The 57,671-nt window shown below is 67.5% G+C and carries 52 protein-coding genes, 1 tRNA gene and 1 riboswitch (2 of these 54 cut by a window edge); of the genes, 17 read left to right on the forward strand and 36 right to left on the reverse strand.

What is annotated here, in order from left to right; all coding sequences use genetic code 11:
• Positions 1-1,019, reverse strand: partial view of a GuaB3 family IMP dehydrogenase-related protein gene (locus ACT3S6_RS06585; protein ID WP_444554253.1) — the 5' portion only. It extends 145 nt beyond the left edge of the window; 1,019 of the gene's 1,164 nt are visible here — the first part of the coding sequence; its start codon is at positions 1,017-1,019; its stop codon lies beyond the left edge, outside the window.
• 220 nt (positions 1,020-1,239) lie between these two features.
• On the opposite strand from ACT3S6_RS06585, the gene ACT3S6_RS06590 reads away from it, so the two are divergent.
• Positions 1,240-2,244: a carboxylate-amine ligase gene (locus ACT3S6_RS06590; RefSeq protein WP_444554254.1), complete on the forward strand. Its 1,005-nt coding sequence runs from the start codon at positions 1,240-1,242 to the stop codon at positions 2,242-2,244.
• Positions 2,245-2,272: 28 nt separating this feature from the next.
• Here ACT3S6_RS06590 and ACT3S6_RS06595 read toward each other — a convergent pair.
• The 18 genes from ACT3S6_RS06595 to ACT3S6_RS06680 form a co-directional block, all read right to left on the reverse strand.
• Positions 2,273-2,346: transfer RNA gene (locus ACT3S6_RS06595), tRNA-Leu, on the reverse strand.
• 114 nt (positions 2,347-2,460) lie between these two features.
• The gene (locus ACT3S6_RS06600) at positions 2,461-3,840 is read right to left on the reverse strand and encodes an NAD(P)/FAD-dependent oxidoreductase (protein ID WP_444554255.1); all 1,380 of its coding nucleotides are present in this window, start codon (positions 3,838-3,840) and stop codon (positions 2,461-2,463) included.
• Positions 3,841-3,882: 42 nt separating this feature from the next.
• A complete protein-coding gene (locus ACT3S6_RS06605; protein WP_444554256.1) occupies positions 3,883-5,367 on the reverse strand; it encodes a S8 family serine peptidase in 1,485 nt (494 codons plus the stop codon).
• A 43-nt stretch (positions 5,368-5,410) separates the two neighbouring features.
• Complete coding sequence (locus tag ACT3S6_RS06610; RefSeq protein ID WP_444554257.1) at positions 5,411-6,364, reverse strand: Ppx/GppA phosphatase family protein; 954 nt, start codon at positions 6,362-6,364, stop codon at positions 5,411-5,413.
• Positions 6,361-7,092: a DUF501 domain-containing protein gene (locus tag ACT3S6_RS06615; protein WP_444554258.1), complete on the reverse strand. Its 732-nt coding sequence runs from the start codon at positions 7,090-7,092 to the stop codon at positions 6,361-6,363. Before ACT3S6_RS06615 ends, ACT3S6_RS06610 begins: the two co-directional genes overlap by 4 nt.
• 21 nt (positions 7,093-7,113) lie before the next feature.
• Positions 7,114-8,040: a septum formation initiator family protein gene (locus ACT3S6_RS06620; protein WP_444554259.1), complete on the reverse strand. Its 927-nt coding sequence runs from the start codon at positions 8,038-8,040 to the stop codon at positions 7,114-7,116.
• 123 nt (positions 8,041-8,163) lie between these two features.
• Entirely contained in the window at positions 8,164-9,444 is a 1,281-nt protein-coding gene (eno, locus tag ACT3S6_RS06625; protein ID WP_444554260.1) for a phosphopyruvate hydratase, read from the reverse strand.
• Positions 9,445-9,521: 77 nt separating this feature from the next.
• Complete coding sequence (locus ACT3S6_RS06630; RefSeq protein WP_444554261.1) at positions 9,522-10,256, reverse strand: MazG nucleotide pyrophosphohydrolase domain-containing protein; 735 nt, start codon at positions 10,254-10,256, stop codon at positions 9,522-9,524.
• Entirely contained in the window at positions 10,243-11,424 is a 1,182-nt protein-coding gene (locus ACT3S6_RS06635) for an adenosine deaminase (RefSeq protein WP_444554262.1), read from the reverse strand. The genes ACT3S6_RS06630 and ACT3S6_RS06635 overlap by 14 nt, the downstream gene beginning before the upstream one ends.
• Before the next feature lie 74 nt (positions 11,425-11,498).
• Positions 11,499-12,167, reverse strand: coding sequence for a DedA family protein (locus ACT3S6_RS06640; protein WP_444554263.1), 669 nt, complete (start codon positions 12,165-12,167; stop codon positions 11,499-11,501).
• 186 nt (positions 12,168-12,353) lie between these two features.
• Entirely contained in the window at positions 12,354-13,664 is a 1,311-nt protein-coding gene (locus tag ACT3S6_RS06645) for a thymidine phosphorylase (protein WP_444554264.1), read from the reverse strand.
• A 39-nt stretch (positions 13,665-13,703) separates the two neighbouring features.
• The gene (locus tag ACT3S6_RS06650) at positions 13,704-14,120 is read right to left on the reverse strand and encodes a cytidine deaminase (protein ID WP_444554265.1); all 417 of its coding nucleotides are present in this window, start codon (positions 14,118-14,120) and stop codon (positions 13,704-13,706) included.
• A 4-nt stretch (positions 14,121-14,124) separates the two neighbouring features.
• Positions 14,125-15,414 carry an ABC transporter permease gene (locus ACT3S6_RS06655; RefSeq protein ID WP_444554266.1) on the reverse strand — a complete coding sequence of 430 codons (1,290 nt, stop codon included), beginning with the start codon at positions 15,412-15,414 and terminating at the stop codon, positions 14,125-14,127.
• Complete coding sequence (locus tag ACT3S6_RS06660) at positions 15,411-16,748, reverse strand: ABC transporter permease (protein WP_444554267.1); 1,338 nt, start codon at positions 16,746-16,748, stop codon at positions 15,411-15,413. Before ACT3S6_RS06660 ends, ACT3S6_RS06655 begins: the two co-directional genes overlap by 4 nt.
• Positions 16,741-18,336, reverse strand: a complete 1,596-nt coding sequence (locus ACT3S6_RS06665) for an ABC transporter ATP-binding protein (RefSeq protein ID WP_444554268.1) — start codon at positions 18,334-18,336, stop codon at positions 16,741-16,743. The genes ACT3S6_RS06660 and ACT3S6_RS06665 overlap by 8 nt, the downstream gene beginning before the upstream one ends.
• A 219-nt stretch (positions 18,337-18,555) precedes the next feature.
• A complete protein-coding gene (locus ACT3S6_RS06670) occupies positions 18,556-19,674 on the reverse strand; it encodes a BMP family lipoprotein (protein WP_444554269.1) in 1,119 nt (372 codons plus the stop codon).
• Between the two features lie 213 nt (positions 19,675-19,887).
• A complete protein-coding gene (locus ACT3S6_RS06675) occupies positions 19,888-21,096 on the reverse strand; it encodes an amidohydrolase (protein ID WP_444554270.1) in 1,209 nt (402 codons plus the stop codon).
• An 85-nt stretch (positions 21,097-21,181) separates the two neighbouring features.
• Entirely contained in the window at positions 21,182-22,294 is a 1,113-nt protein-coding gene (locus ACT3S6_RS06680) for a mannose-1-phosphate guanylyltransferase (RefSeq protein ID WP_444554271.1), read from the reverse strand.
• 263 nt (positions 22,295-22,557) lie between these two features.
• On the opposite strand from ACT3S6_RS06680, the gene sdhC reads away from it, so the two are divergent.
• From sdhC to ACT3S6_RS06700, 4 genes are read left to right on the forward strand one after another with little or no spacing between them, the layout of a single operon-like run.
• Positions 22,558-22,938, forward strand: a complete 381-nt coding sequence (sdhC, locus tag ACT3S6_RS06685) for a succinate dehydrogenase, cytochrome b556 subunit (RefSeq protein WP_086999449.1) — start codon at positions 22,558-22,560, stop codon at positions 22,936-22,938.
• Positions 22,939-22,941: 3 nt separating this feature from the next.
• The gene (locus ACT3S6_RS06690) at positions 22,942-23,391 is read left to right on the forward strand and encodes a succinate dehydrogenase hydrophobic membrane anchor subunit (protein ID WP_444554272.1); all 450 of its coding nucleotides are present in this window, start codon (positions 22,942-22,944) and stop codon (positions 23,389-23,391) included.
• A gap of 51 nt (positions 23,392-23,442) precedes the next feature.
• On the forward strand, positions 23,443-25,230 hold the full coding sequence (gene sdhA / locus ACT3S6_RS06695) for a succinate dehydrogenase flavoprotein subunit (RefSeq protein ID WP_444554273.1): 1,788 nt from the start codon (positions 23,443-23,445) through the stop codon (positions 25,228-25,230).
• Positions 25,230-26,012 (forward strand): succinate dehydrogenase iron-sulfur subunit, encoded by a 783-nt coding sequence (locus tag ACT3S6_RS06700; protein ID WP_086999444.1) that lies wholly within the window; start codon positions 25,230-25,232, stop codon positions 26,010-26,012. Before sdhA ends, ACT3S6_RS06700 begins: the two co-directional genes overlap by 1 nt.
• 57 nt (positions 26,013-26,069) lie before the next feature.
• Here ACT3S6_RS06700 and ACT3S6_RS06705 read toward each other — a convergent pair whose 3' ends face one another.
• From ACT3S6_RS06705 to ACT3S6_RS06775, 15 genes are all read right to left on the reverse strand, one after another.
• Positions 26,070-27,257 (reverse strand): YihY/virulence factor BrkB family protein, encoded by a 1,188-nt coding sequence (locus ACT3S6_RS06705; RefSeq protein ID WP_444554274.1) that lies wholly within the window; start codon positions 27,255-27,257, stop codon positions 26,070-26,072.
• Positions 27,223-27,810, reverse strand: a complete 588-nt coding sequence (locus ACT3S6_RS06710) for a 2'-5' RNA ligase family protein (RefSeq protein ID WP_444554275.1) — start codon at positions 27,808-27,810, stop codon at positions 27,223-27,225. The genes ACT3S6_RS06705 and ACT3S6_RS06710 overlap by 35 nt, the downstream gene beginning before the upstream one ends.
• 2 nt (positions 27,811-27,812) lie before the next feature.
• A complete protein-coding gene (trpS, locus tag ACT3S6_RS06715) occupies positions 27,813-28,892 on the reverse strand; it encodes a tryptophan--tRNA ligase (protein ID WP_444554276.1) in 1,080 nt (359 codons plus the stop codon).
• 12 nt (positions 28,893-28,904) lie between these two features.
• Positions 28,905-29,741, reverse strand: coding sequence for an exodeoxyribonuclease III (locus tag ACT3S6_RS06720; RefSeq protein ID WP_444554277.1), 837 nt, complete (start codon positions 29,739-29,741; stop codon positions 28,905-28,907).
• A 24-nt stretch (positions 29,742-29,765) separates the two neighbouring features.
• Positions 29,766-30,287 (reverse strand): hypothetical protein, encoded by a 522-nt coding sequence (locus ACT3S6_RS06725; protein WP_444554278.1) that lies wholly within the window; start codon positions 30,285-30,287, stop codon positions 29,766-29,768.
• Positions 30,288-30,366: 79 nt separating this feature from the next.
• Positions 30,367-31,431, reverse strand: coding sequence for an NAD-dependent epimerase/dehydratase family protein (locus ACT3S6_RS06730; RefSeq protein WP_444554279.1), 1,065 nt, complete (start codon positions 31,429-31,431; stop codon positions 30,367-30,369).
• Entirely contained in the window at positions 31,428-31,787 is a 360-nt protein-coding gene (locus tag ACT3S6_RS06735; RefSeq protein WP_086999433.1) for a VOC family protein, read from the reverse strand. Before ACT3S6_RS06735 ends, ACT3S6_RS06730 begins: the two co-directional genes overlap by 4 nt.
• A gap of 60 nt (positions 31,788-31,847) precedes the next feature.
• Positions 31,848-32,678 carry an ABC transporter permease gene (locus ACT3S6_RS06740; RefSeq protein ID WP_444554280.1) on the reverse strand — a complete coding sequence of 277 codons (831 nt, stop codon included), beginning with the start codon at positions 32,676-32,678 and terminating at the stop codon, positions 31,848-31,850.
• Between the two features lies 1 nt (position 32,679).
• Positions 32,680-33,564: an ABC transporter permease gene (locus tag ACT3S6_RS06745; RefSeq protein ID WP_444554281.1), complete on the reverse strand. Its 885-nt coding sequence runs from the start codon at positions 33,562-33,564 to the stop codon at positions 32,680-32,682.
• Positions 33,557-34,498 (reverse strand): ABC transporter ATP-binding protein, encoded by a 942-nt coding sequence (locus ACT3S6_RS06750; protein ID WP_444554282.1) that lies wholly within the window; start codon positions 34,496-34,498, stop codon positions 33,557-33,559. Before ACT3S6_RS06750 ends, ACT3S6_RS06745 begins: the two co-directional genes overlap by 8 nt.
• A gap of 59 nt (positions 34,499-34,557) precedes the next feature.
• Positions 34,558-35,661, reverse strand: a complete 1,104-nt coding sequence (locus tag ACT3S6_RS06755; protein ID WP_444554333.1) for a fatty acid desaturase family protein — start codon at positions 35,659-35,661, stop codon at positions 34,558-34,560.
• 196 nt (positions 35,662-35,857) lie between these two features.
• The gene (locus ACT3S6_RS06760; RefSeq protein WP_444554283.1) at positions 35,858-36,646 is read right to left on the reverse strand and encodes a hypothetical protein; all 789 of its coding nucleotides are present in this window, start codon (positions 36,644-36,646) and stop codon (positions 35,858-35,860) included.
• A gap of 187 nt (positions 36,647-36,833) precedes the next feature.
• Complete coding sequence (locus ACT3S6_RS06765) at positions 36,834-37,718, reverse strand: bifunctional methylenetetrahydrofolate dehydrogenase/methenyltetrahydrofolate cyclohydrolase (RefSeq protein ID WP_444554284.1); 885 nt, start codon at positions 37,716-37,718, stop codon at positions 36,834-36,836.
• A 2-nt stretch (positions 37,719-37,720) separates the two neighbouring features.
• A complete protein-coding gene (gene glyA / locus ACT3S6_RS06770; protein WP_444554285.1) occupies positions 37,721-39,010 on the reverse strand; it encodes a serine hydroxymethyltransferase in 1,290 nt (429 codons plus the stop codon).
• A gap of 70 nt (positions 39,011-39,080) precedes the next feature.
• A riboswitch (ZMP/ZTP riboswitch) is annotated at positions 39,081-39,167 on the reverse strand.
• Positions 39,168-39,170: 3 nt separating this feature from the next.
• Complete coding sequence (locus ACT3S6_RS06775; RefSeq protein WP_444554286.1) at positions 39,171-41,054, reverse strand: heavy metal translocating P-type ATPase; 1,884 nt, start codon at positions 41,052-41,054, stop codon at positions 39,171-39,173.
• Between the two features lie 92 nt (positions 41,055-41,146).
• Here ACT3S6_RS06775 and purU point away from each other — a divergent pair, with 92 nt between their 5' ends.
• The 8 genes from purU (at position 41,147) to ACT3S6_RS06815 (ending at position 50,619) form a co-directional block, all read left to right on the forward strand.
• Positions 41,147-41,995 carry a formyltetrahydrofolate deformylase gene (purU, locus tag ACT3S6_RS06780; RefSeq protein WP_444554287.1) on the forward strand — a complete coding sequence of 283 codons (849 nt, stop codon included), beginning with the start codon at positions 41,147-41,149 and terminating at the stop codon, positions 41,993-41,995.
• A 34-nt stretch (positions 41,996-42,029) separates the two neighbouring features.
• Positions 42,030-42,551, forward strand: coding sequence for a gamma carbonic anhydrase family protein (locus tag ACT3S6_RS06785; protein WP_444554288.1), 522 nt, complete (start codon positions 42,030-42,032; stop codon positions 42,549-42,551).
• Positions 42,552-42,602: 51 nt separating this feature from the next.
• Entirely contained in the window at positions 42,603-43,676 is a 1,074-nt protein-coding gene (locus ACT3S6_RS06790; RefSeq protein ID WP_444554289.1) for a Gfo/Idh/MocA family protein, read from the forward strand.
• 51 nt (positions 43,677-43,727) lie between these two features.
• Complete coding sequence (locus ACT3S6_RS06795; RefSeq protein WP_444554290.1) at positions 43,728-45,218, forward strand: glutamate--cysteine ligase; 1,491 nt, start codon at positions 43,728-43,730, stop codon at positions 45,216-45,218.
• 111 nt (positions 45,219-45,329) lie between these two features.
• Positions 45,330-46,520, forward strand: a complete 1,191-nt coding sequence (locus tag ACT3S6_RS06800) for an ROK family transcriptional regulator (RefSeq protein WP_444554291.1) — start codon at positions 45,330-45,332, stop codon at positions 46,518-46,520.
• A 73-nt stretch (positions 46,521-46,593) separates the two neighbouring features.
• Entirely contained in the window at positions 46,594-48,153 is a 1,560-nt protein-coding gene (gene mmsA, locus ACT3S6_RS06805) for a multiple monosaccharide ABC transporter ATP-binding protein (protein WP_444554292.1), read from the forward strand.
• 52 nt (positions 48,154-48,205) lie between these two features.
• Positions 48,206-49,474 (forward strand): multiple monosaccharide ABC transporter permease, encoded by a 1,269-nt coding sequence (gene mmsB, locus ACT3S6_RS06810; protein WP_444554293.1) that lies wholly within the window; start codon positions 48,206-48,208, stop codon positions 49,472-49,474.
• A 44-nt stretch (positions 49,475-49,518) separates the two neighbouring features.
• Positions 49,519-50,619 (forward strand): substrate-binding domain-containing protein, encoded by a 1,101-nt coding sequence (locus tag ACT3S6_RS06815; protein WP_444554294.1) that lies wholly within the window; start codon positions 49,519-49,521, stop codon positions 50,617-50,619.
• A gap of 84 nt (positions 50,620-50,703) precedes the next feature.
• Here ACT3S6_RS06815 and ACT3S6_RS06820 read toward each other — a convergent pair whose 3' ends face one another.
• Entirely contained in the window at positions 50,704-51,714 is a 1,011-nt protein-coding gene (locus ACT3S6_RS06820; protein ID WP_444554295.1) for a bile acid:sodium symporter family protein, read from the reverse strand.
• Positions 51,715-51,906: 192 nt separating this feature from the next.
• Between ACT3S6_RS06820 and ACT3S6_RS06825 the strand changes: the two genes are divergently transcribed.
• From ACT3S6_RS06825 to ACT3S6_RS06840, 4 genes are read left to right on the forward strand one after another with little or no spacing between them, the layout of a single operon-like run.
• Positions 51,907-53,568 carry an ABC transporter substrate-binding protein gene (locus ACT3S6_RS06825; protein ID WP_444554296.1) on the forward strand — a complete coding sequence of 554 codons (1,662 nt, stop codon included), beginning with the start codon at positions 51,907-51,909 and terminating at the stop codon, positions 53,566-53,568.
• A gap of 15 nt (positions 53,569-53,583) precedes the next feature.
• Entirely contained in the window at positions 53,584-54,585 is a 1,002-nt protein-coding gene (locus ACT3S6_RS06830) for an ABC transporter permease (RefSeq protein ID WP_444554297.1), read from the forward strand.
• Between the two features lie 5 nt (positions 54,586-54,590).
• On the forward strand, positions 54,591-55,493 hold the full coding sequence (locus tag ACT3S6_RS06835; RefSeq protein WP_444554298.1) for an ABC transporter permease: 903 nt from the start codon (positions 54,591-54,593) through the stop codon (positions 55,491-55,493).
• Positions 55,490-57,163, forward strand: a complete 1,674-nt coding sequence (locus ACT3S6_RS06840; RefSeq protein ID WP_444554299.1) for a dipeptide ABC transporter ATP-binding protein — start codon at positions 55,490-55,492, stop codon at positions 57,161-57,163. Before ACT3S6_RS06835 ends, ACT3S6_RS06840 begins: the two co-directional genes overlap by 4 nt.
• A gap of 134 nt (positions 57,164-57,297) precedes the next feature.
• Here the strand turns inward: ACT3S6_RS06840 and ACT3S6_RS06845 are convergent, their stop codons facing one another.
• Positions 57,298-57,671: the 3' portion of an NADP-dependent isocitrate dehydrogenase gene (locus ACT3S6_RS06845; RefSeq protein ID WP_444554300.1), read on the reverse strand. The gene runs 1,858 nt beyond the window's last position; only the last 374 of its 2,232 coding nucleotides appear in the window; its start codon lies off the right edge, out of view; its stop codon occupies positions 57,298-57,300.

Here is a 57,671-nt window from a genome sequence, read left to right on the forward strand (position 1 = left end):
TCCTCCAGCGGACCCACGGTTCCCACGCGGACCCGGTCGCCCCGGGGGCTGTTGTCGTGGTGGGCTTCGACACCCCAGTGCCAGCCGCGTCCCGGGGCCTCTTGGGCCCGGGCCAGGGCACTGCCGAGCATGACGGCGTCGGCCCCCATGGCAATGGCCTTGACGATGTCTCCGCTGGTGCCCAGTCCGCCATCGGCGATGACGTGGACGTAACGTCCCCCGGATTCGTCGAGGTAGTCGCGGCGGGCGGCGGCCACATCGGAGATCGCGGTGGCCATGGGGGCGTGGATGCCCAGGGCGCGACGGGTCGTGGCGGTGGCACCCCCGCCGAATCCGACCAGGACGCCGGCGGCGCCGGTACGCATCAGGTGCAGGGCCGGGGTGTATCCGGCGGCGCCGCCGACGATGACGGGAACGTCGAGCTCGTAGATGAACTGCTTGAGGTTCAGCGGTTCCTGGTTCTGCGACACGTGTTCGGCGGAGACGGTGGTACCGCGGATCACGAAGATGTCCACCCCGGCGTCGATCACCGTCCGGTAGTACTCCTGCGTGCGTTGCGGGGTCAGGGAGCCGGCCACCGTGACCCCTGCGTCGCGGATTTCCGCGAGCCGCGAGGTGATCAGCTCGGCCTGGATCGGCGCCTGGTAGAGCTCCTGCAGCCGGGCCGTCACCGCCGGGTTGACGTGTTCGCCCAGGGTCCTGTCGTCCTCGACCCTGGACTCCAGCGAGGCGATCTCCGCCAGCACCGGCTCCGGGTCCTCGTAGCGGGTCCACAGCCCCTCGAGGTTCAGGACCCCGAGGCCACCGAACCTGCCCAGGGCGATCGCCGTGGCCGGACTCATGACCGAGTCCATCGGGGCACCGATGATGGGGCTGCTGAACTGGTAGGCGTCGATCTGCCAGTTCACTGACACGTCCTGCGGGTCACGCGTGCGGCGGGTGGGGACGACGGCGACGTCATCCAGCGAGTAGGCGCGGACGCCTCGTTTTCCCCGGCCGATCTCAATCTCATAAGTCACCGGCTTAGCCTATCAGCGCCGCCACGCACGGGCCGGGCTTCGTGACTTGGGCCCCCTTCGTCGGCCGATGGCGGCCTCGGCGCCCCGCCGGCCCGAGGAGGGGTGACAGCCACGGCGTCCACAGCTACGCTCGGCTGCAGCGGGGGCCTTCGCCCAACCCTGCGCCGGCACGGCGCACCGGTTCGTCCCTCTTCGGGGCGGACACCAGCCAGGAGGAGATATGAAGTTCGGCATCGAGGAGGATCTCCTGTGCGTGGACCCGGCCACGGGCCGACGCGTCGAGACCGGTGATCCGGGAACCGGCAGCGAGGCCGACGAGGCGGAGCCGGATTCATTCATCTTCCGGACCGGCGCCGAGGCGCTGGAGGCGTTGTTGGAGGATCGCCGGGCGCTGGGGGCGCTGGCGGCCGACGGCGGTGCGATCGCCACGGGGTTCGGTCTGGTTCCCGCGCTGTCCCCCGCGGCGGACCCCTGCGCCCCCTCGACCGGTCGGGAAGGGGGTGCCCTGCGGATCCATCTTCCGGTTCCGACTCCCGAAGAAGGGGTCCAGGTCATGAACCACCTGCGTCGTTGGATGCCCGTCCTCATGGCCCTGGGCGCCAACTCGCCGCTTTGGAACACCGCCGACACCGGATACGCCAGCTGGAGGACGCTACGCAACCGGACCTTGCCCGTCCACGGCATCCCTCCGCACTTCTTCGGCGCCCGCGACTACACCGAACGCGTCGACCGGCTGCTGGAGAGTCCGGGCATCGACACCCAGGACCACGTCGGATGGGGAGCACGGCTTTCCCCCTTGCGCGGGAGCCTGGAGGTCCGCGCCATCGACATGCAGCTGACCGCCGGGGAATCAGTGCTTTTCGCCCTGCTGGTCCGCTCGCTGGCCGTGGAGGCACTGCACCGGTCCCCCACTCCCGATGGCATCACTCCCGAAGAGTCCGACGCCGCCACCTGGCATGCCGCCCGCCACGGCGTGGAGGGGGATCTGGTCGGGCTCCCCAGTTGCGAACGGTCCTCGCCCTCGGCACTGGCCCATCTGATGTTCGACACGGTCGAGGACCATCTGATCGGATTCGGCGATGCCGCCTATGTGTCGGCGGGTTTGCGGGAACTCCTGAATTCCGGGAACGGCGCCGCCCGCCAGCGCGTGGCCTTCGAGCACGGGGGAATCGCCCGGGTGGTCGAATTCGCCGGAGCCGAATTGGTCAGGGAAACGACGTGGTGAGCCGGTGAACCGCCGGCTCCGGCAGTAGTACCCCCAGTCGGACTCGAACCGACAACACAGAGATTTTAAGTCTCCCGCCTCTACCGATTGGGCTATGGGGGCCCGCAGCTAGATCCTACAAGAGCGTCGGCCCCCGGACGCCACACGGCGCCGCGTCCTTCCCGGGATTCGGGGGACGCGGCGCCGTGGGATGCCGGGTTCCGGCGGTGCCGAAGACTACTTGGCTGCGGCCTTGGGCTTCGGGGTGGCTGCCTCGACGAACCCGCGGCGCGGGGTCTGAAGATCGGCGATCTGGGTGATGTCGCGCTTGAACAGCAGGTTGGCGAACCAGTCGCCGGCCACGCGGAACTTGCGCTCGAACGTCGGCATGGCCATGCCGTGGTAGCCGCGGTGGGCGACCCAGGCCGGCACGCCCTTGAGCTGCAGGCCGAGGACCTTGGCGACGCCCTTGCCGGTGCCGAATCCGGCGACGGCACCCATGTTCTTGTGCTCGTACTCGCCCACCTGGCCCACGCCGTAGCGGGTGGCGTAGATGTTCGAGGCCAGCAGCTTGGCCTGGCGGACGGCGTGCTGGGCGTTGGGCACGCAGGTGCCGTCGGGCAGGCCGCCGGTGACATCCGGGACGGCAGCGACATCGCCGGCGGCCCAGGCGCCCTCGATGGGGCCGTCGTCGCCGGTGATGCGCAGATCGGTTCCAACGCGGACGCGGCCGCGCGGCTCGATCGGGAAATCGGTGGAGTGGACCATCGGGTTGGCCTGCACGCCCGCGGTCCAGACCAGGGTGTCGGTCTCGAAGGTCTCGCCGGGGGTCTTCTCCGGCATGTTCGTCAGCTCGAGCGTGCCGTTTTCGGCCTTGCCCAGCGACGTGTTCAGCAGGACCTCGATGCCGCGCGAGCGCATGTGCTCCACGACCCAGACGGCCTGTTCCTCGGTGACCTCGGGCATGATGCGGCCCATGGCCTCGACCATCACGAAGCGGATCTCGTCCTGCTCGACGCGGCTGGTCTTGGCGACGGCGGCGCGCACCAGGTCCTCGAGTTCGGTGATGGTCTCGATGCCGGCGAAGCCGCCACCGACCACCACGAACGTCAGGGCGCGACGGCGGGCTGCCGGATCGCTCATCATCGACGCGGTCTCGACACGCTCGAGGACCTTGTTGCGCAGGGCGACGGCCTCTTCGATGGACTTCAGTCCGATGCCCTCGTCGGCCAGGCCGGGGATCGGGAAGGTCTTGGTGATGGAGCCGGCGGCCATGACGACGTCGGTGTAGCCCAGTTCGAAGGGCTCCCCGTCGGTCGGGACGACGACGGCCTTGCGGTTGGCGTGGTCAACGGCGCTGACGCGGCCGGTGATCAGTTCCGCGTTGTCCAGGTGCGTGCGGTGGGAGACGGTCACGTGGCGGGGCTCGATCTTGCCACCGGCGACCTCGGGAAGGAACGGCTGGTAGGTCATGTAGGGCAGCGGATCAACGACCGTGACGACGCCGCCATGGGCCTTGACCTTGTTCTGCAGCTTCATTGCGACGTACAAGCCGACGTATCCACCGCCAACGACGAGGATGCGTGGGCGATCGGAAAGTTCAGGAGTGTTTGCCATGAGCCCATACTAACGCCATCAACCGCTATGTGAAAGTCTTCACTAGCGACTTTCCGGGAGATCATCGAAAGGATCCCGATCCGCCTCGGAGGCGGTCCATTCCGCATCCGCCACCGTCCCGGCCGCGGCGGCCAGGGCGGCCCGGTTCCGGCGTCGCACCGTGACCACATGCACACCGCCACCGACGATGATGATCAATGCCAGCGCGCCGAATCCGATGACCAGCACCGCCGGCAGCGCGCCGGCGGGATCCTCCGGGGCGACGGCCTCGGGGGCGGCCACCGCCGGGACGGAGGATTCCTCCTCGGGCTTGGCGCTGGGCTTGGAGGCATTGGGGCGGGTGACCTGGCCGCGGCGGTGGACGTGGATCCATTCGGCGATGGTGCCCAGCGGGTTCTGGTCCACCGAGGGGACATCGGTGGTCAGGGCGGCCTCGGCGTCCAGCAGACCGTAGCCGTAGAGGTTGTCCACCCCGGGCTCCCCCGCGTCCTCAGCGGTGGCCAGGATGCGCTGGATGACGTCGCGGGCCTTCATCTCCGGGTACTTCGAACGGATCAGGGCCGCGACGCCGGATACCAGCGGTGCCGCACCCGAGGTCCCTGACCAGTCGGCGTACCCGCCATCGGGCAGCCCGCCCACCAGCGGGTCGGCGGGGGCCGCCACGCCGATGCTGATTCCCTGCGTCGAGGAGTCCCAGCTGGCCTTGCCCTTCTTGTCGACACCAGCCACGGTCAGCACCCCGGGGATGGTTGCCGGCGCCCCGACCTGTTCCATGCCCCCGGCACGGTTCCCGGCGGCGGCGACGATGACGACGTCGTGCTCCTCGGCGTATTTGAAGGCCTCGTCCCAGCTGGTCGGCCAGCTCGGCGTCGTGGACCCCAACGACATGTTGATCACGTCGGCCCCCTGGTCCACGGCCCATTTCACCGCGCGCGGGACCTGCTCGCTGATGGGGACGCCCCCGGGGTTCTCCGACCCCAGCCACAGCGACCCCGAGAGCAGCTCCGCCTTCGGGGCCACACCGATGACGCCGTCGGGGCCGGGCCCGGGTTTGGGGATCTTCACCGGATCGGGTTTCTTCGGCGGATCCTCGTCGTCCTTCTTCGCGTCCTTCACGGCACGCTTCCAGGCAATGGTCTGCTTCTCGTCTTCTGCCTTGGCCTTCGCGATGGCCTTTTCGTTGTTTCCGTGTCCGGCCAGCAGGGTGCCCACCAGGGTGCCGTGCTCGGGCAGCGCGCCGAGGGGTTCGGTGCCGTCCTTGTTCCCTGCCGCGGAGAAGTCGCTGCCGCCGATGACGGTCCCGCTCAGATCGGGGTGCGAGTCGGCGATGCCGGTATCAATGACCGCGACGGTGACGTCCTCGCCCTTGGAGACCTTCCAGGCCTGCTTGATGCCGTAGTCCTTGAGCCAGTATTCGCTGTCACGGATCTGATCCGCCTGGGCAGCGGGGGCGGCGACCAGCAGCGTTGCCGCGGCCAGCAGGCTCGCCAGGAGGCCGGCGGTGGCACGGGTCGGACGTGACGTCACGGGCGGTTCCTTCAAGGGTCGGGGACGACGGCGGGAGGACGGCCTACTGCCGCGCCAACCCGAGGGCGATACCGTCCAGAATATCGTGTTCGCTGGCCACCGCGGTGCGCACCCGGTTTCCGGTCAGCTCGGCGACCCGGAGCAGGATGGTCCGGTAGATCAGCGCCCCGGCGGCAATGACATCGACCCGGCCCGGGTGCATGTACGGCAGTTGTTCGCGGCGGCGCCGCGAGAAGCCCAGGAATTCGCTGGCCGCGGCCTCGATGACCCCGACGGGCAGTTCGGCGCCGTCGATCTTCTCGGGCTGGTAGCTGTGCAGATCCAGCACATGAGCGGTCACCGTGGTGATGGTTCCGGCCACGCCGACCACCCGGTCCACTTCCTGCAGGGGCACGGTCTGCAGCACCGTGTCGATCTGCCGGTTGGCTTCGGCTTCCGCGGCGGCGATCTGCTCGGCCGTCGGCGGGTCGTCGGTGAGGAAGCGTTCGGCATAACGCACGCAGCCCATGTCCATGCTGATCGCCGCGCGCACGCCTTCGCTGCTGCCCACCACGAATTCGGTGGACCCTCCCCCGAGATCGATGACCAGGACGTCTTCCGTGTCGGCGGGCGGCCGGACCGACACGGCGCCGGCGAAGCTCAAGGCGGCTTCCTCCGAGCCTTCGATGACCTCGGGGGTGACGCCGAGCCGGGTGCGGACCCCGTCCATGAACTCATCCCGGTTCCCCGCGTCACGGGTAGCCGAGGTGGCGACGAACCTCACCCGCTGGGCACCGTGCCGGCCGATCAGTGCCGCATATTCATCCAGTGCCTCAAAGGTGCGCTCCAGGGCCTCGGGGGCCAGGTTCCCGGTGGCATCGACGCCCTGGCCCAGGCGCACGATGCGCATCTGGCGGGCCACGTCGAGCAGTCGGATCCGTCCGTCGTCGTCCTCGATGACATCGGCGATCAGCAGCCGGATGGAATTCGTTCCGCAATCGATGGCGGCAACCCTCATGCCTGGCCTCCTGGATCGTGTGGTGCGGGCTGTTGCCCGGTCGTTTCAGCGTGTTCGCGCGCCTGTCGGGCAGCGCTGCGCCGGGCCTTCTTCACGGCAGGGTCCTCGGCCTGGGTCTTGACGTGGCGGCTGCGGTCCTGTGCGGGAACGGGCGCCTCGGTATCCCAGGCCCCCCGGCAGTGGCACCGCTCGGCGGTCCACCATTCGGCGATTCCGGCAATGGCCTCATCGCCCAGCGGGTTGACCCCGGCCCCCGCGGAGAGCGAATGTCCCACCAGCACGTGCAGGCATTTCACCCGGGTCGGCATGCCGCCGGCGGACACCCCGTCGATTTCCGGGACGGCGCCGACTCCGGTGCGCCGGCCAATGGCATCGCGGGCCGCGAGATAGTCCTGGTGGGCCGCGGTGTAGGCGGCCGTCAGCGCCTCGTCCTGTCCCAGGCGTTCGGTCATCGTTGCCATCAACCCGGCGGCCTCCAGGCGGGAAACCGCGGAGGTGATGACCGGATGGGTGAGGTAGAAGGTCGTGGGGAAGGGGATGCCCGAGGCCAGCCGCGGGGCGGTGGTGGCCACCAGCGGATTGCCACAGAGGCACCGGGCCCCGATCTCCACCACATTGCGGGCCGGACGGCCGAGCTGACGACTCAGCGTGTCCAGGTCCCCGGGGGTGGGGACCCGCTGTTCGGCGTCCAGCGCCTCATGGCGCGGTGCGGTGGCGGGATGCTCCACGGATTCTCCTTCAGGAAATGATCAGTCGGTGGCCGAGCGTACAACGGTGTCCCAGAGGGAGTCGACCCACGGCAGGTCGGTCCGGACATCGCCCACGCTCTGCGGGCCCGCGGCGGAATCGTCGCCGGTGGCCCCGACCACCATGTACTTCTTCTCGCCCGGCATGACCAGGTTGATGCGGTTGCGGGCCTGGGCCTTGACGTAGGCCGGGTCGTCCCAGCGGGCAATCTGCGAGGTCAGCTCGGCCTGCTCCTGCTGCTTCTCGGCGATCGAGGCCTGCACTTCGGCGACCTCGGCCCGCTGGTCCATGTAGGTTCCGACGCTGGGTAGCAGCAGGACGGTCACCACGGCCAGGATGACCGCCAGGGTCAGCAACCGTCCGGAGAAGGCCCGGGCCGGGACCGGGGCACCGGCCTCGGTCGGGGCCTGCGTGGCCTCGGGTTCGCGGTGGCCGTTGCCGGAGCGGATCGCCCCGGAGAGTTCCGCGCGTTCGCGCAGCCGCTTCTCGCGGGGCCCGCTCGGGCGTGGCCCGGGACGTTTGCCGGCCGGAGTCGACTTCGCTGCCGACGGTGTGGCCGGTGCCCTCCCGCGGGAGGCCGGCGAGGATTTCGCCGGGGACTTGCCGCTGCCCGGGGCCGCCGGGGTACCTGGCTGCTTCCGCGCGGTGGAGGGCCCTGCGGGCTGCTTGCGGGCCGCCGGCTTATCGGGGGTGGGTTTCTTCGCCGCGGACCGGCCGGCCGCCGATGACGGGGACGGGGAATCCTCGGACGTGTTCCCGGGTCCGGGAGCGGCACCCATCGGGACGACCTTCTGCCGGTTGACCGCCGCCGGGGTGCGGGGGGCGGACGGTGCAGGAACGACGGCGTCTTCGTGGTCGCCGGAGGCGGCGGGGTCGTGCCCCGGCTCGGCAGGCCTGGCCCGTGGCATGTTGGGACGTCGGTTTGCCATGGGTGTCCTTCCGGTCTGCTCGGTGGGTCCGGGGGTGGGCCGGGTGCACGCGCCTGAAAGGCGTGAGGGGAACCGCCGGTGTCCGGCGACTCCCCTCAGCACTTTACGCGTTGCGGTGCGACCTTAGGCGGTGAAACGCGGGAAGGTCGCCTTTCCTGCGTAGAACGCGGCATCGCCGAGCTCTTCTTCGATGCGCAGCAACTGGTTGTACTTCGCGACGCGCTCGGAGCGGGCCGGGGCGCCGGTCTTGATCTGGCCGGCGTTGGTGGCCACCGCGATATCGGCGATCGTGGTGTCCTCGGTTTCGCCGGAGCGGTGCGAGGTGACGGTGGTGTAGCCGTTGCGCTGGGCCAGCGACACGGCATCGAGGGTCTCGGTCAGTGAACCGATCTGGTTCACCTTGACCAGCAGCGAGTTCGCCGTGGCGGAATCGATGCCCTTCTGCAGGCGCTCCGGGTTGGTGACGAAGAGGTCGTCGCCCACGATCTGGACCTTCGAGCCGATGGCGTCCGTCAGGGTCTTCCAGCCCTCCCAGTCGTCTTCGTCCAGCGGGTCCTCGAGGGAGACCAGCGGGAAGTCCTTGACGAGCTGGGCGTAGTAGTCGCTCATCTCGGCGGCCGTGCGGGAGGCCCCTTCGAACTGGTAGGTCCCGTTCTCGAAGAACTCCGAGGAGGCGACGTCCAGTGCCAGGGCGATGTCCTCGCCCGGGGTCAACCCGGCCTTCTTGATGGCGTCGATGATCAGTTCCAGGGCGGCCCGGTTGCTTTCCAAGTTCGGGGCGAAGCCGCCCTCGTCCCCCAGGCCGGTGGCCAACCCGCGTTCCTGCAGGACCGATTTCAGCGCGTGGTAGACCTCGACGCCCCAGCGCAGTGCCTCGGAGAAGGTGGAGGCGCCGACGGGCACGACCATGAACTCCTGGATGTCGACATCCGAGTCGGCGTGCGAACCACCGTTGAGGATGTTCATCAGCGGCACCGGCAGGACGTGGGCGTTCGGTCCACCCAGGTAGCGGTAGAGCGGCAGGTTGGAGGACTCGGCGGCGGCGGAGGCCACGGCCAGCGACACCCCGAGGATGGAGTTGGCGCCCAGCGTCGACTTGTTCGGGGTCCCGTCCAGATCGATCATGATCTGGTCGATGGCCCGCTGGTCGGTGGCGTCCTGGCCGATCAGGGCCGGCTGGATCGTGTCGATGACCGCGTCGACGGCCTTGGTGACGCCCTTGCCCAGGTAGCGGGACTTGTCACCGTCGCGCAGCTCAACGGCTTCAAAGGCTCCGGTGGAAGCGCCGGAGGGCACTGCCGCGCGGCCCAGCGAGCCATCGGAGAGCAGGACTTCGGCTTCTACGGTCGGGTTGCCGCGCGAGTCGAGGATTTCGCGAGCGTGGATGGCATCGATCAAGGCCATGGAAGGTACTCCTTCGTGGGTGGGTTGGGGGCCGTACACAGCATTGGATACGCGGGCACGTTGCCTCGCGTCCCAGCCTAGCCTGTGCCGGGTGTGGAGGAGGAAGTTGGTTGCGCGGCCGTCATGTAACGTGCGACGGCGGTGCGCAGGGACCGTTCGGCGTCCAATCCACGTTCGTGGGCGTCGGCGACGATCCCCAGGAGCAGCTCGCCGAGTTCGGCTTCAGTCTCCACCACCGCGGCGCCCGGCACCGGCGGGGCGGCCGGCGCCCCGGGCCCGCCGCTCCAGCGACGGGCCCGGCCGATCGTCTTATCGGCCAGGGCGAGGGCCGGAAGATGACGCGGCAGCGAGGAGAACGGGTCGGTGCGGGAGGGGTCCTCGGCGCGTTTGGCGGCATCCCAGGATTCGACGATCTCCTGGACGTCCTCGGGGTAGGTTCCGCGCAGGCTGCCGTCGCGGTGGAAGACGTGGGTGTTGCGGCGGATCATCTTTTCGCTCAGATGCGCGGCGATGTCGGAGAAGTCGAAGGCCCCCCGTTCGGCGGCGATCTCGGCGTGCAGGACCAGTTGCAGAAGCACGTCGGCCAGTTCCCCGCGCAATTCGTCGTCATCCTGGCCGGTTTCGATGGCCTCGAGCAGTTCGTAGGACTCCTCGACCAGGTATTCCACCAGCGAGGCATGGCTCAGTCCGGCGGTCCAGCGGCAGTGCCGGCGGAGGTCCGCAATGATGCCCATAAGGCGTTGCGGCTCCCCCGGCGTGCCCGGGCTCCCCCCGGGCCGGGCCCCGCTCATGATCGGTTCAGGCCTGGTCATCGTCCTGGTCATCGCCGTCGCCGGTCATCCCCGCATATTCGGCGTTGATGTACTCGACCAGGGCTTCGCGTTCCTCCAGCGGCAGGAAGGCCGCCTCGGCCGCGTTGAGCGTGAGCTCGAGCAGGTCGTCCAGATCGTAGTCGAATGCTTCGACCAGCAACTCGAACTCGCCCGAGAGGCTCGTCTCCGACATCAAGCGGTTGTCCGGGCTGATGGTGACGGTGAAACCCGTCTGGTAGAGCAGGTCGATGGGATGGGACTCGATGCCCTCGCCGAAGGCCGCGGTGGCCCCGGTCTGCAGGTTCGAGGACGGGCAGATCTCCAGCGGAATGCCCCGGTCGCGCACCCAGTTGGCGACCGGCCCCAGGGTGACCAGCCCGGTGTCCTCTTCGACCTCGGATCCGTCATCGTCGGTGCCACCGAACTGGATCTCGATGTCCTCGGCGATGCGCACGCCGTGGCCCAGCCGTTCGGCCCGCCCGGTCAGCAGGGCATCGACTATCGAATCCACTCCCGCGGCTTCGCCGGCGTGGACGGTGGTGGGGAAGAAGTTCGTGGCCAACAGATCGAAGGCCTCCTTCATCCGCGAGGGCGGGAACCCGTCCTCGGCACCGGCGATGTCGAAGCCGACGGCCCCGTTGCCGCGATGGCGCAACGCCAATTCGGCGATCTCCACGCCTCGATCGGCATGGCGCATCGCGGTGATCAGCTGGCCGACCTGGATGGGCCGGCCACTACCGGCGACGGTTTCAACCCCTTCGTCCAGGCCCTGCTGCACGGCCTGGACGGCTTCGTCCAGGCTCAGCCCGCCGGCCAGATGCTGTTCGGGGGCCCAGCGCACTTCCCCGTAGACGACGCCGTCGTCGGCGAGGTCCTCAACGAATTCACGGGCCACCCGGACCAGGTTCTCGTGGGTCTGCATGACCGCCACGGTGTGTTCGAAGGTTTCCAGGTAGCGCGGCAACGAACCGGAGTTCGCCGATTGGCGGAACCATTCGCCCAGGGCGACCGCGTCGGTGGAGGCCAGTTCATGGCCTGCCGCGGCGGCGAGTTCGATGATGGTGGACGGACGGAGTCCGCCGTCGAGGTGGTCATGCAGCGAGACCTTCGGCAGGCTGCGGAAGTCGAATTCGGGGTCATAGGCGGTATGGATCAGCTCTTCACTCACGTACCCAGCGTACTGGGCGGGGCAACGCAGCGGAACCACTGAATCCCGGGAGCCCGGGACGGCGTTGCCGCGGCTCAGTGCCCCCGCTCGGCGGGGACTTCCAGCAGCGGGGGCGCCGGCTGGGCGTCCGGGGCCTGCGGGTCCGTGCCAAGCCGGCGCCGCAGGACATTGAGGACCCGGTCCACGATGAAGCCGAACACCATGGCGATGGCTATGGACAGGCCGATCCCCAGCAGCGGGTTGTCCTTCATCCAGTGGCCGCCGACGGCACCGATGGTGGTGGAGTAGGCACTCCAGGTCAGGCATCCCAGCACGTCGAGCAGGGTGAAACGGCGGCGGGAGAACCGGGTGGCCCCGGCGGTGAAGTTCACCGCCACCCGGCCGACGGGGATGTAGCGGGCCGTGAAGATCAGCAGGGCGCCCCGTCGTTCGAGTTCCCGTCGGGCGAAGGCGAAGGTCCGTCGCGTCCGTGGACGACGCATCCAGCGGAACCGATCCAGGCCGATCCGCCGGCCGAACCCGTAGGCGATCTGGTCCCCGGCCATCGCCCCGGCCGCTCCGACGACGCCCAGCAGCAACAGCGACGGGGACCCCGAGGCCACCGCGACGGACGCCAGCGCCACCAGCAGCGACTCGCTGGGCACCACCGGCATGAACCCGTCGATCAGGCAGAGCAGGAAGAGCAACGGCAGGATCCACCAGGCGGTCGAGGCATGGAGGATGACCTCGTTGACGATCTCCATGAGGCAGGGTCCCTTGGCTGGAATTATTCCGTCTTCCGGTGGACGACGGCGGCCGCACCCGGTCTTCGTCGGGTGATGCATCCAGTCTGGCCCATCGGACCCGGCCGTGGCCTCCCACCCCGGGATGATTACGGGTCCGACCCGGGTCATCCCCGAGGTCGGCGGACACGCAACCCGGCGGAGCGGCTATTCGGCGATCCGCTCCAGGATCAGGCGTTGGCCGTTCCTGCTGCCTTCGGCGCTGATCACCGCTGCCGACTCCAGTGCCTCCAGGGCCCTGCCGAATTTCTCGGGGGTGTCGGTCAACAAGGTCATCAGCGGTTGGCCGCGGCGGACCACGTCTCCGGGTTTGGCGTGCAGGCGCACCCCGGCCCCGGCCTGGACCTCGTCCTGCCGACGGGCCCGCCCGGCACCCAGCCGCCAGGCCGCCACCCCGACGGAGAGGGCATCGAGTTCGGTGAGCACCCCTTCGGCCTGGGCGTACACGGTCTCCGATTCGCGGGCGACCGGCAGGGCGGCGGCCGGGTCCCCTCCCTGGGCGGAGATCATCTTGTGCCAGACGTCCATGGCACGGCCGTCGGCCAGCGCGGCCGCAGGGTCGGCGTCGTGCACCCCGGCGCCGGCGAGCATCTCCTGGGCCAGCTTCACCGTCAGTTCCACCACATCGGCAGGTCCGCCTCCGGCCAGGACGTCCACGGATTCGGCGACCTCGATCGCGTTGCCGGCGGTGAGCCCCAACGGAGTGGCCATGTTGGTCAGCAGCGCCACCGTCTTGACCCCGGCGTCGGTGCCCAATCCCACCATCGTGCGGGCCAGTTCGCGGGCGTCCTGTTCGTTCTTCATGAACGCCCCGGATCCGACCTTGACGTCGAGGACCAGGGTCCCGGTGCCCTCGGCGATCTTCTTGGACATGATCGAGGAGGCGATCAGCGGGATGGCTTCGACGGTTCCGGTCACATCACGCAGGGCGTAGAGCTTCTTATCGGCCGGAGCCAGCCCCGTCCCGGCCGCGCAGATCACCGCACCGCAATCGGAGAGCTGGTCCATCAGGGCCGCAGTGGACAGCGAGGCGTTCCATCCGGGGATGGATTCGAGCTTGTCCAGGGTTCCGCCGGTATGCCCGAGGCCACGGCCGGACAGCTGGGGTACCGCGACCCCGAAGGCCGCCACCAACGGGGCCAGCGGCAGGGTGATCTTGTCCCCCACCCCGCCGGTGGAGTGCTTGTCCGCGGTGGGCTTGACCGCCCCCGCGGGGGTGCGCAGCGAGGAGAAGTCCATGCGTTCGCCCGAGTTGATCATCGCCGTCGTCCAGCGGGAGATTTCCGCCCGGTCCATCCCGTTGAGCAGGATCGCCATGTTCAACGCCGCCATCTGTTCCTCGGCGATGACCCCGCGGGTATAAGCGTCGATGGTCCAGTCGATCTGTTCGGGACTCAGCGTCCCGCGATCGCGTTTGATGCCGATGATCTCGACCGCGTCGAAGTGCTCGGTGCTCATGCTGGACCTTTCGTCGGTGCTCCGGCCGGATGGCCGGAGCTAGTGCAACAGGGTTTCGGGGCCGAAGGCGTCGGGCAGGACCTGGTCCATGGTGGCGATCCCGCGGACGGTCATCAGTTCCATCCCGGGTCCACGGTGTTCGTAGAGCAATTGCCGGCAGCGCCCGCAGGGCATCAGGATGTTGCCGGTTCCGTCCACGCAGTAGAACGCGCGCAGCCGGCCGCCCCCGCCCATATGCAATTGTCCGATCATGGTGCATTCGGCGCAGAGGACGACCCCGTAGGCGGCGTTTTCGACATTGCAGCCGCTGATGATCCGCCCGTCCTCGGTCACTGCCGCCGCCCCGACCGGGAACTTCGAATACGGGGCGTAGGCGTGTTCCATCGCCGCGGTGGCCGCGATCCGCAGGCGTTCCCAGCCGGCGGGGTCCAGCGGCGTCGTCGGAGGGTGGGGCACGGGCCTACTCCTTCACGTAGGCGACGCCGTTGGAGGCCGGGGGTCGTGATTTCCCGGCCAGCCCGGCGACGGCAAAGATCGTCACGATATAGGGCAGCATCTGCATGAACTGGTTGGGCACCGGGGTGCCCAGGATGCTCAGCACGAACGAGAGGTTCAACGAGAAGCCGAACAACAGGGAGGCGAAGAACGCCCCGATCGGGTTCCAGCGCCCGAAGATCATGGCCGCCAGGGCGATGAACCCCTGCCCGGCGGTCATTTCCTTGCTGAAGGACGAGGACGTCACCAGGGTGAAGAACGCACCCCCGAGACCGGCGACGACCCCGGCGAGCAGGACGTTGGAGAACCTGATGGCCTTGACCCTGATGCCCACCGTGTCGGCGGCCTGGGGGTGTTCGCCCACGGCCCGCACGCGCAGGCCCCATCGGGTCTTGAACAGGCCGAACCAGACCAGGAAGACGGCGACGTACATGCCGTAGCCCAGGATCGTCTGGTCGAAGAAGATCGGACCGAACACCGGGATGTCGGCCAGGCCGGGGATCCTGATGTTGTGGAACGACGGCGGGGAGTTGAACAGGGCCGTATCGGCCTTCATCACGGTGGAGAAGAGGAAACTGGTCAGCCCGGCGACCAGGACGTTGAGTACGACGCCGACGATGATCTGGTTGACCATGTATTTGATGCTGAACACCGCCAGGACCGCGGAGACGAGCATGCTGGCCACCACGGCGGCCAGGACACCGGCCAGCAGGCTCTGCGTGATCGATCCGACGACCGCGGCGCCAAAGGCCCCGGCCAGCAGCTGGCCCTCGATGGCGATGTTGATGACCCCGGTCCGCTCACACAGCACGCCGGAGAGCGAACCGAAGATCAGCGGGATGGCCAACGTGAACGAACCGGCGATCAGACCGGAGAAGTAGACGTTGGGGTTGTTGGCGCTGCCGATGACCCAGACCAGGAAGGCAATGACCCAGATGGCCGCGAAGGCCGGGACCAGCCATTTCGGGGCGGTGGCCCGCCGGGAGGTCAGCCGGAAGGAATACGCCGCCAGTCCCAGCAGCAGGATGGCGCCGATCCATCCCACGAGCGTGGTGCCGAGCATCACGTCGGGGACCTTGATCGCGTCGTGGTCGGTCGAGATGCGGAACCTGGCCGTGGCGCTCGGGCTGCCGATGGCGAATCCGAGAAGTGCCACCAGGGCCAGGACGGCCAGCACCATGGGGGTGCTCCAGTTCCGGTGGGCCGTGCCGACCGACGTCACGCCGGCCGAGGGGGTGGTGGTTGCGGTGCTCACGCTGCTCCTCCGGTCCCGGCGGTCCGCGCCGTGGTGGTCTTGCTCTTCTTCTTGCCGGTGTTGATGCGGAAGATCGCTTGCACCAGCGGCGGGGCGGCGATGAACAGCACGATGAAGGACTGGACGACCAGCACGATGTCGATGGGGATGCCGGTGTTGGATTGCATGCCCACGCCACCGGCCCGCAACGCGCCGAACAGCAGCCCGGCGAAGAGGGTGCCCATGGGTTTGGAGCGTCCCAACAACGCCACGGTGATGGCATCGAATCCGAAGCTGGCGGCGATGTCACTGGACAGGGCGCGTTCGGTGCCCGAGATCTGTGCGGTGCCGGCGAGCCCGGCGAGGGCCCCGGCGACCACCATGGCGGTGATGTAGGCCTTGGAGACATTGATCCCCGCGGTGCGGGCCGCCAACGGGTTGGCCCCGACCGCACGAAGTTCGAAGCCGGTCGTGGAACGGTTGAGCAGCCACCAGACGAAGGCCACCGCGGCCAGGGCCACGACGAAACCGTAATGCAGCCGGAAGCCGCTGCCGAAGATCAGCGGGTAGGCCGCCGAGGAGTCGATGTTCGGGCTGATCGGGTTGTTGGAGCCGGGGCGTTGGAAGCCGGGGGTGGTCAGCAGATAGAGCAGGAAGTAGAGCGCGATGTAGTTGAGCATGATCGTCACGATCACTTCGTGGGCTCCGCGTCGGGCCTTGAGCACCCCCGCGATGCCGCCCCAGAGGGCACCGCCGATGATCCCGGCCACCATCGCCAGGATCAGGTGGATTCCGGCGGGCAGGTCCAGGGTGAATCCGACCCAGCCGGCGAGCAGGGCGCCGACGATGATCTGCCCCTGGCCACCGATGTTGAACAGGCTGGCCCGGAACGCCAGGGCGACCCCGAGTCCTGCGAGGATCAGCGGGGTGGCGTCGGTCAGGGTTTCGGTGAGGGGATAGATCGCATTGGCGAAACCGTCGGCCTGGGTGTTGAAGATGGAGCTGCGGAAGAGCGCCACATAGGCTTCCGACACCGACGTCCACACGGCCCCCAACAGATCCATGGGCCGGGCGAAGAAGTAGCTCGAGGCCTCGGTGACCCGCTCGTCGGTCGCGGCGATCAGGATGGCTCCGACGATCAACGACAACAGGATCGCCAGGACGGACACCATGCCGTTGCCGGTGGTGATCCGAGTCATCAGCGAAGCCTGGGGGTCCGGTCCGGACGCCTCGGCCAGCTGGGCCGGCGAGTTCCCGGCGTCGGCTCCTCCGGGGATCGATCCCGGCTCCCCCGCCGGGGTTTCGCTGTCTGGGGCGACGGGGCCCGGTCCGGGCCCGTCCACGGGATCATTCATTCCCGGACTCCTCTTCTTGGTTCGGGTTCGCAGCCGCGGCACCGGATCCCTGATCCGTGGCCTCGGGAAGCGGGGTGGCGCCGGCCTCGGCGGCGGAGCTGCCGGCCATCATCAGGCCCAGGACCTCGCGCGGGGTGTCTCCGGGGACGATGCCCACCAGGCTGCCCTTGTACAACACGGCAATCCTGTCGGCCAGTTCGGCCACCTCGTCGAGTTCGGTGGAGACGATCAGCACGGGGGTGCCTCCGTCGCGTTCGGCGAGGATGCGCCGGTGCAGGAATTCGACCGAGCCGACGTCGACGCCGCGGGTTGGCTGCGAGGCGATGAAGAGCTTCAGGGGCCGGGACAGCTCCCGCGCCATGACCACCTTCTGCTGGTTGCCGCCCGAGAGGGTTCCGGCATTGGACTGCCCGCTCTGGGTCCGGATGTCGTATTCCTCGACCTTGTCCTCGGCGTTGCGGTTGATCACCGCCGGGCGCATGTTCAGTCCGCGGGCATACGGGGCCCGGTCATATTGGTTGAGCACGAGGTTCTCCGCGACCGTGAACGTGGAGACCAGTCCATCGGTGCTGCGGTCCTCCGGGACGAACCCGACCCCCGAGTTGATGATGGACTTCACGCTCCGGCCCAGCAGGTTCTCGCCCTCGAGCATGACCCGGCCCGTGGCCTGGTCCATCAGGCCCATGATGGCCTGGGTCAGTTCGGTCTGCCCATTGCCCTGGACCCCGGCGACCGCCAGGATTTCCCCCTGGCGCACGCCGAAGCTGATGTCGTCGAGCAGGACCTGGCCGGTGGGGGCCACCACGTTGAGGTGCTCCACGCGGAAGGTCTCCTCCCCCGGGGTGGCGTCCTCCTTGCCCAGGGCGAGGTTCACCTCACGGCCGACCATCAGCGAGGCCAGTTCGCTCGCGGAGGCCTCGGGTTCGGCCTTGCCGACCACCCGGCCCCGACGGATGACGGTGATGACGTCGGAAACGGCCTTGACCTCGCGTAGCTTATGCGAGATGAAGACCACCGAGGTGCCGTTGTCGCGCAGTTGCCCGATGATGCTCAGCAGTTCGTCGGTTTCCTGGGGCGTCAGCACCGCGGTGGGCTCGTCCAGGATCAGGATCCGCGCATCGCGGACCAGTGCCTTGATGATCTCCACGCGTTGTTGGACCCCGACGGGCAGGTCCTCCACGATGGCGTCGGGATCGACGTGGAAACCGAATTGCTCGGAGATCTCACGGATCTTGCGGCGGGTGGCCTCCAGATCGAGGATCCCGGCGGCCTTGGTGGCCTCGTCCCCGAGGGCGACGTTTTCCGCCACGGTGAAGACCGGGACCAGCATGAAGTGTTGGTGGACCATGCCGATGCCGGCGGCCATGGCGTCGCCGGGGCCGTTGAAGGACACCGGCCGGTCGTCGATGAGCACCTGCCCCGAGGTGGCCTCGTAGAGGCCGAACAGGACGTTCATCAGGGTTGATTTGCCGGCCCCGTTCTCGCCCAGCAGTGAATGCACCTGACTGTCTTCGACCACCACGTCGATGTTGTCGTTGGCGGTGAACGAACCAAATTTCTTGGTGATTCCGCGAAGTTCCAATTTCACGTGCTCTACCGTGTTCCCTTCTTTAGCGGCCCGGGCTCCAGGGGATCTGCCCCGATGCACCGTGGGCCATCGAATCCAGCGTAGCCGCGAATCGTTGGACGTCGGATGAGGCACGCGCCGCCCGTTTCCGGGATGGTCTCCCGTCTTTCCGGACGGCGCGCGCCGTGTCTGCTGGTTGGTCCTGACCCATCGCTTCGATGGGTCAGGACCTCCCGCGGACTATTTCTTCGGGCTGGACGGCGACTCGACCTTGATGTCGCCGGAGATGATGTCGGCCTTGATGTCGTCCAGCTGCGACTTCATGTCATCGGAGACATCGGAGTCGAAGTCGTGGAACGGTGCCAGGTCGACACCCTTGTTCTCCAACGTCCCGACATACGGGGTGTTGTCGAACTCGTCGTCCAGGTCCTCGGTGATCACGTTCTCGACGGCCTCACCCATCAGCTTCATGACGGAGGTGAGCACGAATTCCTGCCCGGAGGGAAGTGACTCGTAGCCATCGGAATCGACCCAGACGACCTTGGCGTCCTTGCCGTTGGAGTTGGCGTCCTTGACGGCGTCGATGGTGCCCAGGCCCACCGGACCGGCGACGGGCATGATGATGTCCGCCCCTTCGTTGATGAAGTTGGTGGTGGTCGTCTTGCCCTTGCCCTGGTTCTCGAAGTCGCCGGTGAACGTACCGTTCTGCTTATCGGCGTTCCAGCCCAGGACCTTGACCTTCTCGTCGTTCTTCTCGTTGTAGTACTGCACCCCTTCGTCGAAGCCGTCCATGAAGATGGTGACGGTCGGGATGTTGATGCCGCCGTAGGTGGCGACCTTGCCGGTCTCGGACGTCCCGGCGGCCAGGTAGCCGGCCAGGAAGGCGGCCTGGGCCGTGTCGTAGATGATCGGCTTGACGTTGGGCAGGTCGATCGAGTCGTCATCGATGATCGCGAAGTGCGCGTCCTCGGTCTTCTCCGCCAGGTCCTTGGTGGCATCGGCCAGCAGGAAGCCCACGGTGATGGTCAGGTTGCACCCGCCCTTGACCATGGAGTTCAGGTTGGGCTCGAAGTCGGTCTTGGCCTTGGACTCGGCCTGCTTGGTCTTGATGCCCAGGTCCTTCTTCGCCTTCATCAGGCCCTCGTAGGAGGACTGGTTGAAGGAGCGGTCGTCGAATCCGCCGGAGTCGGAGACGATGCAGCCGGTGTAGTCGGCGGCGCCGGGGTGGCTCGAGGCGGCCGAATCATCGCCACCGGAATCGGGGGCGGCCCCGCAGGCGGTCAGGACGAGGGCGGAAACGCCCAGGACGGCGGCGAGCTTGCCGGTGGAGCGCTTCAGGGTGCGCGGTGACTTCTTCAAGGTTCCTCCAGTGACGAGTGATGCTTCAGGGCCACCCCCTCCACGGGCCAGGTGACCTACCTGGGCCCCTCGAACGGGTGCCGACCGCCTTCGGCCTCCACATGTGGGGAGGACGTGACGGAAGATACAGTATGCCCCACTCGGACCGACCTGCCAGCATAAATAGTTGACACGACTATATTGTTGACCTTTTGTTACCTACTGGTAGCTCGATCAGACGCTTTGTCCAGGATTGATGGCGCGCAGGGCGGCAGCAGCCATGACCCGGATGCCTGTTTCGATGGCCTTCTCGTCCGGGATGTAGTCACCGCGATGCAGATCGTAGGTCTCCCCTCCCGGGGTACGCGTTCCCAGCCGCATCATGGCCCCGGGAATGGTGTGGGTCATCCAGGCGAAGTCCTCCCCGCCCATGGACTGCGGGATGAGCACGATGGCCGTCGACCCGATCTCGGCGCGCGCGGCCCGTTCGATCAGATCCGTTTCCGCTTCGGCATTGACCACCGGCGGGACCCCGCGGGTGTGCTCGAGTTTCACGTCGACACCATAGGGGACGGCGATCTGACGGACGACCTCGTCCAACAGCACCCCCGCCGATTCCCAGGCGTCCCCGTCCAGGCAACGCATGGTCCCGGCCAGGTAGCCCGCGGCGGGGATGGCGTTCGGGGCCGACCCGGCATGGATCTGGCCCCAGACCACCGAAACGGCGCTGCGCACGTCGATCCGCCGGTTGAGCACCGCCGGGACACCGACGGCGATCTCCGCCAGGGCGAAGACCAGGTCCTCGGTCAGATGCGGTCTGGAGGTGTGGCCGCCCCGGCCCGACAGTTCGATTTTGATGGTGTCGCTGGCACTGGTGATCGCCCCGATGCGGGTGCCGATCGTCCCGGCGTCGACCCGGGGTTCGCAGTGCAGGGCCAGGATGCGCGGGACCCCTTCGAGGACTCCCTGGGCAATCACCGACAGGGCCCCGCCGGGCATGGTCTCCTCCGCCGGCTGGAAGATCACCCGGATCCTGCCGCCGAGTTCACCGGCGGCGTGCATGCGCCCCAGGGTCAGGGCCACCCCGAGCATGACCGTAGTGTGGATGTCGTGCCCGCAGGCGTGGCAGACCCCTTCCCGGGTCGAGGCGTAGTCCAGCCCGGTTTCCTCCAGGATCGGCAGGGCATCGATATCCGCCCGCAGGCCCAGGGCGATGTCCCCCTCACCGATATCGACGTAGAGCCCGGTCCCCTCCAGGGCCCGTGGCTCCAGTCCGGCCGCCTCGAGCTCCGCCAGGATGCGTGCCGTCGTCCGGGTCTCCTCGAAGGAGAGTTCCGGGTTGGCGTGAAGGTCACGTCGGAAGCCCACCAGTTGGGGCAGCAACGGCTGCGCCCAGGGCCCGATCGCGGGATAGGTCGTCTGCCTCGAGGAATCGTAAGTCACAGAAGCGACTTTACGACGTCGCCGCGGCAACCACCGAGTTTGCAACGCATCATTTCGTGCGCGTCGCCGGCCGGCGGGAACCCGGCTACAACACGTCGAGGTCGCCGGAGGCCTTGAGTGCCTCGACGGCCTTCTTCACGGACTGGGCATGGTCGCTGGTGGTGACCAGCAGTGCATCCCCGGTATCGACGACGACCACGTCCTTGATGCCGATCAGGGCGATCATGCGTTTGGTGTCCGAGACCACCACTCCGGAGGCATCGTCGGCGTAGACCCGGGCCCCGTCCCCCAGCACGGTGAGGTTGGTGGCCTCGCTGGCCGGATTCAGCCGGCCGATGGCGGCGAAGTCGCCGACGTCATCCCAGGTGAATTCACCGGGGATCATTGCGACGTCGCCTTGTTCGGCTGCTGGTTCGGCCACCGCATAGTCGATGGCGATCTTCGGCAGGGTCGGCCAGATGCGCTTCTTCACCGCATCGCGTTCGGGGGTGTCCCAGGCGTCGGCGATCTCCATCAACCCCGCATGCAGTTCCGGTTCATTGCGTTCGAGATGGTCGAGCATCAAGGACACGGGGGCGACGAACATCCCCGCATTCCACAGGTAATCCCCGCTGTCGACGTAGCGCTGGGCCACTTCCTCGTCGGGCTTCTCCACGAATTCGAGCACCGAGGTGGCGCTGGGGGCCCCTTCCACGGTGAGGGCATCGCCGGCGCGGATGTAGCCGAACGCCGTGGACGGTGAGGCCGGTTTGATCCCGATCGTCACGATCTTGCCGGTAGCTGCGGTCAGGATGGCCTCGCGGACGGCCTCCTGGAAGACCTCCACCGGTCCGATGACCTGGTCCGCGGCAAAGGACCCCATGATGATGTCCGGATTCCTCCGGTGCAGGATGGCTGCCGCCAGGCCGATCGCCGCCGCGGAGTCCTTCGGCTCGGATTCGAGTACGAGGTTCGTTTCGCTCAGTTCGGGCAACTGCGACTGGACGGCTTCGCGGTGGGCCTGCCCGGTGACCACCATGATGCGCTTCTCGGCCAGGGGAACGAGCCGCTCATAGGTTGCGCGGATCAGCGTCGTCCCCGATCCGGTGAGGTCGTGCAGGAACTTGGGGGCGGCCGCTCGGGAGAGCGGCCACAGCCGCGTTCCCACGCCGCCGGCGGGGATCACGCCGTGGAAGCGCGCGAGGAGGTCATCATTCATGGATCCCACAGTAGGCGATCACCGAACCGTTTCGCTGGAGGACGGGCTGGATTTAGGGCACGAAAATGTCACGTATTTTCCGCGCGAATCCGTGTATTCCCCCTCGTCACCACGGTCGCCGTGAGGCTCGCCACACAGGTAGGGTGGAGACGAACCCTGACGGACCCCGTGGTCTAGGATCAGGCTAGGAACGCTTACGCACCGGCGCCAATCTTTTGTGTGCACGCCACACGAACGCCCTTGCATGCATGGAGGTAAATTCAGTGTCGAAGACATCGTCAGGCACCCTCTACCGCGGCCACGAAGGCATGTGGTCCTGGGTAGGGCATCGGGTCACCGGTGTCGTCATTTTCTTGTTTCTTTTGGTGCACGTGCTCGATACGGCCTTGGTGCGGGTCGACCCCGGCGCCTACGACGCAGTGATCGGCACGTATAAGAACCCGTTGATGGCCGTCGGAGAGCTCGGTCTCGTCGCCGCGATCGTCTTCCACGCCTTCAATGGCCTGCGCCTGGTCCTGGTCGACTTCTGGAAGTCCGGCCCCAAGTACCACCGTCAGCTGCTCTGGGGAGTGCTGATCGTGTGGGTCGTGGTCATGATCGGCTTCGCCATCCGTCACCTGTCGCTCGCCTTCGGAGGTTACTAAGCCATGGCTCCCACGGAATTCGTTGCACCGCGTTCGACTCGGGTCGACCCGAAGTACCTGCGCTCCAAGTCCAAGAACGGCAACTTCGAGATGCTCGCTTGGCTCTTCATGCGCATCTCGGGGGTCCTGCTGGTCATCCTGATCTTCGGCCACCTCTTCGTGAACCTGCTGGTCGGTGACGGCGTGCATGCCATCGACTTCGGGTTCGTCGCCGGCAAGTGGGCCAACCCGCTCTGGCAGTTCTGGGATCTGACCATGCTGTGGCTGGCGATGCTGCACGGCACCAATGGCGTTCGCACCATCATCAACGACTACGTCGAAAAGGATCGTCCGCGGTTCTGGCTCCAGCTGGTGCTGGTGCTGTGCTCGGCGGCCATCGTCATCCTCGGGACGCTCGTGATCTTCACCTTCGATCCGTGCATCCCCGGCTCCACGCTCGCGGTCTGCCAGTAGTCCCGGCACGCTTCGCCGACACCAAGATTCAAAGAAGAGGGAACATCCGGTATGCAGGTACATAAGTACGACGTCGTCATTGTCGGCGCCGGTGGCGCGGGCATGCGCGCTGCCATCGAATCCGGCCAGCAGGCCCATACGGCCGTGCTGACCAAGCTCTACCCCACCCGTTCACATACGGGCGCCGCCCAGGGCGGCATGTGTGCCGCCCTGGCCAACGTCGAGGAAGACAACTGGGAGTGGCACACCTTCGACACCGTCAAGGGTGGCGACTACCTGGTTGACCAGGATGCCGCCGAGGTCATGGCCAAGGAGGCCATCGAGGCGGTGCTGGACCTGGAAAAGATGGGCCTGCCGTTCAACCGCACCCCCGAGGGCAAGATCGACCAGCGTCGCTTCGGCGGCCACACCCGCGACCATGGCAAGGCCCCCGTCCGTCGGTCCTGCTACGCCGCGGACCGCACCGGGCACATGATCCTGCAGACGCTCTACCAGAACTGCGTGAAGCACAACGTCGAGTTCTACAACGAGTTCTACGTCCTGGACATGCTCACCGTCCAGGAGGAGGCCACCCGCGAGGATGGCACCACCTACCTGCAGACCCGGGTGGCCGGCGTCGTCTCCTACGATCTGGCCACCGGCGAGATCCACGTCTTCCAGGCCAAGTCGGTCGTCTTCGCCACCGGCGGGGCCGGCAAGGTCTTCAAGACCACCTCCAACGCGCACACCCTGACCGGTGACGGCATGGGCATCGCCTTCCGCAAGGGCATCCCGCTGGAGGACATGGAATTCGTGCAGTTCCACCCGACCGGCCTCGCCGGGCTCGGGATCCTCCTGTCCGAAGCGGCCCGCGGTGAGGGCGCGATCCTGCGCAACTCCGAGGGCGAACGGTTCATGGAACGCTACGCCCCGACCATCAAGGATCTGGCGCCACGCGATATCGTCGCCCGTTCGATGGCCAACGAGGTCCGCGAAGGCCGCGGTTGCGGCCCGAACAAGGACTACGTGCTGTTGGACCTCACGCACCTGGAGCCGGCGCATATCGACGCCAAGCTTCCGGATATCACCGAGTTCGCCCGCACCTACCTCGGGGTGGAGCCCTACACGGAGCCGGTGCCGGTCTTCCCGACCGCGCACTACGTCATGGGCGGGGTACCGACCAACATCAAGGGCGAGGTCTTCCAGGACAACGAATTCACCATTCCCGGGCTCTACGCCGCCGGTGAGGTCGCCTGCGTGTCGGTGCACGGCTCGAACCGGCTGGGCACCAACTCGCTGCTGGACATCAACGTGTTCGGCAAGCGGGCCGGCATCGCGGCCGCCGAATACTCCAAGACGGCCGATTGGGTCGATCTGCCGGAGAACGCCACGGCATCCACCGAGGCCATGCTCGACGTCGTCCGCAATGCCGGCGGCACCGAACGCATCGCGGCGATCCGCAAGGACCTGCAGGAGACCATGGACACCAACATGCAGGTGTTCCGCTCCAAGGACACCATCATGAAGGCCATGGCCGACATCAAGTCCTTCCGTGAGCGCTACGCCAACATCAGCATCCAGGACAAGGGCAAGCGCTTCAACCTGGATCTGCTCGAAGCCGTGGAACTGGGCTTCCTGCTGGACTTGGCCGAGGTCATGTCCGTTTCCGCACTCCACCGTCACGAATCCCGTGGCGGCCACTTCCGCGAGGACTTCCCGGACCGCGACGACGAGAACTTCATGAAGCACTCGATGGTCTACAAGGACGACACCGCGCAGATGGAGGGCATCGAGGGCATCCGGTTCGACACCAAGCCCGTCATCTTCACCCGTTACCAGCCGATGGAGCGTAAGTACTAATGAGCAGCGAGATTCCCGAACCAGCATCCAAGGTCGACCTGGCCCCCGGTGTCGGCGGCGGCGGGGAGATCCCGAAGTTCGACATCACCCTGCGGGTGCGCCGATACCAACCGGAATTCTCCGAAGACGTGACCTGGGAGGATTTCCAGTTGACGATGTTCGGCACCGACCGCGTGCTGGACGCCCTGCACAAGGTCAAATGGGAGATCGACGGCTCGCTGTCGTTCCGCCGTTCCTGCGCCCACGGCGTCTGCGGCTCCGATGCCATGCGCATCAACGGCCGTAACCGCCTGGCCTGCAAGACCCTGTTGAAGGACCTGGACACCGAGAAGCCCATCACCGTGGAGGCCATCAAGGGCCTGCCGGTCGAGAAGGACCTCATCGTGGACATGGAACCCTTCTTCCAGTCCTACCGCGAGATCATGCCCTTCATGATCACCAAGGGCCACTCCCCGACTGCTGAGCACTACCAGTCCCCCGAGGAACGCGAGCGCTACGACGACACCACCAAGTGCATCCTCTGCGCCGCGTGCACCTCGTCCTGCCCCGTCTTCTGGACCGATGGCCAGTACTTCGGCCCGGCAGCGATCGTGAACGCCCACCGCTTCATCTTCGACTCCCGGGACGAAGGCGGCGACATGCGTCTGGAGATCCTCAACGACAAGGAAGGCGTGTGGCGTTGCCGCACCACCTTCAACTGCACCGAAGCCTGCCCCCGCGGCATCCAGGTCACCAAGGCGATCTCCGAGGTCAAGCAGGCCATCCTGGCCCGCTCGGTCTAGCCACCACGGCCCCCGAGGCCTGACGAAGGCGCCGCCCCCACGGGGACGGCGCCTTCGTCATTTCTGGTTCCTGCCCTGCTTCCACCCCGCCGGGAGATGGGCGACTGGTCCCGGCGTGAGCATTTGCTTCGAACGCGAGCGCAGGCCCTTCGGGTTTCCGCGCAGTGCGGTGGCAACGATGTCCGCCGTGGTCACCGCACCCCAGGCGGTCGCCAGGAGGTAGACCTGGCTCAGCAGGTAGAACCAGACGAACAGCCCCAGGATCACGGCGAAGGGGGCGAGGATCGGATTGCTGCTCGCGCTGCCCAGCAGCAGTGAGGAGAAGTAGCGCAGGAGCGTGGAACCGGCCCCGGCGATGAAGGCAGATTGCAGCAGCGCCACGCGGGGCATGGTGATCCCCGAGGCCAGCCGAAACAGGATCACCGCGACCACCGAGTCCAGCACCAGCATCACCACCAGGCTCGCCACCCGGGTCAGCATCACCGAGAAGGTCGATTCCAGCTCCAGGAAGTCGATGATCGTCTGCAGGGCCGTGCTGGCGATGACCCCCAGGCCGGTGGTGAGGATCAGGCTGATGCCCAGCAGAAGCAGCACCCCCAGGTCCTTGATCTTGGCCAGGACGATGTTGGACTGCGATTTGAGCAGCCCGAAGACCCCGCGCATCCCCTCGCGCAGGCCGGCGATCCACCGCAATGAGGTCAGCAGGGAGACGACGGTGGAGATCACCAGAGCCCACCCGAACCCCCGCGTGCGGAAGAGCTGTTGCGGGGTTGCCAGTCCCCCGTCCCCGGTATCGATCAGCCCGGGGGTGGTCTTGGCGACGCCGTCAACCACGAATTCCTGCAGTTGTTGGTTGCCACTGGCCAGGATGCCCAGAACGGAGAAGCCCACGACCAGCAGTGCAGCAATGGAGAAGAACATCTTATAGGCGGCGCCCGCCGCCATCACCGACCCATGGCGCTGCCCGTAGAGGGTGAAGACACGTAACGGCTTCCAGACGTTCAGTCGTCCCATCAGGGCTCCGACGCCGGCGATCGCGATCTTCGGCAGGCCGGCTTTTTCCCGGCGGGCCCGTCCCAGGGCGGCCCGTTGATGCATGGCCTTGGTGTGCAGGCCCGCCCGGTCCAACGGGGAGATCAGCGTGCCCAGATCCGCCGTCGATCGGGCCGGATCGCTATAGGCGGCGGTGCTGGCCGGAGGGCTGCCGCGCCTACGCTGGGTCGGGATGCGCGCCGTCTTGGCCAAGTGTCAGTTCCTCCTGCAGGGCCCAGAGGCCTTCGGCGTCGTACTCGAACAACCCGATTCTATCCACCGGGAAGGTGGCGTCGTAGCCGGCCAAGGAGGTCATGGCCCGCTGCATCGGTTCCTCGGCCAGATCGTGGGCCAGGGTCAGATGCGGGTGGAAGGGGAATTCGGCGCGCGTTTCCAGCGGGCCGGCCTGCAGCTGCCGATGCAGCGACACACAGGCGTCGAATCCCTCGGTGACCCGCAGGAACACCACCTGGGAGACGGGCCGGAAGGTCTCGGTCCCGTGGAGCCTGAGGCTGAAGGGCGCCGTACCCGCGGCGACCCGGCGCACATGGGCGCGTGCTGCGGCCCAGTCGGCGGCCCGGGCGCCGGTGATCAGGGTGATGTGTGGCGGGACGCTGCGGGCCACCGGATCCCCGAAGGACAACCGGTGTTCCCTCAGCTCCGAGCGGTGCGGTTCGGGCAGCGGGATGACGATCCCCACGCCGACCCCCTCGCCCCCGGGACCGGTGGCCCCGGGGGTCGTGGTGCCCGACGCAGGGATGCTCATCGTTATCGCGGGCTCTGGCCAGCGTCGGGGCCCGCCGCGTCGAACGCCGTCTCGGTCCGCGCCGGCAGGAACCCGATGTTCGAGTAGACCGCCTCCAGGGTGGTGGAGGCGACTTCACGGGCCCGGGCCGCCCCGACCGCCAATTGGCGGTCCAATTCCGCTGAGTCGTCCAGCAGTTCCAGGGTCCTGCGGCGGATCGGTTCGACCCGGGAGACCACGGCGTCGGCCACATCGACCTTCAGGTGCCCGTACATCCTGCCCTCATATTCCTCCACCAACCCGTCCACCGGGGTGCCGGTGATGGTGGAGAGGATCTCCAACAAGTTGGAGACACCTGGCTTCCCGTCCCGATCGAAGGCGATGACGGTGTCGTTGTCGGTCACCGCGGATTTGATCCGCTTGGTGATGACCTTCGGGTCGTCCAGGATATTGATCAACCCGTTCGGGCTCGACGCGGATTTGGACATCTTCGAGGTCGGGTCCTGTAGATCGTAGATCCGGGCGCCTTCCTTCTGGATGAGCGGTTCCGGGATCCTGAACGTCTCCCCGAAACGGTGGTTGAAACGCTGGGCCAGGTCCCGGGCGAGTTCCACATGCTGGCGCTGGTCGTCACCCACCGGAATCGCATGCGGCTGGTAGAGCAGGATGTCCGCGGCCATCAGCACCGGGTAGGTGAACAGGCCGACGCTCACGGCATCCTGTCCGCCCTTGGCCGACTTGTCCTTGAACTGGGTCATCCGCGAGGCCTCGCCGAACCCGGTGATGCAGTTGAGCACCCAGGCCAGTTGGGCGTGCTCGGGGACGTGGGACTGGACGAACAGCGTGGCCGCGTCCTGGTCGATGCCCCCGGCAATGTACTGGGCGGCGGTCGTCCGGGTGCGTTCACGCAGCGAGGCCGGGTCGTGCCCGACGGTGATCGCATGCATGTCGGGGACGAAGAAGAAGGCGTCGTAGTCGTCCAGCGCCTTGACCCAGTTGACGAGCGCCCCGAGGTAGTTGCCCAGGTGCAGGGAGTCGGCGGAGGGTTGCATCCCCGAGAGGACGCGCGGCCGACGTTCGGCCGCTGCTTCAGTGTCAGTCATGGTGGGTTCTTCCTAGAACTGGTAGTCGACGACCAGTGGTGCGTGGTCGGAAAAGCGCGTGTCGTAGCTCGGGGCGCGGTCGACGACGGCGTTGGAGGCCAGGGCGGCCAGGTCCGGGGTCGCCATCTGGTAGTCGATCCGCCACCCGGTGTCGTTGTCGAAGGCCTTGCCGCGGTAGGACCACCAGGTGTAGGGGCCGTCGACGTCCCCTGCCAGTTCACGGGCCACGTCCTTGAAACCGATCTCCTCACCGAAGAAACGGTCGAAATAGGCGCGTTCCTCGGGGAGGAAGCCGGAGTTCTTGACGTTGCCCTTCCAGTTCTTGATATCGCGTTCGGTGTGTCCGACGTTGAGGTCACCGGTGACCAGCACGTGCTTGGAGGCCGCCTTCAGCTCCGGCAGCTTGGTGGTCATGACGTCGAGGAAACGATATTTATCGTCCTGTTTGGGGCTGTTGACCTCACCGGAGTGCACGTAGGCGCTGACGACGGTGACCTGCTCGCCGTTGAGGTCGAAGTCGGCTTCGACCCAGCGGCCGGAGGTCTTGAAGTAGTCCTCGCCGATGTGGTCCCGGGTGGCGGTCGGCGCCTGGCGGGAGGCGATGGCCACCCCGGCGCGGCCCTTGGCTTCCGCCTCGGCATGCAGGATGTGCCAGTCATCGCCGAGGAGTTCGCGCACGATCTCGTCCGGTGCACGCACTTCCTGCATGGTCAGGATGTCGATGTCCCGGTCCTTCAGCCAATCGGCCATGCCGCGCCGGTAGGAGGCGCGGATGCCGTTGAGATTGACGGAGGCGACGCGTACGGCGCCCGGGTTCTTGGCCTGGTTCTGTTCCTCTGCTGTACTCACCTGATCCAGCTTACCGAAGAATTCCTAGTCGATGACTTCCCCGGAGAGTGGATCACTGCCACCGGAGGGCTTCATCATCTCCCGGGCGTTGTGCGCGGTGATCTCGATCGTTTCCACCGCGCGGTCGACCATGCCCCGGGCGTCGTCCCCGCCGGCATCAAGGTGCTCCTTGATGACCCCGGCCTGGACCTGGACGATCTTGAAGGAGTGTTCCAGTTTCAGGTCACGGGTGCGCGATCCTTCGTCCACCACGACGGTTTCGGCAGGCTCGGGCTGGCGGGCGCGGGCCGCCATGGAGGCGGAGGCGTTCTGCAGCTGGCTGCTGACCTTGCGGGCGCCGCGGCGCAGACCGAAGACCAGGAAGGCGGCCAGCAGCAGCCAGCCCAGTGAGATCACGGCGACGATCCACCCGATCACGTCGTTCTGGTTGGCGGCGAACACGACCGCCACCAGGAAGACAGTGACCATGACGGCCAACGACAGGGTGCTGGCCTTGAGGGTGATCTTCTTTTCCGAGCCGGGGCGGGCCGTGCCGATGGGTTCCATGTTCCTAGTATCCCAAACCCGGGGCGCTGTCCGGGACAAGTTTCCCGTGGGCGAACACCCCGGCAGGATCCGGCGAGGCTCAGCGGTGCGGCAGCAAGCCAGGGAACCGGCGCAGATACGCGTCCTCGGCAGCATAGTCCGCGGCGAAATCGCCGAAGTGCGGGCTTCCGGCGAAGCTTTCCCGCGGCAGCCCGGCCAACCAATCCAGTTCGTCGGTGACCGTTTGTGCGTAGGTTCCCACCGGAACGTAGCCCAGGTCCCGTGACGCCGTGGTGTCCAGCACGATGGCGGGCCGGGAGTCCCAGGGATGGGCCCCCAGGCCTTCCGGGGCGTCGTCGTCCAGGAGGACCTCGTGCCAGTCATGGCCCAGCTGCGCGGCGACCACGCGGGCGATGTCCAGCCCGCTGGGGGCGTCGGGGTCGGCGCTGTTGAGCACCCGGGCCCCCTCGGGGGCCTCGGCGACGCATTCGATCAGGGCCGCGGTGTTCACCGCGGCCGTCGTATGGTCCGTCCCCCTACCGCGTCCGGCCAGCACCAGCACCCGGCGGCGGTCCAGAACCCGGCGGACGAAGGCCCATTCCCGGGCGGGCGCGGCGCCGACCCCGTGGACCTTCGAAGCCCGGATGACCGTGGCGTTCGCCCCGGATTCCAGCAGCGTCAGTTCGGCAGCGACCTTATTCGGCCCATACCCTGCGGCGGAGGCGAACGGCATGCTCCCGGGAGCCAGGGTGGGGTGGTCCTCGGCGATAGGGCCGGTGAATTCCGGCCGGTGGGCCGAATTCACATGCCGGCCTTCGGCGTCGACATAGACGGCCTTGCTGGAGAGCATCACCACCCGTCCGATGTCATCCCGCAGGGGAAGCAGGCTGCGCGCATGCCCCGCGGTGTAGCTCAGCGTGTCCACGACGAGATCCGCCCCGTCGCCGATGACGGCGGCCAGGGCCACGGGATCGTAGCGGTCCGCGGCGACGAAACGCACCCCGGCCCGGCCCAGATCGGCTGGCAGGTGGTGCCGGTCCCGACCGGTCACGTCCACCGCCCATCCAGCGGAGGCCAGTCGGGCGGCGGTGGCCCGTCCGAGCAGGCCGGTACCGCCCAGGACGACCGCACGGCGCCGAGAGGTCCGCTGCGGGCCCGGGGTCACCAGGACACGAGGCAGAAGGGGTGGCGCTGGGGGTCCAGGTAGACGCGGTAGTTCTGTCCGCCGGTGTTCATCGAGGTCGCACCGAGTTTGAGCACGGCTTCCTCGGCGACATCCAGGTCGTCGACCCGGATGTCCAGGTGGGCCTGCTGCGGGTGGGTCTGGCCCGGCCACTCGGGGGGCTGGTAGTTCTCCACACGCTGGAAGGCGATGGCGGGCCGGTCGGGGGCGTCCCCGATGGTGATCCATCCGTCGTCGTCATGCTGCACCCGCACCATGCCGAGGGCTTTTTCGTAGAAATCTGCCATGATTTCCGTGTCTTCGCAGTCGATGACGACCGCATGCCAACTGCCGATCACGGCGCCTCCTTGGGTTCTGGTCCGGACCAGACTACCTGCCGGAGGCCTCCGACACCCATCTCACTTCAGGAACAGGGCCCGCAGACGATTCGTGGTCAGCATCATTCCGCCGCCGATCATCAGCACGTAATAGAGCACATGCACCACCGTCATGACCCCGAAGGCACCCACCGAGAGCTGGCGCAGCAGCTCGACCCCGTGCCAGAGCGGCAACACCTGGATCAGCCACTGGATGGCCTGGGGGTAGACATCCAGCGGGTAGAACGTCGCCGAGAACAAGAACATCGGCAGCATGATGAACGTGACCCAGTCCAACTGTTGGAACGTCCGGATATAGGAGGTGATGCCCATGCCGATCGATGCGAAGCCGAAGGCGATCAGGACCGCGGCCGGGACCATCAGCAAGGCCCACCAGGTGGTGATCAATCCCATGGCCGCCATGACGATGGTGAACCCGGTGGCGTAGAGGAATCCGCGCAACAGGGCCAGGAAGATCTCCCCCAAGGCCACATCCAGCGGGCCCAACGAGGTGTGGAGCATGTTCTGGTAGAGCTTGCCGTAGTTCATCTTGAAGAAGACGTTGATGGTGGAGTCGTACAGCGCCCCGTTCATCGCCGAGACCGTCAGCAGGGCCGGCGCGATGTAGGCGGCGTAGCTGATCGGGGTTCCTTCGGGACCCTGGACGGTCCCGATCAGCGCACCCAGCCCGATCCCCATCGAGAGCAGGTAGAGCACGGGTTCGACGAATCCGGAGATCATGATGGCCGCGTTGGAGGTCCGGGTGGCCATGAGGCCACGTTCGATCACGGCCCGGATATTGCGTGAGTACAGGGCGGCGAAGGGGCGGCGGTCGGGCTTCAGGACGAGGTCGGCGTCACGGATCAGACTCATTTCATCCCTCCAGCCGGCGGGCATAGACCCGACGGGCGAGCAACAGTCCCCCGCCGGTCAATGCCAGCAGGTAGAGCACGTGCACCACGGAGAGCCAGAGGGGCTCGGCATACCCGTAGGAGAGCACCCGCCCGATTTCGGTGGCGTGCCAGACCGGGGAGATCCATCCGATCCACTGCAGGAACCAGGGCAGCGTCGACAACGGGAACAACGTGCCGGAAAACAGGAAGAGCGGCATGACGATGAATCGTTCGACGAGTGCGAATTGGCCCTTGTCGTCCCTGACCGAGGCCGAGTAGGCCATCAGCGGCAGGCCAAAGGCCAATCCGGCCAGGGAGGCGGTGAGGATCGACAAGACGGCCCAACCGCTGGTGGCCGCACCGAAGAGGAGCACGATGACCAGATAGACGATGCTCTGACCCAGGATCCGGATCGCGACGGCCAGCGCATGGCCCTGGCAGATCTGTTGCGGGGTCAGCGGGGTGGCCAGCGGCCCGTAATAGGTCTTCCACCATTTGAATCCGGACATCACCCCGTAGGTGAATTCCCCCGACGCGGTCATCATGGCCGCGGAGGCCAGGAGGGCCGGGGCCACGAACTGCAGGTAGCTGGCGCCGTCGAAGCTCGCAGTCCCGGAGTTCGCATCGACCAGCGAGGCCAATCCGACCCCCATGGCGAACAGGTAGATCAGTGGGTTGCCCACGGAGTAGGCAATGACGATGTCCAGATAGCCCTTCATCGCTCGGAGGTACTGTTCGGCGACGTACCAGCTGCCGAACCTCCGGGTCTTGCGGGCGCTGGTGGCGGGCGGATGCGGGACCAACGGCGTCAACGACGCCGGCCGGCTGGGCCCGGTGGTGGAAGGTGCTGCTTCGTGGTTATTCAATGAGGCTCCGCCCGGTCAACCGGAGGAACACGTCCTCCAGCGATGAACGGCGCACCAGCGAGGTCAGCGGGGTCAGGCCCCGGGCCGTCACGGCGTCCAGGGCTGCTTCGCCGTCGTGCGCATAGATCAGCAACCGATCCGGCAGGACCTCGATCCTCTCCCCGATCCCCGCCACGGCGTCGGCGGCCCCGGCATTGCGGTCGGCCCCGAAGCGCAGCTCGAGGACCTCACGGGTGGAGTATTCCCGGATGAGGGCCGCCGGGGACCCCTCGGCCATGATCCGGCCCTGGTCCACCACGATCAGCCGGTCGCAGAGTTGTTCGGCCTCGTCCATGTAGTGGGTGGTGAGGATCAGTGTGACCCCGCGTTCCTTGAGCCGGAACAGCCGGTCCCAGAGGATGTGCCGGGCCTGCGGGTCCAGCCCGGTCGTCGGTTCGTCCAGGAGCAGGACGCGGGGATCGTTGATGAGTGACCGGGCGATGGTCAACCGGCGTTTCATGCCTCCCGAGAGGTCGTCGACACGGGCCGTGGACTTCTCGGTGAGTTGGGCGAATTCCAGCAGTTCGTCGGCCTTGGGTCGTAGATAGCTCATCGGCAGCCCGAAGTAGCGTCCATAGATGATCAGGTTGTCCCTGACCTTCAATTCCTGGTCGAGGTTGTCCTCCTGCGGCACCACTCCCAGGTGCGCCCTGACTTCGGGGCCCTGTTGTTCCGGGTCCAGCCCCATGATGCTCAGGGTCCCGCCGCTGCGTTGGGACACCCCGCCGATCATCCGCATGGTCGTGGATTTGCCGGCGCCGTTGGGCCCGAGCAGCCCGAAGGATTCCCCGGCCGGGACCTCGAAGGAGATGGAGTCCACGGCGGTGAAGTCCCCGTAGCGTTTGGTCAGCTGGTCGGCAACGATGACCGCGGGGCGAGATGGGTTCTGAATCACATCCGCACTCTACTGGCAACGAGTGATTGGCACCAGCCAATCAGCGTGGTCGTCCTGGTTTAGTGGGGGCGGTATTCCTGGACCATCGGGCAATCGAACGGGTCGCGGGCGTTCAGTCCCACCGTGTTCAGGTACTTCACGACCTGGCCGTAGGATTCACCGACCGAGGCGACCGTGTAGGGCACCTTCAGTTCCTGGCAGTACTCGCGGACCATGACGCTGACCTGGCGCAGGTGCGGGCGCGGCATGCTGGGGAACAGGTGGTGTTCAACCTGGTAATTCAGGCCACCGTACACAGCGGTGAGAACGCGGGTCCCAAAGGACGTCCGTCCCACGATATTGCGCGAGGTCAGGACCTGGCGGCTGAAGAAGTCAATGGTGGAGGTCTTGGGGATGAGCGGCATGCCCTTGTGGTTCGGGGCGAATGAGGCACCCATGTAGACGCCGAAGACGGCCATCTGGACGCCCAGGAAAGCGCTGGCAATACCCCACGGCAAGAAAATGTACAAGACCGCCAGGTAGAACGACAGGCGCAGGGCGACCATGAGGATCTCGCGGGTGCGCTGCTTCACCGGGCGGCGCGAGAAGAGATACCGGAACGAGTGGAAGTGCAGGTTGAACCCCTCCATCGTCAGCAGCGGGAAGAACAGGTATCCCTGCCGGCGGGTCAACCAGGCCAGGACGCCGGTACGCGCCGCGGCATCCTCGGGAAGGAAGGAGACGGTGTCCTGTTCGATATCGGGATCCTTGCCGATGGTGTTCGGCTTGGCGTGGTGACGGGTGTGCTTGTTCATCCACCACTGGTAGCTCATGCCCACGACGGCATTGGCGAGGATCCGGCCGACCCGGTCATTGGCCGGACCCGACTTCAGCACCTGCCCGTGGGAGGCCTCATGGGCCAGGAAGGCGAACTGGGTGAGGATGATCCCCAGGGCCGCCGCCACGAACAGCTGGAACCAGCTGTCGCCCAGCAAGGTGAAGCCGGTGACCGCGGCGGCGAGCAGAAGCGTCAGCAGCATCACGACGCCGAGATAGTAGCCACGGCGTCGGCCCATCAGCCCTGCATCGAGGACCCGGTTCTTGAGCAGGCTGAAGTTCCGGGCCCCGGCGTTGCGCCGTTTGGGGGCGGTCGTCGATGAATCGTGGGTCAGGATGGAAGGCATTTGAGCGCTCATGTGCACTCCCTCGGAGTGTAGTTCCTGGCCTCGCGGCCGCAGGAACTGAAAACCTCATGATCCCTGAATCACCACTATACGCATGTGGGCTGTGCAACGACTGAGCGTGGGCCGCCGAACAGGCCGCATGACGCCGCCCGGCCACGCCTAAACGGCGGGGCCGGGCACGGCGATGGGCGGACCGTCAGCCTTCGTCGAGATGCTTGGGGTTGTCCCCGGGACGTCCCTGCTGATCAACCTCAGGTGTGTCGAGGCCATCGGTTTCGAGACCGTCGGCCCCGGTGAGGTCGGGTCCTGCGGGGCGATCCGCGCGTTGGGCGGTGGCCTCGCCGGAGGCGTCCGAACGATCATCGGATAAAGGATCGCCGACCACCGGTTCTGCTGGCTCCCGACGAACCCGCTGCCCCGCGGCATCGCCCTCACGAGTCACCCGTGGTTCATCCGCCACCGGTCCAGCATCCTCACGACGACCGGGTGCTGCAGGTTCCTGGCGACGCTCGCCGTCCACCGGTTCCCCGGCGGCGGGACCCTCGGCACGACGGCCCCTGCCGGTCTTCCCGGCCTCCGGGGCGGTCTCCTTCCCGGCGTCCGGGTCCAGTTTCTCGGCCTGGCGCAGCCGTTCCTCGGAGGCCTCCATCTGTTCGCTCGCCGCGGCGGCCTGCCGGTCGGCGTCCATGCGCTTGCGTTCGGCGGCGACCTCGGCCTCCTTGGCCTCCGCCTGCAGGCGCTGGGCTTCGATCTCCCGTTCCTTCGACTTCAGTTCCGCGGCATCGGCGTCGGCTTTCGCCCGTTGCGCCGAGCTTTCGCGTTCTCGGACCTGGAGCTGGGCTTCCTGCTCTTCGGCACGGATCCTGCCGGCTTCTTCACGGTTGCGTTCGGCCTTCTTCCGGCCGGCCACGCGGGCGATGATGCCGATGATGACCAGTACCACCACGACGGCGACAACAATCCAAATGATCTGTGAGGTATCCATGTGATCAAACCCCTTGGCTGGGTGGGAAACTTCGGGACCTTACACCGCATGTCTACCATCCACGCCCGCGTGATGACAGCATTCCCATCCGGGGAAACCCTGCGGGGCCGCCGACCCGCCGCGGCCTCGACGACCACGCACGGGTGCCCGGGACCCCTGGGGTTCCCGGGCACCTGTCCTGGTGGTCTCAGTCGGCCTGGCGTTCGGCGCTGTCCACGACGTTGTCCAGCAGCATGGCGCGGGTCATCGGCCCCACCCCGCCGGGGTTCGGGGAGATCCACGAGGCGACGTCGTAGGCCGCAGGTTCCACGTCTCCGGTGACGACCGCCTTGCCGCTGCCGTCGTCGACCCGGCTGACGCCGACATCAAGAACGATGGCTCCCGGTTTGAGGTCGGGGGCCTTGATCATATGGGCCTTCCCGGCGGCGGCGATGACGACGTCGGCCCGGGAGAGGTGCTCGGCCAGATCCCGGGTGCCGGTGTGGGCCAGGGTGACGGTGGCATTGACCTGCCGGCGGGTCAACAGCAGGCCGATCGGTCGCCCGATGGTCACCCCGCGGCCGACGACCAGGACGTTCTTGCCGTCGAGTTCGATCCCGTGGCGGGCCAGCAACTCCACACAACCCTTGGGGGTGCAGGGCAGCGGCGACACCATCGGCCGGTTCACGTTGGCCACCAGCCGGCCCAGGTTCATCGGGTGCAGGCCATCGGCGTCCTTGGACGGGTCCATGGCTTCCAGGACCACGTCCTGGTCGATGTGCTCCGGCAGGGGGAGCTGGACGATGTAGCCGGTGCATTCGGGGTTCTCGTTCAGCTCGTGGACGGCCGCCAGCAGGTCCTCCTGGCTGGTGTCCGAGGGCAGGTCGATGCGGATCGAGGTGATCCCCACTTCGGCACAGTCCTTGTGCTTGCCCCCGACGTACCATTTCGAGCCCGGGTCCTCCCCGACCAGGACGGTTCCCAGTCCCGGAGTGATGCCGCGTTCCTTCAGGGCGGCGACCCGTTCGGTCAGTTCGGCCTTGATCGTCTTCGCAGTGGCTTTTCCATCGAGGATTCGTGCGCGTTCAGTCATGATCACCACTGCTCCAGTTCGGCGTAGAGGGGGAAGTCTGCTGCCAGGCGCTCCACACGGGCACCCAGGGTGGCGGTATCGGCCGCTTCCCCGTCCCGCAGGGCGGTGGCAATGATATCGGAGACCTCGGTGAATTCGGCGGCCCCGAAACCACGGGTGGCCAGTGCCGGGGTCCCGATGCGCAGACCCGAGGTGGTCATCGGCGGACGCGGGTCGAAGGGGACGGCGTTGCGGTTCACGGTGATGCCGATCGAGTGCAGCAGATCCTCCGCCTGCTGGCCGTCCAACGCGGAATCACGCAGATCCACCAGGACCAGATGGACGTCGGTCCCGCCGGTGAGCACGGAGATCCCCGCTGCGGTGACGTCCTGGGCGGTGAGCCGCGCAGCGAGCAGGCGGGCTCCTTCGACGGTGCGTTCCTGACGTTCGCGGAACTCCTCCCCCGCGGCGATCTTGAAGGCCACGGCCTTGCCGGCGATGGCGTGCATCAGCGGCCCGCCCTGCTGGCCCGGGAACACGTTGGAGTTGATCTTCTTATACAGTTCCAGGTCGTTGGTCAGGATCAGGCCCGAGCGCGGTCCGGCGAGGGTCTTATGCACCGTGGAGGTCACGACGTCGGCGTATTCGACGGGGTTGGGGTGCAGACCGGCGGCGACGAGTCCCGCGAAGTGGGCCATGTCGACCCAGAGCAGTGCCCCGACCTCGTCGGCGATCGAACGGAAGGCCGCGAAATCGAGCTGGCGCGGGTAGGCGGACCAGCCGGCGATGATGACCTGCGGCTTCTCTTGGATGGCCTGGGCCCGCAGCTTGTCCATGTCGATGGTGAACGTCTCGGGATCGACCTCGTAGGCGGCGACCGCGTAGAGCTTGCCCGAGAAGTTCAGCTTCATCCCGTGGGTGAGGTGGCCCCCGTGGGCCAGGGACAGGCCGAGGATCTTGTCCCCGGGGTTGATCATGGCCGCCAGGGCCGCGGCATTGGCCGTGGCCCCCGAATGCGGTTGCACGTTGGCGTATTTGGCACCGAAGAGCGACTTGACGCGGTCCCGGGCCAGGTTCTCGGCCACGTCGACGTGCTCGCAGCCGCCGTAGTAGCGCCTCCCCGGGTAGCCTTCGGCGTATTTATTGGTCAGCACCGAACCCTGGGCCTGCAGGACCGATCGCGGGGCGAAGTTCTCCGAGGCGATCATTTCCAGGGTGTTGCGTTGGCGGCCGAGTTCTGCGGTCAGCACCGCGGCGATCTCCGGGTCCACTTCGGATAGTGGTTGGTTGGTGACGGGGTGTGGTGTGCTCACGAAATCTTCTCCTGCTGCGGGGATGGTCTTCGATTAGGGGCCACCCCGGCGGCAGGCGCCGCTGCGGAGACCCCCGGGCCCAGGCGCGCGATCCGTTTGGTTCCTGCTGTTGCCGCTCCCTTGTGGTCATCCACCAGCGCCAGTCACGACGCCTTTCATGTTACTGGATGGAGCCTGCCGTCGCAGTCCTGCGGACCTGCGATGACGTGGCCGGACCGCTCAGGGACCGCAGGGCGTTGGCGATGGCCACCACGTCCACGACCTCCTGGGCCAGGGCGCCGAACAGTGCCGGAAGGCCCCCCGTGGAGGCGTAGACCATGAGGCCCACGGAGAGCAGGATCCCGATCCAGATGGATTGGCGGGCCACCCTGACGGTGCGTTGGCCGATCTCCACCGCCGTGGCCGCCACCGAGACGTCGTCGATCATGATCACGACGTCGGCGCTTTCGGAGGCCGCAGTGGCCCCATGGACGCCCATCGCGACCCCGACGTCGGCGGCCGCCAGCACAGGGGCGTCATTGATCCCGTCCCCGACCATCATCACCGGGCGGTGCGGCAAGGCCGCCAGCAGGTCGACCTTCTGCCCCGGGTGCAGCTCGGCCCGGACGTCGGTCAGCCCCACCTGGCGGGCCACGTCCTGCGCCGTCGCGGCGATGTCACCGGTGAGCATCACCCGGTCCTTGACCCCCGCCCGGTCCAGGCGCGCCATCATGCCCGCCGCCTCCTGGCGCAGCGGGTCGCTCATCACCAGCATCCCGACGTGGACGCCGTCGATTCCCAGGTAGACACCGGCTTCGCCGGCTTGGAGGGATCCGGGGGCGAATCCGGAGCTGTGGTCGGCGATCCACCGTGGTTTGCCCACCATCACCCGGTGGCCTTCAACGGTGCCGCTGATCCCTTCGGTCGCCATCTCGGTGGCATCCTCCACCGGGTGCAGGGCCATCCCGCGGGTGCGGGCGGCCGCCGTGACGGCGGGGGCGAAGGCGTGGGTGGAGTAGGCCTCCAGCGAGGCCGCCAGTTCCAGAACCCGATCCGCATCGAGCCCGCCGGTCAGACCCGGGGTGACCGCGATGCGCTTCAGCCGCGGGGTCCCCGTGGTCAGGGTCCCGGTCTTGTCGAAGGCCGCCGTCTTCACCCGGCCCAGCCGTTCCAGGGTTCCGCCGTCCTTCACGATCGCCCCCTCACGGGCCGCCTGGCTCATCCCTCCCATCAAGGCCACCGGGGCGGCGATCAGCAACGGACACGGGGTGGCGACGACCAGGACCTCGGCGAACCGCACCGGATCCCCCGAAAGCCACCAGGCGAGCCCGCCCACCAGATAGGCGAAGAGTGTGAAGGGGACTGCGTACCGGTCGGCCAGGCGCACCAGCGGTGCCCGCGATTCGGCGGCCTGCTGGACCAGGGCCACGATCCGGGCGTATTGCGAGTCGGCCGCCGTGGCGGTGGCGAGCAGCGATACCGCCACCGTGCCGTTCACGGCGCCGGAGGGCACGGGTTCCCCCGCCGCCCGGGTCACCGGCAAGGATTCACCGGTCACCGCGGATTCGTCGAAATCTGCGCTGCCTTCCAGCAGCGTCCCGTCCACCGGAACCACGGTGGAGGGGCGTAACAACACGATGTCACCGGCGGCCACGTCCTCGAGCGGGGTCTCGGAGACGGTGCCGTCGGAGGCAACCAGTTGGGCGGTCCGCGGGACCCGGTCCAACAGTCCGGTCAGTTCCCGCCGTGAACGGTACTGGGCCGCGTCCTCGAGCCCTTCTCCCCCGGTCAGCATCAGGCAGATGACCAAGGCCGCATGGTATTCACCCACGACCACGGTGGCCACGATCGCCGTCAGGGCCAACACGTCGATCCCCCAGTGTCCACGCAGCAGGTCTTTGACCATGTCCACACAGACCGTCGCGGCCACGACCAGGGCGAAGCCGGAGGCGACCAGCCGGGCCGGCCCGTGCAGGCCGCCGATGTTCAGCCCGACGGTCAGCAGTCCGAACCCCACGGTGGCCGCAAAAAGCGGGTACCGCCTCAGGAAACGAAGAATCACCATGCCCTAGTCATAGCCTGTTGTCCCCGGGAGTTCCATGACCCGGGTGGACCCTCGTTTTCGCTGACGCCTGCGGGCCCCGATAAACTCCGGGGGTGACCAGCCAGCAATTCATCGTGACCCTCTCCTGCGCCGACCAGCCGGGCATCGTGCATGCGGTGTCCGGCGCCCTGTTGGAGGCCGGATGCAACATCACCGAATCCCAGCAGTTCGAAAGCCCCGAATCGGGGTCCTTCTTCATGCGCGTCGCCGTTTCCACCGAGGCCGGTCAGGAGCAGGTCCAGTCCCGCTTGGATGCCGTGGCCGCCCGCTTCGCCATGGAGCTCGCCGTCCACGCCGAGGCCCGGCCGCTGCGCACCCTGATCATGTGTTCCACCGCCGGACACGCCTTGAACGACCTGCTGTACCAGCAGCGCGCCGGGTCCCTGCCGATCGAGGTCCCGCTCATCGTCTCCAACCACCGGGACCTGGCCCCGATGGCGGAGTTCTACGGGGTGGATTTCCTGCATCTCCCGGTCACCCCCGCCACCAAGGCCGACGCCGAGGCCCGGCTGTTGGAGCTGGTGGAGCACCATGACATCGAATTGGTGGTGTTGGCCCGGTACATGCAGATCCTCTCGGACGAACTGTGCCGGGGGTTGTCCGGGCGGGCGATCAACATCCACCATTCGTTCCTGCCTTCCTTCAAGGGGGCCAGGCCCTACCACCAGGCCCACGCCCGGGGCGTGAAGATGATCGGGGCGACGGCGCACTTCGTGACCGCGGATCTCGACGAGGGCCCGATCATCGAACAGCAGGTCATCCGGGTCAACCATTCCCAGACCCCCAGCCAGTTCGTGGCCATGGGCCGCAGCGTCGAGGGAAGCACGCTGGCCCAGGCCGTGCAGTGGGCCGCCCAACGGCGGATCCTGCTCGACGGGCGCCGGACCGTGGTCTTCAACTAGCCTTCCGGGGCCCCGGGGTTTGTAGACTCGCCCCATGACACACATCATCACCATCGATTCCCATACCCCGAAGATCGCCTCCTCGGCCTTCACGGCCCCCACGGCCACGCTCAGTGGCGATGTGGAGCTCGGCGAGCGCGCCAGTGCCTTCTACGGGGTGTCCGTGCGCGGGGATTCCGCCCCGATCCGCATCGGCGACGACACCAATCTGCAGGACAACGTGGTCGTCCACGCCGACACCGGCTTCCCCACCACCGTGGGTACCGGCGTCTCCGTCGGCCACTCCGCGGTCATCCACGGCTGCACCATCGGCGACGGCTCCCTGGTGGGCATGAGCGCCACCGTCATGAACGGCGCCCGGATCGGTGAGCAGTCCCTCGTGGCGGCCGGCGCCCTGGTGCTGGAGGGCACCGACGTCCCGCCGCGTTCGTTGGTGGCCGGGGTCCCGGCCAAGGTCCGCCGCGAACTCAGCGACGAGGAGGTCGAGTCGCTGCGCACCAACACCGAGCACTACCTCGTCCTGGCGGGCAAGCACCGCGACGCCAACGCAGGCTGAGCCGGAACGCCCCCGATTGCCGGGCCCCCTGCGTCATGCCAAGCTGGGGGCATGAACCCCCGTTTCCCCACCCCGCCCTGCGCCGCGCCCGACGCCGGATCACCCCTGACCGCCACGGGACGGCCCCTCCGGTGGGGGGTGGTCTCCACGGGGCGCATCGCCGCGACGGTGGTCGGTGATCTCGGCCTGCTCGAGGATGCGACGCTGCACGCCGTCAGTTCCCGCGACGCAGGCCGGGCGGCCGCCTTCGCCGCCGACCACGGTTTCGCCGTCGCCTACGGCCCCCTGGACGGGGTGTCGGGCCACGATCGGCTGTTTGCCGACCCGGCCGTCGACGCGGTCTACATCGCCACCCCTCATGCCCAGCACTTCGCCGTCGCCCTCGCGGCCCTGCAGGCGGGCAAGCATGTCGTGTGCGAGAAGGCGCTGACCATCAATGCCGCCGAAGCCGCCGAGCTGGTGGAACTGGCCAGGTCCCGCGGCCTGTTTCTGATGGAAGCCGTCTGGACCCGGTTCCTGCCGGCCGTCCACCGTGCCCTGGACCTCCTGGAGGCCGGGGCGATCGGGGAAGTCGCCTGGGTCCGGGCCGATCTCGGCTTCCCGGCGGACTACGACAGGACCTGGCGGCTCTTCGACCCCGCAGCCGGTGGTGGGGCCCTGCTGGATCTGGCGGTCTATCCGCTGACCTGGGCGCTCGGGGCCCTGGGCTTCCCCCAGTCGGTCCAGGCGGTGGGGACCCTGAACGACGACGGGATCGACACCCAGGAGTCGTTGACCCTCACCTACGGCTCGGGCGCCCAGGCCCAACTGCTCTGTTCGTTGAACGGCGCAGGACCCCGGGAGGCGGTGATCTCCGGCAGCACCGGTTTCCTGCGCATCACCGGCCCGCTGAACAACCCGCCCTCCTTCGAGGTCCACCCCCTCGACGGTCAGGCCAGGACCGAGAGGTTCGACACGGTGGGCCGGAACTACGTCTATGAACTGCGCGAGGCCACCCGCTGCATCCAACAGGGACTGACCCAGAGCCCGACGATGAGCTGGGAGGATTCGGTGGATACCCTGCGGCTGTTCGACGGGGTCCGCAACCAGTTGGGGGTCAGCTACCTCAACGACCGCGGCCGCTAGGGCCTCCGGCCCCCGCCGGCGTGCAGGCCCGCATCCGTATACAGATGACCAATGCCCCAGTACGCTCAGGCCATGGGAGCAGAAGTCAGGAAGAAGACCTTCACCCGGGCGCAACGCACCCGGTACCGTGAACGCCTGAACGAGAACCTCGAGACCTTCGAGGACTTCCTCTCGAACGGGCATTTCGCCGCCTCGGGGACCATCGGCGTCGAGCTGGAACTGAACCTCGCCAACGAGGACTTCACCCCGGCGATGCGCAACACCGAAGTCCTGGAATCCATCGCCGACGAGGCCTTCCAAACCGAGATCGGTGCCTTCAACATCGAACTGAACCATCCGGCCCTGGACGTCTCGGGTCGCGGGCTGCGCGATCTGGAGGAGGGGCTGCGGGCCCAGCTCAACCATGCCGACGCCCAGGCCGACCAGGTCGGTGCCGATTTGTTGATGACCGGCATCCTGCCCACCCTGCGTCCCGAGCAGTTGCAGGACCCCGACTGGATGAGCACCGGCAAGCGCTACGCCGCCCTGAACACCTCGGTGCTGCAGGCCCGCGGCGAGGACGTGTTGATCGATATCTCCGGCCAGGAACGCCTGAGGTTCTATGCCCCCACGATCGCCCCGGAGGCCGCCTGCACCTCCGTCCAGCTCCACGTCCAACTGAGCCCGGCCGAATTCGCCCCGGCTTGGAACGCGGCCCAGATCATGGCCGGACCCCAGATCGCCTTGGCCGCCAACTCCCCGGTGTTCCTGGAACGGGTGTTGTGGCACGAGACCCGGATCGAATTATTCAAGCAGTCGATCGACACCCGGGCCCCGGAAATGCGGGCCCAGGGGGTACGGCCCCGCGTCTGGTTCGGCGATCGGTGGATCACCTCGATCTTCGACCTCTTCGAAGAGAATGTGCGCTATTTCCCGGCGCTGCTCCCCGAACTGGCTGGACGGCGTCCGCAGAAGACGAAGGCGGGGGCCCCGTATCTGCACGAACTGCGCCTGCATAACGGGACCGTCTACCGCTGGAACCGGCCCATCTACGACCCGGGGGTTCAGAGGCCGAACCTGCGGTTGGAAAACCGGCTGCTGCCCGCCGGTCCCTCCGTGCTGGACACGGTGGCCAATGCGGCGTTCTTCTTCGGGCTGGTCCGCCGGCTGCGCAGGTCCCAACGTCCGTTGTGGTCACGGATGGCCTTCGGCACGGCCACGGAGAACTTCCTGACCTGCGCCCGCGACGGGCTCCATGCCATGGTCTACTGGCCCGGGGTCGGGGAGATCCCGGTGTCCGAGCTCATCGTGCGCCACCTGATCCCGCTGGCCGCCGAGGGATTGGCGGATCTGGGCGTCGAGGATGCCGTGGCCGCGCGGTATCTCGACGTGCTGCGCGAACGGGCCCGCACCGAACAGAACGGGGCCCTCTGGCAGATCCAGGCCCTCGACCGGCTCGAGGCCCGCGGGCTGGACCGCCGCCATGCCCTGCAGGAAATGACCCGGCTGTACTGGGACCACATGCACCATTCGGGCCCGGTCCACGAGTGGCCGCTGCCTTAAGGAACTGCACCCCTCCCCCATTGACGTAACCCTCCATACACAAGCCACTAGTTTTTTAATTCTTGCGTTTACTTATTGACGGCAACAAATCCTTGTTGCAGACTTTTCAGCATGCAAGAAACGAGAGCTGGATCACATGGCGGCCCCAGGAGTCCCGGATCGCAATCCGCATTGCGCCACCTGAACCAGCAACGCCTCATCGATAGCCTGCTCGCCGGCCCCGCAACCCAGGCCGAGCTCTCCCGCCAGACGGGGCTGTCCACGGCCACCGTCTCCAACATCGTGAAGTTCATGCAGGCCTCCGGCCTGGTCGATACCGAACCCACCACCAGTTCGGGACGCCGGGCCCTGAACGTGCGTCTCATCAACGACGGGGCCATCGGTGTCGGCATCGACTTCGGCCGGCGCCACCTGCGGGTGGTCTTCTCCTCGCTGACCTACCAGATCATCGCGGAGAAGACCGTGATCCTGCCGCTCGGGCACCAGGGCGAAGAAGGCATCGCCGCCGCCGCACGGCTCGTGGACGACCTCCTGGCCGAACACGATCTCCAGCGCAGTGCCCTCATCGGTGCCGGCGTGGGCATCCCCGGACCCATCGACCGCCGCAGCGGGACGGTCGCCCAGGGGGCCATCCTGCCCGAATGGGTGGGGCTGAACCTGCAGGAACGCATCGAAGAAGTCCTCGACATCCCGGTCATCGTCGACAACGACGCCAACCTCGGAGCCCTGGCCGAGGTGACGTGGGGTCCGCATAACGGGGTGGATAACCTGGTCTTCATCAAGATCGGTTCGGGCATCGGCGCCGGGTTGATCATCAACGGTTCCCCCTACTACGGCAACATTGGAATCACCGGGGAAATCGGCCATGCGACCGTGCAACAACATGGCTCGATCTGCCGCTGCGGCAACCGCGGTTGCCTGGAAACCGTCGCCTCCACCACCATCATGTCGACCCTGCTGGCCGGGGGCGAGCATCCACCCCACACGGCCGAGGACATCGTCACGCAGGGACGCGCCGGCGGCTCGGCGGTCCTGCGCGTGCTGGACGACGCCGGCATGGCCGTCGGGCAGGAGCTGGGCAACATCGCCAACCTGCTCAACCCCGAAGCCATCGTCGTCGGAGGCCCCCTGGCCGGTCTGGGCGAACTGTTGCTGGACCCGATCCGACGCGGCCTGCACCGCCATGCCGTCCCCATCGTCGGCGAAAGCACGAACGTCGTCATGTCCTCACTGGGTGAACGGGCCGAATCCCTGGGAGCCGCGGCACTGGCCTTCCAGCATGTCGGGATCCGTGCCCCCTGACCCCCGCGGCGGTCCGTGACCGACCAGCACCGAAGAATCCCCTCGACCACCCACTGGAAGGCCCTAGGGCACCATGCACACACCATCTGCCGGACAGCACGCCCCGAACCTGTTGGAAATGCGCTCCATCACCAAGGAGTTCCCGGGCGTCAAGGCCCTGGACACGGTCAACCTCAACGTCCGCGTCGGAGAAATCCACGCGATCTGCGGCGAGAACGGTGCCGGGAAATCGACCCTCATGAAGGTGCTCTCCGGGGTCTACCCGCACGGGACCTACACCGGGGACATCCACTACCAAGGAAAAGTCCAGACCTTCCGCACCATCAATGCCAGCGAAGAGGCCGGCATCGTGATCATCCACCAGGAACTCGCCCTGATCCCCGAGCTGAGCATCATGGAGAACATCTTCCTGGGCAACGAGCCCACCCGCTTCGGGATGATCGACTGGTCCACCGCCCGCCGCTTGTCGCTGGACCTGTTGGCCCGGGTCGGCTTGAACGACGACCCCGACACCCCGATCAAGGAGATCGGGGTCGGCAAGCAGCAACTGGTGGAGATCGCCAAGGCACTGAACAAATCGGTGAAACTGCTCATCCTTGATGAACCGACGGCCGCGTTGAACGAATCCGACTCCCAGCATCTGCTGGATCTGATCCGCGGGCTCAAGGGCAGGGGCATCACCTCGATCATCATTTCCCATAAGCTCAACGAAATCGAACAGGTCGCCGACTCCATCACGATCATCCGCGACGGACGCACCATCGAAAGCCTCGATGTCCAGGCCGACGGCGTCAACGAGGACCGGATCATCAAGGGCATGGTCGGCCGGACCCTGGAGTCGCGCTTCCCCGAGCACGCGGCAGAGCTCGGCGAGACGTTCTTCGAGGTCTCCCACTGGAACGTCGGCCACCCCCAGGTCCAGGACCGGATGGTCTGCAAGGACTCGTCCTTCTTCGTCAGGCGGGGGGAGATCGTCGGTTTCGCCGGGCTCATGGGAGCCGGACGCACCGAATTGGCCCGCTCGGTCTTCGGCCGCTCCTACGGTCGGTACCAATCCGGGACCATCACGATGAACGGCCGCCACCTTGAATTGCGCACCGTCGCCCAGGCCATCCGTGCAGGCCTCGGCTACGTGACCGAGGACCGCAAGACCCTCGGCTTGAACCTGCTCGACGACATCCAGGAGACCACCGTCTCGGCGAACCTGGGCAAGATCAGCAAGCACCAGGTGGTGGACCGGGACCGGGAATTCGAGGTGGCCGAGTACTACCGCAAGGCGCTGCGCATCAAGACCCCCTCGGTGCAGGAAGGGGTTGCCAAGCTCTCCGGCGGCAACCAGCAAAAGGTCGTCCTGGCCAAATGGATGTTCACCGAACCCGACCTGCTCATCCTCGACGAACCCACCCGCGGCATCGACGTGGGAGCCAAGTTCGAGATCTACGGGATCATCCAGCAACTGGCCAGGGCCGGCAAGGGGGTCATCGTCATCTCCTCCGAACTGCCCGAACTACTCGGTCTCTCCGACAGGATCTACACGATCTTCGAGGGAGCCATCACCGGGGTCATGGACCGCGAGGACGCCACCCCCGAGCACCTCATGCGCCTGATGACCTCGGCGCGCCAACCTGCCTGAGCCTTCCGGCCGGCACCTCCCCCACCCGCACCCGCGAACCTAGGAACCGATAATGAACGCGATCAAGCAGCTCTTTGGCGGAAACACCCGTCAATTCGGCATGATCTTTGCCCTGGTGGCCCTGGTGGTCTTCTTCCAGATCATGACCGACGGGGTCACCCTGACCTCGGGCAACCTGATGAACCTACTCAATGGCAATGCCTACATCCTCATCCTGGCCATCGGCATGGTGCTGGTCATCATCGCCGGGCACATCGACCTCTCGGTGGGCTCGATCGCCGCCTTCGTCGGCGTCACCGTGGCCCTGGCCATCCGCGACTGGGGGCTGCCCGCCTGGGCCGGCATCCTCCTGGGTCTGGCCCTGGGCGTGGTGATCGGAGCCTGGCAGGGCTTCTGGGTCGCCTATGTCGGGATCCCCGCGTTCATCGTGACCCTGGCGGGCATGATGCTCTTCCGCGGACTGAACCAGTTCGTGGGCAAATCCAACACGATCCCGGTCCCGGAGGACTTCCAGTACATCGGTGCCGGCTACCTCAGGGAGGTCGGACCCAATACCGGCTACAACAACCTCACCCTCCTGCTCGGCCTGGCCACCGTCGCCCTGGTGGTCATCATGTCGCTGCGCGGCCGTGCCAAGGCCCTGCGGCTGGGCGCCCTGGTCCCGCCGCTGTGGGTCCAGCTCACCAAACTGACCCTGATCAGCGCCGCCATCCTCTACGCCACCTATCTCTTTGCCACCGGCCGACCGGGGACCTCGCTGCCGATTCCGGGAATCATCCTCATCGGCCTGGTGATCATCTACGGCTTCATTTCCTCGCGCACGGTCTTCGGCCGCCATATCTACGCCGTCGGTGGCAACCGCCACGCCGCCGAGCTCTCCGGCGTCCGCTCCAAGAAGGTCAACTTCCTGGTCATGATGAACATGGCAGTCCTCGCCGGGTTGGCCGGCATGATCTTCGTGGCCCGTTCCACCGCCTCGGGGCCCTCCGATGGCAACATGTGGGAGCTCGACGCGATCGCCGCGGTCTTCATCGGCGGCGCCGCCGTCACCGGCGGCGTCGGCACCGTGGTCGGTTCGATCATCGGCGGCCTGGTGATGGCCGTGCTGAACAACGGCCTGCAGCTGCTCGGCGTCGGGGCCGATGCCACCCAGATCATCAAGGGCCTGGTGCTGCTGGCAGCCGTCGCCTTCGATGTCTACAACAAATCCCAGGGCAAACCCTCCATCACGGGTCTGTTGACCCGGGGGCTGTCCTCCCGCAACCGTCCCGCGGACGAAGGGATCCCCTCCACCCCGGATAAGATCCCGACCTCTGTCTGACACCTTCCATCCGGCTCCACCCGCACCACCAGAAAGAGAAACCAATGAAGATCATGGGCAAAGCAACCAAGTTCGCCGCGGTCACGGCGATCGCCGCGCTGGCACTGACCGGTTGCGGCCGGCAGGATGCCGGGGCCGCCGCCGACGCGGACGGTGCTTCAGGATTCGACGAGGGCGCCACCATCGGTGTCGCCCTGCCGCAGAAGACCAGTGAGAACTGGGTCCTGGCGGAGAACCTATTCAATAAGGACCTCAAGGACAAGGGTTTCAAACCCGACGTGCAGTTCGCCAACAGCGGCGTCGCCGAACAGCAGAACCAGATCAACGCCATGATCTCCAAGGGCGCGAAGGTCATCATCGTCGGGGCCATCGACGGAGCCCAGTTGGGCAACCAGCTCAAGGCCGCCAAGGAGGCCGGGGCCACCATCATCGCCTACGACCGGCTGCTGCTGAACACCCAGGACGTCGACTACTACGTCGCCTACGACAACTTCAAGGTCGGCCAGCTCCAGGGCCAGGCCCTGCTGGACGGGTTGAAGGAGAAGAAGGGCAAGGCCCCGTACAACATCGAGCTGCTCGCCGGCTCCCCCGACGATGCCAACGCCCAGGTCTTCTTCGACGGCGCCATGGACGTGCTGAAGCCGGCCATCAAGGACAAGACCGTCAAGGTGGCCTCGGGGCAGCAGAAGTTCGAGCAGGCGGTGACCCAGGGGTGGAAGGCGGAAAACGCGCAGAAGCGCATGGACACCCTGCTCACCGGCACCTACACCGGTTCCAAGTCCCTCGACGGGGTCCTCTCCCCCAATGACACCCTGGCCCGCGCCGCCCTGACCTCGGTCAAGGCAGCAGGCAAGGACGTCCCGGTCGTCACCGGGCAGGACTCCGAGGTCGAGTCGGTGAAGTCCATCATGAAGGGCGTGCAGTACTCCACCATCAACAAGGACACCCGTGCCCTGGTGGAGCATTCGGTCACCATGGTCCAGGACCTGCAGGAGGGCAAGGACGTCGAAGTCAACGACCCCGACTCCTACGACAACGGGACCAAGGTCGTTCCGGCCTACCTGCTCAAGCCGCAGATCGTCACCCAGGAGAACGTCAAGGAAGCCTATGTCAACGATCCGGTGCTGGGCCCGCTGACGAAGTAGCGACCCCGCCTCCGGCGGCAAGGGAGGACGACGACGGAACCCGTCGTCGTCCTCCCTTCGTAGTCCCAGGGGGCCGGTGGAGTCCTACTGCGGCCGCGCGCTGCTGCGCCGCCAGATCGCCGCCAGGATCGCTCCCGAGACGTTGTGCCAGACGGAGAACACGGCGCCGGGCAGGGCGGCCTCGGGCGCGAAATAGGTCTTGGCCAGCCCGGCGGCCAGCCCCGAGTTCTGCATTCCGACCTCGATGGCCATGGTCCTGCGGGAGGGGATCGGCAATCCGAAGATCCGGGCGGCCCCGTAGCCGACCAGGTAGCCCAGCCCGTTGTGCAGGATGACCGCTGCCAGGATGAGCAGCCCGGCGCTGAAGATGGCCTCGGCGCTGCCTGCGACGACGGCGATGACCACGAAGGTGATGGCCAGGACCGAGACCCAGGGCAGTGCCGGCAGGATGGCGGCCACCAGCGCCGGGGCGACGGTGCGCACGATCAGGCCCAGCACCACCGGGATCAAGACGATCTGCACGATCGACACGGCCATCGACCCGGCCGCGACGGGCAGGTACTGTCCGGCCAGCCAGAGGGTCAGCAGCGGGGTGAAGATCGGGGCGAGCAACGTCGACACGCTGGTCATCGTCACCGACAGGGCGACATCGCCCTTGGCGAGATAGGTGACCACGTTCGACGACGTCCCTCCCGGGGCGCAACCCACCAGGATGACCCCTGCCGCCAGGGCCGGCGGCAGCCCCAGCAGGCTGGCGACCCCCAGCCCGAGCAGCGGCATGATCACATATTGGGCGATGACTCCCAGCAGCACCGGCAAGGGTTGGCGCACCACCAGGGAGAAGTCGGGCAGGGTCAGGGTCAGGCCCATGCCGAACATGATGAGCATCAGCCCCGGGTTGATCAGCGGCGCCAGCGAGGTGAAGGGGGCCGGGAAGAACAAGGCCACCGCCCCGCCCGCGAGAATCAGGAGCGGGAACAGCGTCACGGCCACCCGGGCGCTGCGTTCCTCGCCGGGGTTCGTCCCGCCCCGGGGTTCGGTCGTCACCGTCGACGGCGCCTCTGGCCCGCCGGGTCCTTCAGGAGTGCTTGGCATGGAAACCATGGTTTCAAACCCGGGCCCGGGGCCGATAATTGTGACTTGGGGCGCCCACTGTGTCCCACGCCACCGCAGGGCCGGGCTCCCCTGCTTTAGGCTGGTGGGGCATCCCGCGCATCAGCGTGGTCCGCCGCGCGCCCGCCATCACCGGGCGCCGGTGCCCCAGCATCTGTCGAGGAAGTCACACCCATGCCCGTAGTCCCCCGTCCCGCACGGCCGGCCTCGCTCGCCGCGTCCCTGCTCGCTTCCCTTCTCGTCCTGACCGGTTGCGCCGGTTCGGGTGGCCCCGGAGGTTCGGCCTCCGATGACACCCCGGTCGAGGGTGGGACCCTGGTCTACGCCTCGGGCGACGCCGAACCGACCTGCCTGGACCCGCATGTGGGCGGGAACTACCCGCAGGCCCTGTTGGCCGGCCAATACCTCGAGACCCTGTACACCAAGGACGAAGAGGGGAAGATCGTCCCGTGGCTGGCCTCCGGGGCGGAAGCCTCCGAGGACGGGCTGACCTGGACGCTCACCCTGCGCGAGGGCATCGAATTCACCGACGGGACCGCGTTGGACGCGGCCACGGTCAAGGCGAACATCGAACACCTGCAGGACCCCGACACCGCCTCCTCCACCGGCTATCTGGCGGTGGCGAAGATCAAGAGCATGGACGTCGTGGACGATTCGACGTTGACGTTGAACCTCTCGGCCCCGGATTCGGCCCTGCTGGAATCGTTTTCGATGCCGTGGGTCGCGATCGAATCGGCGCAGGCCTTGGAACGCAGCCAGGCCGACAACTGCGCCGCCCCGGTGGGCACCGGCCCCTTCACCGTCTCCAAGTGGACCAAACAGGATTCGGTGGACCTGACCCGCAACGAGGACTACACGGTCCCCGTCGACGGCGCCGACCATGCGGGGCCCGCCCATCTGGAGGCCATCACCTGGAAGTTCATCCCCGAGGCCGCCACCCGTTATGCCGCCCTGCAATCGGGCACGGTGGACATGATCGACAACGCCCAGCCGGACACCATCAAGGCCGCCGAGGACGCCGAGGACATCGACCACCTCGATGCCCCGCGCCCGGGGGCCTCGAACCGGATCGAACTGAATTCCTCCAAGGCCCCGTTCGACGATGCGAAGGTCCGTGAGGCCTTCATCCGCGCCGTGGACGTCCAGGACGGCCTCTCCTCGCTGTTCTTCGATACGGCAGAGCGCTCCTATTCGGCACTGTCCAGCGTCGAACCGATGGGCTACTCCGATGAATCCGCCTTCGAGCGGGACCCCGAACAGGCCAATCGGCTGCTGGACGAGGCCGGCTGGACCGACCGCGATTCCCAGGGGTACCGCACCCAGGACGGCAAACGCCTGTCCCTGACCTTCCCGGTGAGCACCAACCAGTCGGTCCCGGCCGAACAGTCGCTCTTCCAGCAGTTCCAGGCCACCGCCAAGGAAGTCGGCTTCGAGGTCAAGCTCGACCTGCTGGACCTCTCCAGCTGGTACGACGTCCTGGGCGAGAACCACTACGACCTGGTCAGTGCCCCGTACACGAAGGTCGGCCCCGACGTGCTGTCCATCCTGTTCCATTCCTCCAACACGGTCCCGGCCCCTTCGGGCTACTTCGCCAACCACGCCCAGGTCAAGGACAAGAAACTCGACGCCCTGTTGGAGGAGGCCAGCGCCACCACCGACGCCGATGAGCGCCAGGCCAAGTACACCGAAGCCCAGAAGATCGTCCTGGAAGGCCACTACCTCCTGCCGTTGTACGACCAGCAGAACCACTTCCTGTACAGCACGGATCTGCACGACGTCGGGGCGATGACCGCGGTGGCCTCCCCGACGTTCCACGACGCCTGGTTGGCGAAGTAGGAACGACGCCGGAGCATGGCCGGGCAGACGACCTCCGACCCCACCCAGACCCGACGCAGCAGCCGGGGCGCCCCCACCGCGTGGCGTCCCGTCGGCGTCTGGCTGGCTCGTCGTGCCGCCTCGGCGGTCTTCGTGCTCTGGGCCGTGGCCACACTGATCTTCGTCGCCATCCGTCTCATCCCCGGGGACCCGGCGGAGGCGATCATGGGCGGGCCCGGGTCGCAGGCCTCGGCCGAGGCCCTCGAATCCGCCCGGGTCGACTACGGGCTCGACCGGCCGGTGGGCGTGCAGTACCTGACCCTGTTGGGGCATCTGGCCACCGGGAACCTGGGGACCTCGTATTCGTTGAAGATCCCGGTCTCCGAGGTGCTGGCCGCCCAACTTCCGGGAACGCTCGGCCTGGCCGTCGGCGCCTGGATCCTGGCCTGGGTGGTGGCCCTGGGGCTCGCCCTCTATTCGGGGTTGGGCGGTCGGGGCGCCTCCGCCGTCGGTTCGGCCCTGGAGATCGCCGCGGCCTCGGTCCCGCACTTCTGGCTCGGTTCGGTGCTGGTGCTCCTCTTCTCCAGCGCCTGGCGGTGGCTGCCACCGGTCAGCAACGGCACGGTCGCCGGGCTGGTCATGCCGATCGTCACCCTGGCCCTGCCGTTGGCGGGATTCCTGGGCCAGGTGATGCGTGAGTCCATGGTGACCGCACTGAACTCACCCTTCGCGCTCTCGGCCCGCGCCCGCGGGGAGTCCGAGGCCGGCGTCGTGCTCCGCCATGCCCTGCGCCATGCGGCCCTGCCCGGGGTGGCCCTCTCCGGCTGGGCTTTGGGGTCCCTGGTCTCCGGCGCGGTCGTCGTGGAGTCGATCTTCGCCCGGCCCGGCCTGGGGCGCACCCTGCTCGAGGCCGTCACGCTGCGCGACGTCCCCCTGGTCACCGGGGTCGCATTGGTTTCGGCGCTGGCCTACGTCGTGGTCATGGCTCTCTCCGATCTGGCCGAACGGCTCATCGACCCGCGGATCCGGGGGCGGTGACCCCCGTGTCTTCCACCATGTCGAGCCTGCCGGGGCCGTTCCCGCGCGGTCCGGGCCCGCGCCGCCGGCCGGGCCCGCGCCGCCGGCCGGGCCCGCGCCGCTGGCCGGGCCCCGGGGTCATCCTGCCGGCCCTCGCCGCAACCACCGCCTGCTTCCTGGTCCTCGCCGCCGTCGTACCCTGGTGGTTGGCGCCCACCGACCCGCTGGCCATCGACCCCGGGGCCGCCTTCTCCAGCCCCTCCCTCTCCCACTGGTTCGGCACCGACGAATCGGGGCGGGACCTCTATTCGCGCGTGGTCCACGGGGCCCGGCCCTCGTTGCTCATCGGGGCCGCGGCCACCGCCCTGGGACTGGGGTTGGCCCTGGTCCTGGGGCTGGCCTCCGGGCTGGGCGGACGCTGGCTCGACGCAGGGATCGGACGCCTCGTCGAAGTGATGCTGGCGCTGCCCGGATTGCTCCTGGCCCTGGTGTTCATCGCGTTGGCCGGTCCCGGGGTGTCCACCACGATCGTCGCCGTGGGGCTGACCACCGCCCCGGGCTACGCCCGGATCATCCGGTCCCAGGCCAGGGCCCTGCGCGGCTCGGCGATGATCGAGTCGGCCCGGGTCCTGGGCCACCATCCGGCGAAGATCCTGTTCCGGCATCTGCTGCCCAATGCCTTGGGCCCCGTCCTGGTGTTGGCGACCCTGGGGGTGGGCCAGGCAGTCATCTGGGCCTCGGCGTTGAGCTTCCTCGGGCTCGGCGAGGCCCCTCCGGCGCCCGAATGGGGCGCCATGCTCGCGGCGGGACGCACCTATCTGGGCTCCGCCTGGTGGATGACGTTCTTCCCCGGTCTTGCCATCGTCGCCACGGCGGCGGCCAGCACTGTACTCGGCAGGTCCCTCCAACGACGGGCGGTCGGCGCATGAACGGGCCATCGCTGTTGCGGGTCGAGGGGCTCCAGGTCGGATTCGCCGGCACCCCGGTGGTGCACGACGTCGGCCTGGACGTAGGCCGGGGCGAATGCCTGGCCCTGGTGGGAGAATCCGGGTCGGGTAAATCGGTGACCGCGCGGGCCCTGTTGGGGCTCTCGGGCCGGGGCGCCCGGGTGGACGCCCGCCGGTGGGAGTTCGACGGCGCCTCCCTGCACGGGGCAGGCCCGCGGCAGTGGCGGCGCCTGCGCGGGACCCGGATCGGGTTGGTGCTCCAGGATGCGCTGGTCTCGCTGGACCCGCTGCGCACCATCGGCCGGGAAATCGACGACTCGCTGCGCCTGCACACCTCCCTCTCCGCCGCCTCCCGGGGCCGCCGGGTGGCCGGGTTGCTGGAATCGATGGGACTGCAGACCGTTGATGCCGGGCGGCGGGCCGGGGAACTCTCCGGCGGCATGCGCCAACGGGCGCTGATCGCCTCCGCGATGGCCTTGGATCCGGAGCTGCTCATCGCCGACGAACCCACCACGGCCTTGGATGCCGAATCCCAGGCCCAGGTCCTCGGGGTGCTGGCCTCCTTGCGCTCCGGGGGGTCGTCGCTGCTGCTGATCAGCCACGATCTGGCGGTGGTCTCCTCGGTGGCGGACCGGGTGGCCATCATGCGCGGGGGCAGGATCGTCGAACAGGGTCCCACCGCCACGGTTCTGTCCCACCCGGAGCACGAATACACCAGGATGCTCCTGCGCGCCGTTCCGGCCGGTCGCCCCCGCGGCACCCGCCTGTCGGTGGCACCGGCGGATCCCGGGGCGCCGGAGCCGGTCTCTTTGCTGGATCCCGTGCCGGAGTCGAAGCCGCGGCCGGTGTCGGGCCCTGGTTCGTCGCAGGGGACGGTGCTGGAGGCCAGGCACCTGTCGAGGACCTTCGCGGTCAAAGGCGGCGAGGACTTCCGGGCCGTGGATGATGTGGGCCTGCGGGTGGAAGCCGGGCGCACGCTGGGCCTGGTCGGCGCCTCCGGATCGGGCAAGAGCACGACGGCGCGGATCCTGCTGGGCTTGGAGGAACCCGATGAAGGCACGGTCGAGCTGTTCGGCGGTGACTGGGTTCCGGGGAAGGAATCCTCCCGCCGGGCGCGCCGGCCACTGCTCGGGGCCGTCTACCAGGACGCGTTGAGTTCCTTCGATCCCCGCCGACGCGTCGGGGCCATCCTGGCCGATGCCCTGACCACCCGCGGTGGCGGGGCCGGGGCCGACGGCGGCTGGGGCGCCGATTCCCCGGAGGCACTGTTGGAACTGGTCGGGCTGGCCCCGGGGCTGACCGGACGGCATCCACGGACCCTCTCCGGGGGCCAACGTCAACGCGTTGCGATCGCCCGGGCGTTGGCCCCGGGACCCCGGGTGCTCATCTGCGATGAGCCCGTGTCCTCGCTGGATGTCTCGGTCCAGGCCAGGATCCTGGACCTGCTCGATGACCTGCAGGCCAGATTCGGGTTGGGGTACCTGTTCATTTCCCACGATCTGGCCGTCGTACGCCATGTCAGCGACCGGCTGGCGGTGATGCGGCAGGGGCGCATCGTCGAATCAGGGGCCACCGAAGAGGTCTTCGCCGCCCCGCAGCACCCCTATACCCGGGCCTTGCTGGCCGCCTCCCCCACGCTGGCGACCGGCTGAGCAACCGGCCGGGAACGCCCCCGGGGCGGTTCCCCGGGCCGAAGACCCCCGGCACCGCACACGGCGCGTGGCCCGATGGAAGTCATCGGGCCACGCGCCGTCGTGGTCCTGCCGCCGCAGCGGTGGCCGAGGCCCTAGCCCAGCTTGGAGACCAGGGACTGCAGGACGCGGTTCAGCGTGGCCGAGGGGCGCATGGCCGCCTGGGCCAACTCGTCGGAGGGACGGTAGTAGCCGCCCAGCTCCACGGCTGAACCCTGGACCCCGAGCAGTTCGGCGTTGATGTCGTCCTCGTGGGTCACGAAGTCCTTTGCCACCTCGGCAAAGGCGGCGGCCAGCTCGACATCCTCTTCCTGACGGGCCAGCTCCTGGGCCCAGTACATGGCCAGGTAGAAGTGGCTGCCCCGGTTGTCGAGCTCCCCGACCTTACGCTTGGGCGACTTGTCCTCGAGCAGGAACGTGCCGGTGGCGGCGTCGAGGGTGTCGGCCAGCACCTGGGCGCGGGCGTTCG

Source organism: Arthrobacter sp. AOP36-C1-22 (assembly GCF_052377515.1).
Lineage (GTDB): Bacteria > Actinomycetota > Actinomycetes > Actinomycetales > Micrococcaceae > Arthrobacter_H.

What these genes read in the sequence shown, in the direction of transcription:
- mmsA (WP_444554292.1), top strand. Translation starts at nt 46,594, where the DNA reads ATGCACACACCATCTGCCGGACAGCACGCCCCGAACCTGTTGGAAATG.
- ACT3S6_RS06620 (WP_444554259.1), bottom strand. Translation starts at nt 8,040, where the DNA reads ATGGCAAACCGACGTCCCAACATGCCACGGGCCAGGCCTGCCGAGCCG.
- mmsB (WP_444554293.1), top strand. Translation starts at nt 48,206, where the DNA reads ATGAACGCGATCAAGCAGCTCTTTGGCGGAAACACCCGTCAATTCGGC.
- ACT3S6_RS06610 (WP_444554257.1), bottom strand. Translation starts at nt 6,364, where the DNA reads ATGAGGGTTGCCGCCATCGATTGCGGAACGAATTCCATCCGGCTGCTG.
- ACT3S6_RS06785 (WP_444554288.1), top strand. Translation starts at nt 42,030, where the DNA reads ATGACACACATCATCACCATCGATTCCCATACCCCGAAGATCGCCTCC.
- ACT3S6_RS06660 (WP_444554267.1), bottom strand. Translation starts at nt 16,748, where the DNA reads ATGAATGATCCCGTGGACGGGCCCGGACCGGGCCCCGTCGCCCCAGAC.
- eno (WP_444554260.1), bottom strand. Translation starts at nt 9,444, where the DNA reads ATGGCCTTGATCGATGCCATCCACGCTCGCGAAATCCTCGACTCGCGC.
- ACT3S6_RS06825 (WP_444554296.1), top strand. Translation starts at nt 51,907, where the DNA reads ATGCCCGTAGTCCCCCGTCCCGCACGGCCGGCCTCGCTCGCCGCGTCC.
- ACT3S6_RS06840 (WP_444554299.1), top strand. Translation starts at nt 55,490, where the DNA reads ATGAACGGGCCATCGCTGTTGCGGGTCGAGGGGCTCCAGGTCGGATTC.
- ACT3S6_RS06680 (WP_444554271.1), bottom strand. Translation starts at nt 22,294, where the DNA reads ATGAATGATGACCTCCTCGCGCGCTTCCACGGCGTGATCCCCGCCGGC.
- ACT3S6_RS06645 (WP_444554264.1), bottom strand. Translation starts at nt 13,664, where the DNA reads ATGAGCACCGAGCACTTCGACGCGGTCGAGATCATCGGCATCAAACGC.
- ACT3S6_RS06700 (WP_086999444.1), top strand. Translation starts at nt 25,230, where the DNA reads ATGAGCAGCGAGATTCCCGAACCAGCATCCAAGGTCGACCTGGCCCCC.
- ACT3S6_RS06690 (WP_444554272.1), top strand. Translation starts at nt 22,942, where the DNA reads ATGGCTCCCACGGAATTCGTTGCACCGCGTTCGACTCGGGTCGACCCG.
- ACT3S6_RS06830 (WP_444554297.1), top strand. Translation starts at nt 53,584, where the DNA reads ATGGCCGGGCAGACGACCTCCGACCCCACCCAGACCCGACGCAGCAGC.
- ACT3S6_RS06740 (WP_444554280.1), bottom strand. Translation starts at nt 32,678, where the DNA reads ATGAGTCTGATCCGTGACGCCGACCTCGTCCTGAAGCCCGACCGCCGC.
- ACT3S6_RS06790 (WP_444554289.1), top strand. Translation starts at nt 42,603, where the DNA reads ATGAACCCCCGTTTCCCCACCCCGCCCTGCGCCGCGCCCGACGCCGGA.
- ACT3S6_RS06710 (WP_444554275.1), bottom strand. Translation starts at nt 27,810, where the DNA reads ATGAGCATCCCTGCGTCGGGCACCACGACCCCCGGGGCCACCGGTCCC.
- ACT3S6_RS06795 (WP_444554290.1), top strand. Translation starts at nt 43,728, where the DNA reads ATGCCCCAGTACGCTCAGGCCATGGGAGCAGAAGTCAGGAAGAAGACC.
- ACT3S6_RS06725 (WP_444554278.1), bottom strand. Translation starts at nt 30,287, where the DNA reads ATGGAACCCATCGGCACGGCCCGCCCCGGCTCGGAAAAGAAGATCACC.
- ACT3S6_RS06640 (WP_444554263.1), bottom strand. Translation starts at nt 12,167, where the DNA reads ATGGAGATCGTCAACGAGGTCATCCTCCATGCCTCGACCGCCTGGTGG.
- ACT3S6_RS06800 (WP_444554291.1), top strand. Translation starts at nt 45,330, where the DNA reads ATGCAAGAAACGAGAGCTGGATCACATGGCGGCCCCAGGAGTCCCGGA.
- ACT3S6_RS06775 (WP_444554286.1), bottom strand. Translation starts at nt 41,054, where the DNA reads ATGGTGATTCTTCGTTTCCTGAGGCGGTACCCGCTTTTTGCGGCCACC.
- ACT3S6_RS06820 (WP_444554295.1), bottom strand. Translation starts at nt 51,714, where the DNA reads ATGCCAAGCACTCCTGAAGGACCCGGCGGGCCAGAGGCGCCGTCGACG.
- trpS (WP_444554276.1), bottom strand. Translation starts at nt 28,892, where the DNA reads ATGACTGACACTGAAGCAGCGGCCGAACGTCGGCCGCGCGTCCTCTCG.
- ACT3S6_RS06760 (WP_444554283.1), bottom strand. Translation starts at nt 36,646, where the DNA reads ATGGATACCTCACAGATCATTTGGATTGTTGTCGCCGTCGTGGTGGTA.
- sdhA (WP_444554273.1), top strand. Translation starts at nt 23,443, where the DNA reads ATGCAGGTACATAAGTACGACGTCGTCATTGTCGGCGCCGGTGGCGCG.
- ACT3S6_RS06590 (WP_444554254.1), top strand. Translation starts at nt 1,240, where the DNA reads ATGAAGTTCGGCATCGAGGAGGATCTCCTGTGCGTGGACCCGGCCACG.
- ACT3S6_RS06765 (WP_444554284.1), bottom strand. Translation starts at nt 37,718, where the DNA reads ATGACTGAACGCGCACGAATCCTCGATGGAAAAGCCACTGCGAAGACG.
- ACT3S6_RS06600 (WP_444554255.1), bottom strand. Translation starts at nt 3,840, where the DNA reads ATGGCAAACACTCCTGAACTTTCCGATCGCCCACGCATCCTCGTCGTT.
- ACT3S6_RS06815 (WP_444554294.1), top strand. Translation starts at nt 49,519, where the DNA reads ATGAAGATCATGGGCAAAGCAACCAAGTTCGCCGCGGTCACGGCGATC.
- ACT3S6_RS06755 (WP_444554333.1), bottom strand. Translation starts at nt 35,661, where the DNA reads ATGCCTTCCATCCTGACCCACGATTCATCGACGACCGCCCCCAAACGG.
- ACT3S6_RS06630 (WP_444554261.1), bottom strand. Translation starts at nt 10,256, where the DNA reads ATGACCAGGCCTGAACCGATCATGAGCGGGGCCCGGCCCGGGGGGAGC.